We start from the raw sequence: 57,671 nt of genomic DNA, 5'->3' as shown, positions 1-57,671 counted from the left end.
TGGTGTGAGCTAGTTTTGCGATCGCACTGGCACGAGCTGCGATACCAGGGGGAAGTTTATCGACTCGTTTGAGTTCTAGAACGGCTTGTTTGATCCGGTTCTGGGCGGCTTCACGCTTGGATTGGTGGTAGCCGAAATCGGCGGGGGCAACTTGCTTATCGTGGTATTTGGCGTCTCGGGTGGGGGCTGAACCAGCGGGCCAGTAGTAGCGCATGGCCCAGGTTGCCACCTCATAGCTACGGCGCTCGATTTCATGCTGATGGCGACAATGTTCGTTAAAGCCTGGGGTGTTCTGAGCAGTTTGGCAAACATATTCTGCGATCTGCTCTGGGCTATCCATTCCCAAAAATACGCGGGCTTCGCAGGCGATGATCTTCAGCTTCTCGTTGGTTTGGCAGGGGCCTGTCCAGCCTTGCTGTTTTTCTTCATGGATTCTTTCCTGCCAGGTGGCGAGGGAGGAGGCGTTACCGGATTTTCGGACTTTGAAGTTCTGCTGCGCGTCTGCGATCGCATGACTCAAGCGCCCCATGTCCTGGCCATCGGCACATAGCTCGAAAGCCTCTAGCCAAGTTTCCAGAGACCAGGGGAGCGGATTTAGATCAGCGTCAAGGGGATGAAAACCACTACCCGGCTGCATAGGGAGACGGAATGCCGCAAAGAGACTGTAGCCCTTACCTTTGGGCACATACCTTTTGGGGTTGGGGTAAAGCTCGCATTGGCCTCCATAGAACTTGATGCCTTCAGCTTCCAGGTTGAGCTTGATACACACACTCAGCCAAAAACTGCTGACGGATTCGGGGAGAGGCAGGTAGAGGTGAAGCCCCCCACTGTGGCTGCTTTGGCAAAGGAGTGAGCGGCAGATACCGATGTCTTCCAGGGCATGTCGGATCTTTGGAAGCCACTCGGGATCACTCGAAGGGTGATAGCGAGAGTCCTTGTCGATATCGAGGACGAGCCACCGGGTTTGGGCACTCGGCCTAACTCCGATCAGGCAGTCTGGGTCTTGGTGGTGGCTCCACATCTCCACGGGGGAGAGGGGAAATTTCTTCACTGTTTCCCAATCAACAGGATTACCTGGATCTGGTGCTGAAGCAAAGATCCAGTCCCAACCATTGGGAAATAAAAGAGCTAATCGTTGACCCACAGGATCTGCGGGTAATGGGTCATGAGTTCTGCGATGAGGTACACGAGATTTGTTCTCATGACCATAAAAAACTGGTTCCGCGTTCACGGCATACTCCCTATTTGTGTAGCGGAAGGGAGCCGTAGCAAAGGTTTAAGTACACGGTTGCATTTTTCCGCAAATGTGTTCTAAAATCTAAGCACGGTAAAACCCAGGTAACCAATGCCCCTGCCAAGAAGCTTAGGTTCCCGCCCTACCGCAAAATATATGTTTACGACTCTCCCCTCCTGCCAAGTTGGGGGTTTGTCGTTTAAAGGGGCTTTTTCTTCTTTGTCACCTCCAGAACTAATGAACTAGACTTTAAATACACTGAAACGCTTGATCGATCAAGCATTCAGCGAATTTCGATACTAAGATACACAACTAGTAGACGCTAGGGAGATGTAAAGATATATCTCCTGGGAAAATTAGCCTGATTTAGCCGAATCTAACTAGGGCAAGTTAAGACTATCCTCCTTAGGAGGAGGATAAGAATGACCGAAAAAGGTTATTAGGGGTTTCAATAGCTTGTTGAGATCCTACAACAAACGTCCCAAAGTAGGAAGAGTGATTGAAAAATATTAAGTGTTCAATGAGAGTTGCTCACCTATTACTGAGCAAAAATTCCAAAATGATAGGTCGAATGATAAGTTTGACGGAATATTACAACCTCTTTGATGGCTGATTTGTCACTGACCATGCCGTTAAAGCATCTGAGCAGCGCTGTGGATCAGGTTCAGCACAACAACATCTGCATTGCAAATCGTCTATCAGAATAAACAGTGATGGATCAAGGAGATTTATGATAACTACCGGATCATTAGCATCTGTAGTCCCTGCAAGGGAATTTTCGATAATTCCTCTTAAAGTTTCCAAATGCAGGTCTTCACCGAAAGGAGTATCGAATACCACTACACTTCTTGCATTTTGTGGCCTAGTTTGGGGCCACTGCTCGGATGACTGAGGAAAGACAAGTAGCAATGAAATTTCCGATGGTAAAAGCTGCTGAAATTCATCAGAGTCTGGATTACCACAAAAAAGAAAATGAAACCTCCCAAGCTTCCATACCTCACCTGGCCGAACGCGCTTAGGTGGAGCCTCAATAGACTCTGAAGTAGATTTAGGCTGCTTTTTAGCTCTTTTTCGCCTTGGTGATAATGTCTTCTTCTGATTAATTTTACTGAGGTTAGTGGTATCGATCTCATATGTTTTCCCACCCCTTTGGGCAAGGCGTATTTTAGAGAGATCATCTGAAATAAAATTATCGTCTTTTGCAGAGCTTTGTTCAGGCGATTCTATAGATTTTCTCAGATTGTTAACCATAGTAGAACTAACGCCACATTTTCTAGATATCTCGCGATCACTCCATCTGCTCCACTCATAGTCGCGTAGTAGTCTTTCTACAGAACGACGTTTATCTGCATTCGTTCGTCTCAATCCATGTTTAGCATTAGCTCCAACAGCGTATAGCACTGCATCTCGTTGAGTTCCACAATAGACTTCAGCAGCAACTTTCTTTTCTCCTAAAGTTTCTTTGGCCCGTACTCTATGGAAGCCATCAGCTAGCCAATATTCCTTGCCATCAAAGTAAACAGTTACAGGTGGGAAATCTGCCCCTTCCTTCATTTCTTCAGCATATTCTGCTACCACTTCTTCGTATAATTGGGAGCGCGGTTGCGTTCCTCCATCCACGCGAATATTGGCTATCACAATAGACTGAACGGTGGGTTCTGAAGAATTGCTTTGGGGCTTTTGGGGCGGCATTAAAAGCTAACGATAGAGAACAGCATATCGTTATAAAAACATGTAAATCCCTCAGCAATAAAGTGATTCCGAGAATTGAAAATGTTTCGTCAACTGCAGCGATTTGATAGTATTAAGTTTTTTTTCTTTATTGCTTTGCATAAGCAGGATTCAAACTGGCCCTCGCTGCTTATTGTAAATAGGCAGTATTCTCTTTTTTTTATTTAGGGTGTTTAAGATTTGATATGTTCATGCTATAAGTTTTACCTTTTCGTAGAACAAGACGTCGATCTCCTTTTCGCGAGATTTTTGTTAACTTTTGTATCTGACAGCGGTTGTCAGGCAGCTCATTTCTGATGTTTCTGACCATCTCATAGCTAACTTTGCAGCGCCGAGCAATTTCGCGGTTACTCCACTGACACCACTGGTGATCGCTCAACATTTTTTTAATCACCTTTCTTTTGTCGTCATTACTGCGCTGAAGCCCGTAAGTTGCATTAGCTCCAACGGCATATAAAATCGCGTCTCGACGGGAGCCGAGCTTTTTCTCCGTGATGATTTCAAGATCGCCATTCGCCTTTTTTGCAGCAATCCTATGAAATCCGTCTGCCAACCAGTATTTATTGCCATCGAAGAAAACAATAACAGGCGGAAACGTAGCTCCCTGTCTCATAGCCTCCGCATATTCAGTAATCACCTCCTGACTGAGTTTCTGTCGGGGTTGAATTCCCTCGTCTAGCTCTATTAGGGAGAGCTTGAGTAGCTGTGGCTGAATCTGTTCGGGGATGGAATTATGCTCAAGCATTATCTTGACTCCAGGTTTAGTAGACCTTAAAAGCAAGATTACTACAAATATAGAATTAAATTAATAGTTTTTTTACTAGATAATTCACTATATCCACTAGAAAAGGATTAATAATCTATTATGACATCTGACTTATAGTGCTGTTGATGGGGCTATATGGCTTCTTGCTTACATGAGATTGAGAGATAATTACCATCGAGTCTGTGAATATTCATCAGATAATGATATTAATTCAATAGGTTAATAGCTATCATTTATACTTATCTGTATTAACTTACTTTGGATTTCTAGCAAAGAATCTATACAGGGACGGGTATGGCTATAACATTGGAAGAGTTTTATGCCTGGGTTGATGATCAATCCCTCAAAATTCGAGGCAAGAAGCTCAATGAGGTTGAGAATTATATCCTGCGGGGTTCTATCGAGGGCTTGTCTTATGAGGCTTTGGCAGATAAGTCACGATTTGAGAAGGTCTATCTCTGTAATACTGCTGGGCCTGGGCTATGGCGATTCCTCCAAGAAGCAGTTGGCGATGAGCATAAAATTGGGAAGCCATACATACAGGGATTTGTTAGAAACTTACTCCAATCGGTAGATGAATTGCCTAAAAATGGTGAATTATGGATTGACAAAGCTCAGCCTTTGATTGGCTACTTACCGACTCATGAGAATATATATGGTCGAGCAAAAGAAGTAGAAACCTTACTGAAGGACACCCAGGCTAATCACTGTGTTGTTATAACAGGCCCGGTTGGAATTGGAAAAAGCAGTTTAGCTGCGAAGCTGGTTGACACCGTTCGCCAGTCCCCAGATTATGAATATGCTCTGTATATCTGGAAGTCAATTGGTTACTCCCCCAAGATGGAAGACTTATGTCGAGATATTATTCGAGATGTCAACCCAGAAGCTTTTGATAAAGACAAAGCATACACAAGTGATGATTTCATAGAACTACTCAAGACAAATCGATGTTTGTTAGTTCTGGATGAGTGTGAATCAATACTGAAAGGTAACTCTTTTAATCCATATGGAGAAGAGAACTCCAGCTATGGGATTTTCTTAAGAAGAGTTATAGAAGAATCTCACCAGAGTTGCATAGTTTTAACCAGTAGAGAAATATTTAAAGATCTCGATGAATTGGGTAATACAGGGAAGCCAGTCAAGACTTTGCAATTGTTGGGAGTTACTGCAGATGAGTCTGTAGGGATATATAAAGAATACGATTTATCTGGTAAAAAAGAATGGATAAAAATTGCTGGTCAATATCGTGGAAATCCACTTGCGCTCAATAGTATAGCAAGTCGCATTAAAGAGTTTTTTGGTGGACAGGTTAGTCGATTTGTCGAGTATGAAACTACCTGGCTGGGTGATCCTTTCCTTTCTAAGTTTGATCAGCAATTTAGCAATAAAGGAAACTACAATTTGCTGGAGATACAAATCCTAGTTTTCGTGGCCCAGCAGCTAGAACAGAATGAGTCAATCACCTTAGATAGTTTGGTTCAGTACTTAGTTGAGGAGTGCCAATGTGTTACCTCAAAATCCCAAATCCTGGAAGCACTCAATTCCCTAACAGAGCGTTCAGTTATTGAGAAGGAATTCACAGCAAGAGCCTTGGAATTGAAGATGCCTCCAGTTCTTCAGAAATATCTGAACACAGATCCTACTGGAGCGGTCAAAAGTCGGATTACCCAGGCAGCTTAACAAGGTTGTTGACCAGTGAGTTACTGTCCAAACCCAAACTGTGATCAGCGGCAAAATCCAGATCACTTGGAGTGTTGTCAGGGGTGTGGTGTTTCCTTGCTTATAGGGGAAAAGTATCGCCTGCTAAAACCGTTGAATGATCTTCACCCACTTAGGCGTACCGATATCTATGAAGCGCAAGCTGGTGATGACGATATCAAAATCATAAAGATCCTCAAGGATGTGCAACCAAAGTTAGTAACGATGTTTGAGCGTGAATATGTTGCACTTAGGAGTATTCGCCATCCTTGCGTTCCCAGAGCGGAATGGTGGGAGTATTACACCATCAAACTAAATCCTATCCAAAGCCCAAGCGAGATCTATGGATTTGTGATGGAGCGCTTTGAGGGACAGAATCTCAAGGAATGGCTAAAAACTCATGATCCAGTACCACCCCATCAAGCACTCAACTGGCTTAAGCAACTAGCTGAAATTCTCCATGCAGTACACAATGAACGGTTTTTCCATCGAGACATTAAACCCTCAAACATCATTGTGAGACCCGATGGAACACTGGCTTTAATAGACTTCGGTGCAATTAGGCCAATCAGCGAAACCTACATTGCTAAGTTAGCAACGCCTGAGAATACTGATGACATTACTGAGCGCTTTGACGATATTACTTTGATTCAAAGCATGGGCTATTCCCCGCTAGAGCAGGTTAATGGAAAAGCGCTACCCCAGTCAGATTTTTATGCACTAGGTCGGACAATCATCGAAATACTGACGGGGATTCAGCCCTACAAACTCCCCATCGACAAGCAAACTGGTCAACCCATTTGGCAAGATCAAGCTCCCCGCTTACACCGCAGATTTGCTAATCTTCTGGATAAAATGACGTCGATTCAACCAGGAGATCGGCATCAAAGTACTCAGTATTTACTTCAAGATATAGGAAAGTTGGAGCTTTGGGAGAAAACCAGCCGCTCTCCTTATTTCAAGTGTAGTGTGGGTTTTTTAGCTGTTTTATTAGCTGTTTTGGGTTCCTTTGCTATTAGGGAGATTAAGGGCGAATACGATCAATTCATGGCCGAACGTCACTTTATAAAGGGGCGTGATGAGCAATTGAATAATCAGCTTGATGCTGCAAAACAAAATTACCAGCAGTCATTACGTCTCAATCCCAACAACGAAGAAGCTTACAACAATCTCGGTCTTGTTTGTGAGGTCCAGGGGAATCTTCCCTGTGCTATTGAGAATTTTCAAAAAGCTGCTCAGACAAATCCTAATTATTGGATATCAACATTCAATCTTGCTGCCATGTATGAAGATCAAGGGAATAACAATTTAGCCGAGAGATACTACAAGCTGGTAATTGATAACGCTACAGACATCCAAGTCGTAGGATCAGCAAGTAATTTATCTCGTCTCAAAATTTTGCAGGGTAATTATGAAGAAGCCAAAGTTTTGGTGATAGGGGCACTGGATAAGGCTGCCGAGGATTTAAGTAGAGCGCGTCTGCTGAAGAATTTGGGATGGGCTGAATTCAAGCTGGGAGATTACAGGCAAGCTGAGGGACGTTTACAACAAGCGATTCGCTCAGATCCTGAAATGGCAGCCGCCCATTGCCTGATCGCCCAAGTCTATCAGGAACAAGGTAATGATACGCTTGCCCAGCAATCATGGAAGGCTTGCTTGCGGCTAGATTCTTTTTTACCAGAGGTCGAAGAATGGAAAGACGGTGTTCTTGATAAAATATTTCAAAAACCGTAGCCTATAATCTTATTAACAAAGAAAAAATAGGTATTTTACCCTTCTTCAGATGAAATTCGCGGTGCAAGTTAGCTTAACTCTGACGGCCTCACTTATTCTTTGGCCTGCTTTGTCTATGGCTCAGGTGCAACCCAAGAACGATGCCTGTGAACCGATTGGCCGAATTTTGAAGACGAATCAGCAGAACCTCGTCGGTAAATTACTTTGCAATGGTGACCAGATAGTTTCACAAATTAAGGGTGGTATGGTCCTCTGCTACTTCAGCGGATCTGAGCAACCGTGTCAGCCTAAAAAACAGACTAGGAATTCCAGAAAAAAATGTCCTCTTTCTTCTCGTAGCTTTTGTAAGCGAATCAAGGGAGGACAAGGGTCAGGAGAAACACCCAGAATTATCACTCCCTATGGTCGTTGGCTGCTAGAAACCCGGCCAAGCTTTACTTGGTTAGCTGTTCCTGGCGCAACGAAATATCAGCTAGAAGTTGCTGATCAGGAAAAAGGATTATGGTCAATAACCACAACCTCAACGTCTGCGGCATATCCTACCGAACAAGCCCCCTTGAGTTCAGAGAATCATTACAAGGTCAGTGTGGTTGCCTATAGAAATGACGTTCCGATTGTCGCGGATTCATCAATATTCCGTTTACTTGATTCCGCTAAAACCAGGCGGCTTCAGCAGACTATCCAGCTCATTCGCCGTCTAAATCTTGATCCAGACCAAGAAGCCTATCTAGACTTAAACGCTGCCTACTTGGATGAGGGTCTACTAAATCAGAGTATTAAAGCATTAAGGGATAGGGTTCAGTCGGGTAGCAACCACCCAGAGATTTTTAGAGTCTTAGCCGAACGGTATATTGATGCGAAATTACTCAGTGAGGCCAGGAAGCAGTATCTCAAGGCTAAGCAACTGGCAAAGGCTCAGGGTAATCAAATTGCCCTAAAGAAAGCGACTGAGGGACTGCAAGCGCTGGATCGATATCAAAGCCAGCTCCCTGAGAGAAAGAATGAAGCCCAGTAGTACGGATGACGAGTGGCGGGTTTGTCCAATAATGCTAATTGAGCCTTCCGTAGTGCCTCAGCTTTCGTCTTGCCATTAGCTAGTGATTCGTAGAAGCTGCCTGCAAGTTGAGCAGTGGATTGAGCATCTACTAGCCATAATGAGGCAACTGTTGATCGCGCACCCGCCTGGATGGAGACACCCGCAATCCCCAGGCTTGATAAGGGGTCACCCTTGGCGGTTTGGCAAGCGCTCAAAAATAGTAGCTCCAAATTGTTGGCAGCAACCTGAGTGCCCTGTCTTAGGATGGAATCAAGTTCTTGTAATGGTAGAGGTTTGTCCCAGGCCAGTAAAAATGTCTGATTGGGATCAGAGGAGAACTGCCCGTGGGTGGAAATATGCAATGCATTGTAATCGTCGTTCAACTTCCTTTGAAGGTTGTCAGCAGTAAAATTTTTGTTCAGCAAGGTAGATGCTCTTATACTGCTGCTAATTAAATTGGCTTCTTCTTCAGTTTCTGTCAAGACTTCAAGATCCTGGGGCACCTGTGGAGCAGATAGGCTTGGACTTGCTTTCGATATTCCCGCGATCAGCAGTTTAAGTCGTTCTGGGTTCGTTGCTTTGGGAGCTTGCAACCTCCCCAGGTTAGTTGCAATGCTATAGCGCTCGATTAAGTATTCCTTCCCATCATGGAGTATGGATAGCGGAATGTTGCTCAGCAGGCCATCCGTGACAAATACAATCGTATCCTCCTGGTCTGGCAATAATCCCTGTTGCTCAATGGGGCCTAGCAATAGCTGGTAGAGCGATTGGGACTCTGCTAACAAATAATTGTCATCCGTATCAGAGAAGCCTTGATCTTGAAGCTCGATCAGGAGCTTACGGGCAAGTCCCCTGACTCTCTCTCCATCCGCTGAGAACCGTGCCCAAGTTTCGTTGTTGGGCACGAGAATCTCAAACCTATCTTCAAGTTCCAGAATGTGGATGGTTGTCGGTGCATCCTCGATTTTGGTTGTGGATACAAAAATCAGCTTTCCGCAGTGGAGAAAATTCTCAATTTGGGCGACTTGCAGTTGCTCATTGGTTAGAACAACTTTCTCAAGATCTGGTGAGTCAGATTCCAACAATAGGCTGATGTATTGCTGATAAACGGGTTTAACTTTATCGGAGAACCTGAACAGTAGTTCCGAGTCGATAGGGAGCAAATCACCTCGCACCTGATCGAGATGTTTGAAGGAGCGTTCATAGGCTGAGATAGCCTCTTGGGTTTGCCCTTTTTCTCGGTAAAGTTGAGCTAACTCCCATTCCCACTCATAGGCTGAATCGGATGATTCACTCGTGGCCGCGAGAACTCTAGCAGCCTCAAACGCTTCTTGTGCCTGTTCAATTTGCTGCGAGGTTTTATATAACTTCCCAAGAACCCCTATAGCAAAGGATTCCGCCCGCTTGTTCTTGATATTCAGGGCATCATTGCGAGCTGAATTTACCAGTTCAAAGGCGTGAATGAGTGGATGCTTTTCCGTGGATACAGGTAAATCATTCTGCTGTATCTCCAGAAGGTATTTTGCTAACTTGATTCGACTGTAGATACTTTCGATGGGTGATTCGATGGTGTAATCTGCGACCACGGCTTTGTTCAGCGTGGAGGCCAGGTGGGGTAACAAGCTGGCTCTGAGTGCAGATAGCTTAGGATTTGTTGGATCTTGGTTAGCCCATTGATGAATAGCTAAGAACAATTTGAGCCAATTTAATCGCGCTTGCAGAAATTCTGGCCCTTGTTCAGCCAGATCCAGATAAGTTTGCGACACTTCCGGGAGGGTCGAAGTTGGGACCGCCACAAATTGAGCTTTAGTCAGTGGATTGTCTGATAAAGAAAATCGATTCTGAGCTTGGCGAATCATATCTGCTTGCACATTCGCCAAGCTCATCCTGATCGCGTTCTGCTCTAAACCTAGATTTTGCCGTTGAGCTGAGGCTAGAGCTAGCTCCAGGACGGATACAGATTCATCAAGATTCCCAATCACTCGTAACGTGATACCTAGCTCTTGTAGGGCTTTGAGGGTGAGTGATGTGTCTGGTTGTTTCTTGATGATATTCAGGGCGTTGTCAACCTCTTCAGGCGTGGGTCGGTTGACATTGCGGCAAATGGCACTCCTATCTACCTCAAGCGCATCCATCAGTACCCAACAGGCGCTAGGGTATTGGCCTTTCGCCTGATGCGCTACGCTCATGTTCACAAGCGCATTTTTCTCGCCTGTTTCTGATTTCTCTTTTTTGTATATCTGCAAAGCTTTCCGCCAGGTCTCCAGCGCAGCACTGGGGTTGCCCTGCTCCAGAAGAGATTGGCCTTTTGCAGCGTACTGGCCTGCGTCCTCGATGGCGTCTGCCCAGACGGGTAGGCCTGTCAGGACCATAGTTGTACTGAGAAGTATGGCTAGAGAATATCGCATCGCAGTGAGAAATAAACGCCAGATTCTTGAAGTGTGGAGCGATTGTCAGGCATGTTGATTAACGGTATACCCCAATCTATCCGCGCACTCAAGCAGTCTTTGGCCTGAAACCGTAATCCTAAGCCCGTAGAGGCGAGGGTGCTTGGAGTGGCAATAAGTTGAGGTTGGTTATCCCAAACGGTTCCAACTTCAAAGAAAGGAGCGAGGCTTAAATTCCCCAATGAACCGGAGTAAAGTGGAATCCCCAGCTCGACTGCCCCGAGCCAGCCATTGTCCCCCAACAACAGGTTTTGACGATAACCCCGAGCGGACGAGAACCCCCCCAATGTGAACTGCTCAGCGGGGACCAAGGGGCTATCCGCAAGCTGGAGTTCGGAACGAAAAGTTATTGTCCAGTCGTCGAATAATCTCCGACCCCACAACCCTTGCAATCGCCATAGGAAAAAGCGCCCATCTGGACCCGTAGAGTTGATGGTTGCATCCAATATCGGTAAGCCAAAACTGAACTGAGATCGGGCAAAAAACACGTTCTCAGCAGATTGCTTAGACCAGTCCTGCGAGAAGCGTAAAACAGACGTCTTTGTCTCACCCATAGGATCAGATCCGCGAGAAACAGGGAATGGTATGCCCAGTAGCGTGAAATCGCTAGTTTCTCGACTGAAGGACAGCCCCAAGGCAAATTCTTGAACAGAGTCAGCGGTTGCCTCGTGGATGATCGGTTGTCGGAAGAAGACTTCAGTATAATCAGCAACTGCGCTGATATCGACTTCATCAAATGGGTCTTCTACCACCTTGCTGGAGCCGTAGAAGTACTTCACACCCACAGTACCGTTTTGTGAATTAACAGGAAGGAAGTAGGAGAATTGAACGGAATTACTGCCATCGGTGTTGGAGAACTTGAAGTTTACGGTGTCTCCTAACCCCAAGAGGTTGCGATCTGTAAAGTCCACACTCCGCTGAAAACTGCCAATGGAGGGCGACCGATCATTGTCCAAGATTAGAGCTAAACTTCTCTGTTTTGCTGGCACCACTTCAACGTTAAGGGTAAAGCGATCCCGATAGGCTCCTTTAATCAAGCTAGCGGAAATCTGCTTAACCAAAGGATTGGCCTGGAGCAGTCGGATATCTTCTAAAATGGTGTCTTCGTTGATAATCGTGTTGGGCTTAGGTAGCCTCCGACGAATATATTTTTCTAGCCGATCTGCGCCTTGGATATCGACTGCTTCTAATTTCCCTTCCGTGATCAATATTGTGATCACAGCTTTGTCAGGCGTTATCTTTGAGTTTTCCTGTTGAGCTATCGTTGCTGAGGTAGCGACGTACCCGGCATTAGCGTAAAATTCAGAGATTTTCTGCGTAAGTTCCTGTAAGTCAGATAACGTCTGTGGTTCCTGTAGATAAGGTACAGCAATTTTAGATAAATCAAGATCCGAATAAACGGTATTGCCCTTAAAAATAAAGGTTTCAACTTGAACAGATTCATCCACTAAGACAGGAGGATTTTGCCCCGGCAGCAAGGGAGTTTTAAGGGGTTTATCTGATTGTGGAAGCCTGGGTATTTCAGGGAAAGGCGATTTCCGAGGGATCAGATCCGATGGGTTTAAAGAGTCTGCTTGGGCGATAGCTGGATGCGCAAAAAAACAGGGTCCAGCAATGCCAAGGACAACGGTTTTTTTTATTGTAATCACGAAAAATTATAGATTATTGTGAGCAGTTCTTGAGCAAAACGCTTGAGTCTGGACTGCTTCTGTCGGGTCTGAAGTCATGGCAATTGTGCCATTTGGGTTGCGTTTCCAGCCAACAACCTTTGGGTATACTTTCGGTTCTCCTGTTTCTGGATCAAGATAATATTCTTGAGTTTGTAGATTATTATTCCTGTTCTTAACGACTCTCAATTCCCCTGTTTTTTCTGCATTTGAGGCAACCCCACCAGAGCCAGGACGAGTAAATTCGCTGGCTACTTCTCCAGGATCAATATTGCAGCTTATGGCAACCTCTTCAACTTCAGGTCTTACAGCCAGATCCAATGTTGCTTTTGTGAAATCGATATTTGGTGTGTTTATCTCAATATTGCCCGAAAATTGAGGGCCAAGTTGTGAGGAAGCAGTGATTTTACTATCGCTTGAAACAAATATTCCTTGGGTCTCAATGCGAATATTACCTCCACTGGCTTGTTCAGCATTTCCAGATATGACACTATTATTCGACAGTGCAATTACACCTGAATTAATATCAATATTGCCGCCAATACCAAATTTTTGGGCAGAGGTAGTAATGTTACTCGATTGGTTAAGAAATAAAAGATCTTGGATTTGAAAAACTAAATTACCTCCATTTCCTACAGCCGTTGAAGCAGCAATATTCCCTCTGTTTTCTAACTTGATGGAATCAGCAAAAATTCTCAGGGTTCCAGCGTCACCTGTGCCGTCATTCCGAACACTGATGAGACCACCGTTATTTACGAGAAGGGTCTTTGTTCTAATGGTTACGTCCCCAGCAGTACCGCTGGGAATATTGGGTAGGGGCGCACCCGGCAGTCCGAGTTGTTCTCTTAATGCTGGGTCAACAATATTTGCGGAAGAATCAATCAAGCTAGGATTGATTGACCCAGGAACTGTCCCACTGACTTTGATCAATTGAGATGCATTGATAGTGACTTTGCCTGCATTACCTGAGGATACTGTCGATGTTCCGAGCCTACCGCCATCCAACAATGTCAATGTAGAGGTATTTAGGGTCAACGTACCTGCTGAACCAAAACTGAAAGTAGCAGAACTAATTGCACTAGGAATAAACAAGACAGGCACGATCCCTTTCAAAGTAATATCTTTCGCATTGATAAGGACATCTCCTCCATTTCCAAGCCCAAAAGTCGAAGAACCAACATTAGCCCCATTGGTCACAAGCAACTGGTTGGTGAATATTGCAAGATTTCCAGCATTACCCCTATTAAAGGTGGCAGTGCTTATATTGCTAAAAACAACAGGTAAATTTGGTGCGAATCCGTCTATTTGAACAGATTCTGGGGATGTGATTGTTATATCTCCAGCAGTTCCAGGCCCATTGGTTCTAGCCAGAATTTGTCCACCACCATTTACTAGTATTGTTGGGGAAAAAATCTTAATGTTACCAGATGTGCCAAGGCCAAGGGCTTCTGTGAGAAAGGTACTGGGGATTTTAACGTTCAACTCATCCCCTGCGATTAGAGCGATTTCTGGAAGTGTAAAGCGAGGATCGTTTGATACTCCACTCACTGTTACTGTATCGGTAGCATTAACTGTGATATCGCTTGAAGGTAGATTGCCCAGATTTTGAATTAAAACAGTTGATCCATCATTCAGGAGGATGTTCTTAGCTTGAAGGTTAATGGGTCCTCCGACCAGACCCGATGTATCAATTAAGGATCGCTGGTTGAGAGCGATGTCCCCAAAAGAGTCTACTTCAGAATACTCAAATGTCCAATCTGAATTCAGTTGATTCAGAAGTACTTTTCCTTTGGTGATACTACTCAACTCAATTCGCCCACTGGAAGATCTAATAACACCACCTTGGCTTTGAATTTCTCCACCGATCAAAGCAAATGTATTTTGGGGTCTTAGGGCTAGCCCGAGAGGACGATCGAAAGGGTTAAAAATAGGAAGAATTGTGAAATCAGTTAATCGATTGCCTTCGCCTATCACCTGTATTGGGCCATTCCCTCCTTCAAATTCAAGACTTTTTGGCAAGCTATTTGTTAACAGTGGAGCCTGATGGGTCTGATTCGCGGAAAAAATTGAATCATCCATAAATCTAAGATGATTGGCAGTGCTGCCAAAAAATGAACCGTTGATATCTAAGACAGCATTTCGCCCAAAAATAATTCCATTAGGATTAACAAAGAATAGATCAGCGTTACTTGTACTTCCTAGTACCCCATTAATTAGTGAAACCTTGTTCCCAGTTATTCTCGATAAGATAGTTTTGACACTTAGTGGATTATCAAAATAAACAGCTTGCCCATTGTTGATACTGAACTCTAAAAAACTGTGGAAAAGATTTGACCCTCTTGTCGCTCCTCCAGTCAACCGTATACTCGGTATACCATTAATAAGTTGGTTAGGCATTGAGATTGAACTTTCAGGTCCGAGTGTTGTATCTGGGAGGATCTGCGGATTTACATGGTTTGCTGACAGTAAAAGAAACCCTAATGCTAAAAAAGGTTTTTCTAGAAGACTTCGATAATTCATATCTGAATAGAAAAAGTAAGTGGTTTATCCATAGGCTGTTTGAACAACATTAGAAATTATCCGCATATCTAGGTGATCAAGCGCTTTCACTAGTCCAGTGATATTACATACATAGGTTTCGCACAAAGTTTCTTCCCTGAGTATGCATTTTCCAACGCTATTACCATCAAAATCTAAACTCCTAATTAGTTTAGCTACTGAGCAGTTAGATGGTCCTTGGATAGTATTGCTTTCATCAAAAAGATAAGCATTCGTAATGGGTTGATTAAATGGGAAAAGCGACCATCCATATTTTCCCACTGAAGACTCAATCATGTGCTTGAGCTTTTGACTAAGGTAATTGGATCTGACTTTGATTTTGAGGCAGTACCAGAAAATGAAATCCTCCGTAACTTCCTAAAATTTGTTACTAGCTAATCAACGGTCTCAGAAAAGAGATTCAAAGTTGCCTTCGTTCAAGTGATATGGGCATAATCTCCTCGATCTAACTGGTTAATAGTCTGTATTATTGCTGCACTCATACTAGCTAGATTTTTGTAATGGTTATTTTCAAAAAAACCGAGTTGATCTGACTAATTTAACTGTATAGCCTTGAATTTTTTATTTTTTCTGCATAATATTAAGATTAGTTTTCACCCCTGCTTATTGAGACTAGAATTTCAGTCACCACTAACTCTTGATAGCCTTGGAATTCATGTGATAAACCAGCTCAGCTCTATTTTTCCTAGTTCAAATTAATAGGATGAGACTTATTAGGTTTAGCCATCTTTATTCAGAAGGTCACGGAGTAAATTATTCATGACAGCTAACGCTTCCCAACTACCCCTTCATGATGAAGCCCATAGGATCAGCGGACTGGCAGCGTTGAGGGAACTCTTTACATTTGCAAGAAATCCAATTGAGTTTGTAACCAAATCGGCCCAGGAATATGGAGACACTGCAATTCTTAGCTTGGGTTCAATTGAGATTTTTCTTTTTCATCATCCTGATTTGATTGCTGAAGTACTAAATACGCAATATCAGAGCTTTATCAAAGACGTTAGCTATCGTTCTCTGTCAAAGGTTTTGGGGAATGGGTTGGTGCTCAGCGATGGTGAGTTATGGCGACGACATAGGCAACTGATGACACCAGCTTTCTCCCAGGAGAGGATATCCGCCTATGCTTCGATAGTCGTGGAAGAAACTTCCCATCTGCTTAAGCATTGGAAGAAAGGAGGTATCCTTGATATCTATCAAGAGATGAGGCAGCTTACAGTTAAAGTCATCGCCAAGGCGCTCTTTGGGATAGATGTTACTCAGACTGCCCTAGAGATTGGGGATGCCCTTGAAGCAATCTCACTCCAGATTTATCACAGGGCACAGACCAACTTTTTGCTTCCAGACTGGATGCCAACTAAAAGTAATCTCCGCGCAAATAGGGCTATTCAATACCTCAACAAGATTGTTATCAGTATCATTGAACAACGCTATCAATCCCCTAAGGATGATTTGTTGTCTACTCTTCTCTCTGTAAAAGACGAAGACGGTAATCAGCTTTCATTTGAAGAATTACGAGATGAGGTCATGACCCTGTTGTTGGCTGGTCATGATACTACGGCCAATGCTCTAACTTGGACAATAATGCTATTGGCTCAACATCCAACAGTTGCAAATCAGCTACGCAAAGAAACACAAACGGAACTGGATGGAAAGATACCCAACATAACCTTCCTTCCTCGATTAGCTTACTCACAGAAGGTGATTCGTGAGTCGATGCGGCTGTACTCACCTGCCTGGATATTAACTCGTGAAGCCATTCAAGACTGTCAAATTGGTCCCTATAGGCTAAAAAAGGGAGCTGGTGTTGTTGTTAGCCAATGGGTGGTACATCGTGATCCTCGCTTCTTTGAAGAGCCAGAGAAGTTTTTACCCGAACGCTGGCAGGATAATTTTGAGCAAAAGTTACCTCGCTGCACTTATTTCCCATTTGGAGCGGGGCCAAGAGTTTGTATCGGAAAAGCCTTTTCGATGATGGAAGCAACTCTGATCCTAGCAATGATTGCCAATCAGTTTCATTTTAAGCTTGTTCCAGATCAGTCCATTGAGCTATTACCATCGATAACTTTACGCCCAAAGCAAGGCATCAAAATGATTTTGGATTGATCCTTAAAATTATGCCTACTCTCCAGCCATCTTCCAGGCTGACCATCCGCCTTGCTTCTGACTATGTAGCATTATTTCTAGAGTTCTCCAAGAACCCAGCCCTTAGCTTGGATTAGGTCTTTTTTTGGGTAAAATTTAATACAGAGACCTATCTTTTTTAGGCTTTGCAGAAATGCTTAACTATGTTTCTGTAGGAGTGACAGACATTGATCAAGCCACATCATTTTATGATGTGATTCTGGGGATCATGGGATATGTCCGATTGTATGAAGACCCTGGTCAAGTCGTTGGTTATGGGGAAACATGGCCAGAGTTTTGGATTACACAAAGATCAGATTTAAGCCAAGATTCAGAGGTTAGAAAGGAAACATATATTTCCATTTCAGCACCTTCCTTTGAAGCAGTCGATGCATTTTATAAAACTGGCCTTGAGGTTGGTGCTGAAGCATCCGACTCACCAGGGTATCGACCAACATATGGTCATGAATTTTATAGTGCTTCAATCTATGACCTTGATGGGAACCACATAGAGGCGTCTTACTATGAACTTTCTAGCTTTTAAAACAGAGTGGAAACCTTGATGATTGCTGATTAATCTGGATCGTAGATTCGATTAATTTTATCAACGATTAGACTGGCTTGCTGATCCACATATTCCTCATTGCCCAACCTATGAGTCACCTTGTTTATCCTCAGTTGACCTTGCAAAATGAGTTGGTCGCCAGCTTGTAATGCATTGTGTGCTTTCTCCTCATTCTCTCCCCAATAGATGGCCTTGAGATTTTCCTTGGGGTCTCCTTACTTCAGAGGGTTAATCTCAATGACAAATTCCGCGATCGCACGTTTCTCCTGGGTATATCGCAGGGATTTCTCTAGGAGTATTCCTTGTAAAGCACAAGTGTTCATAATTTCTGATCTTAAGCCTAGATTAAAGACCCAGTAATGATTTGTGGAAAAAACTTTTACTTTCCCCAAATCCCAATTCTCTACACTAGAATGGCCGCAAGTCCGATCCCAGGGAGGTTCCCATGCCCTCTGCATCTATCGATAAGCTGAACCAGCTTAAGAGGCAGCTTCAGGATTGTATTAACCCCACTGCTGCCAAGCTACTCAAGAGTACGATTGCAAAGCTTGAAGCCCAGCTCAACATAGGCCAGGACCAGATCGAGGTATCTAAGATAGACCAGATAAAGACAACTAATACGAATTCTTCCAAGATAGCTCAGCGGAAAGCTGCACACAAAAAATCAGAGAGGAAGTCTAGGCAGAAGGCATCACAAAAACAAAGAACAACGTTGAAACCCCCTTCACTCAACAAAATAGAGCCAAAACCTGAAGTAATCTCTCAGAGCAAGAATCTCCCAAATCCAGCCCAGGAAAAGCTGCATGTTAAGACTGTAGACACTCCTAACAGAAAGAATTCAAATTCAAAAGATCAAAAACAAGCAAAGACAACATCTAAGTCAAAATCAGGTGAACTTTCCGAGAAACCTCCACTGCTCCCTGGAAATGGCACTCATCGGGCTTGGTGTCGTATTCCCGGAATTATTCGAGTACGAGAGAAGGAGTTTGAAGCCGGGAGAACAAAGTCTCTGTATTTTGTGGAAGTTGATGGACAACCCATCAAACTCTTCCTATCGAAGAAGAGCTTTAAGAAAGTCAAGTCAGTTTTAGACAAACCAGTCTTGGTGTTTGGTTATCCCAATATCATGAATGGTCAGATTACATCTTTGCAGTTAACAGGTACCTCGCAACGGGCATCAGCAAAGACAGAGAACTGGGTATTGATCGGAGTATGGAGAGCAGATAAGCAAAGGGTTTTGATACAGCGGGATCAGGAGCGCGACCCAGAGATTCATATCCGCCAGCATTCCCCGCTCGTGAGTGAGGACTGCCTGGAGAAGCTCAAGGATGGAAAGCTCTATGAGTTCATCTGCCATAGAGATGGCGTTACCGTCAAGGTTGTGGCTGTTGGAGAACGTTCAACGCCTAAGAGTAACGCTACTGAATCCACTGACCAGGAAATCACTGATCCAGAAATCAAAGATCAGGACATCATCGACCAAGTCCTTTCTAAATTGGAATCTTCCACTCTCCAGGTATGATTGAATCTCGACCTTCCCTCAGCCTAAACGTTCGACTAACCGAAGAGCAGCTTGGATTTCTCGACTATTTGTACCCCAATGTTGATCCAGAAGATGCTTTGATCAGGCTCCTTGAACGGGCTAGGAACCGAGCTATCCTCAAGGCCGAACAGCAGGTACATATCTTACATCCACGCCAGGAAGAAGCCGAGCAACCTGAGACCTCCCCTGATCAGCCCATCAGCCAGGTTGATGAACAGGTGAAGAATCCGATTGGACAATTGCAAGAGCTTTGCCAGAAACAGCAAATATCGTTGCCCAGGTACGAGTTTTCAGAGATATCAGAAGGGTTTCGTTGTTTAGTGCAGTCGATGGGATTACAGGGAGTAGGCGAGGGAGCATCGAAGAAGAAAGCTAAGATGGGGGCTGCGGAGATGTTGTTGAAGAGGCCAGAGGAAGGTCTATGTCACATTTCACCCTCTAAAGGCTAAGGATGCGATTTTGAAGTGATGTGAACATTAAACTTATTTTTCGATTAAAGAAAAGCAAATTCCTTCATGGAAGAATTAAGACATACCTCTGAGCAAGTAATAGCATCATTCTGTGAACAATTTAGTCATATTCCCAGGACAATCTTCATCTGAAATATATTTGTCGAATCCGAGTTCTTTTAGGGAGGCTAAAGAAGCGGCACATTGCCTGAAGAACGGACAACTGCTACTCGTCAATTTAGAAAATCTATCTCCAAAATCGGCCCAGAGAATAAGTAATTATCTTGCAGGTTGTACTAACTCTTTATGTGGTGAATATACAGAAGTAGGAAATGGTGTTTATCTGTTTGCTCCTCAAACTTTTCCAATTGTGAAACAATCCAAGTATTGAGACTTTAGTGCATTTGAGGATTCCCCAATGACTCCCCCAATCGTCGCCCTCAACCCCGAGCCCGTACCCAAGACCATCCCACAACCACCTAAGTCCGTCCCTTCCGCACCCAAACTGGTGAGTAGGACAGCATTTCCTAAGAAAACACCGGAAGGAACCCGGCCAGCCAAGCGAGAACAAGGGCATGAGGAGCTGCGAGGAATACGCCGGAGTTCTAGGCGTCCTTCTCAATCAACCAAACCTGAGTTCACTCCTAAGACACGATCCTCAGAAGCTCCCCAGGTCAATCAACTGAGAACCCCTAGAGTGTCGGCAGAGCTGGAGAGGCGATTCAGGAATCTGGAGCTGAAGCAGAAGAATCTGGTGGAGCAGACCAGGACGCGAGGGGAGCTGGAGTATCTGGCTGTTTCCAAGAATGAGTCTGAGGAGTGCTTGATTACGGTGGCAGGGACGGGGAAGCCTTTCGTGAGGAATACTTTTGCTACGCCGGAGTTCTGTTGGGAGTGCGCGGTTGAAATTGAGGAGAACTTTGAGATTGGGGAAGTGATTGAGCTGAGGCCACCGGAGACGATGGAGCGGATTGGGGAGATGGTTGGTGTGTGGTTGGAGCGGGAGCGGGTGAGTAGGGTTTGGGGATGAGTTGAGTTTTGGGCAAATGCCGAAGCAGCAGACTTGGCAATTTCCCTCGAAAATGACCTAATCATAAGAATCATTTCTATCAAGCGTCTTAAGCATTATTGCTTAGGTATAAATGCTACGTTGAACTAAAGCGTAGCCAAAGATGCCTGAATTCATGAATAATCAGAGCAATAAGCAGCATTCTATCTTGGTAGTTGATGATGAAGGGCCGATTCGACGAATTTTAGACACTAGGCTATCCATGATGGGCTATCACGTCTTCACTGCTGCTGACGGCGTAGAAGCACTAGAAATCTTTGATCGTCAGCACCCTGATTTGATTGTTTTAGATGTTATGATGCCCAGACTGGATGGGTATGGTGTCTGTCGGGCCATCCGTAAGACCTCGAGGGTTCCAATCATTATGCTGACGGCACTTTCTGAGGTAGGAGATCGGATTACTGGCTTAGAAATGGGTGCGGATGATTACATGGTCAAGCCCTTTTCACCCAAGGAACTAGAATCTCGAGTGCGATGCATCATACGCCGAATGGGTTCTCTAAAACCTTTTAATTATCGAGTGACCGGAGTGCTGAACATCGGTTCACTCCACATTGATACCAACAAGCGGAAGGTCTTCAGAGGTCAAGAACGTATCATCCTAACCCACATGGAGTTTAGTCTGTTAGAACTATTGGCAAGTACCCCTGGAGCAGTAGTTTCTCGTCAAGAGTTGTTAGAGAAAGTGTGGGGATATAGTAATGGGAGCATCGTTGACTCGCGAGTAGTTGATGTCCATGTGTCTCGTCTTCGGAATAAGCTCAAAGCCAATCAGGTTGGAACCGAACTTATCCATACGATTCGAGGGGTAGGTTATACACTGAAATGCGAACAATCTCCTAACTAGATGGATGTCGAAGCGAGTTAGAGACGCTGACCATCTCCAAGAATAACTTAGGGCAATAATAGTTTTGGTGAAGAGAACGGGGAAGCCTTTCGTGAGGGAATCGTTTGCTACACCGGGGGGTTGATTTGAGTGCGCCGTCGAAATTGAGGAGAACTTTGAGATTTTACAAGTGATTAAGCTTCGTCCACAGAAGGCGATGAAGCGGATCTGGGAGAGGGTTCAGGCGGAGCTTGAGTGGGAGCGGGTAACGGAGTGTTGGGGTTAAAAGGTCTTTCCTATAAATGCTGACATTAACGGGTCTCGGAATATTGCAGCTCGAGGCATTCTTAAGCTGATCGGCAGAAATGACCGTCAGTTACGTTCTGGCAAAAGTTCCAGGCGTAAGGCTAGAAGCTGGCCTGTTTTATGTGATCTATGGTCTACTGGCGTAGCTCTAGATTAGCATTAGAAACTCCCATCCTCTTGAAGGTGGGAGAGCTTCATTGTTAAGAACAGGTATGAACCTGGGAGAGTTGAGCATTTTATCTGAATGGTAGCTGCATTTGCTTTCCAGTCCACTCTTGAATTTCAGGATCTTTGAGTCTTAGTTGAAGGATACATAATTGACGTTGGATATCCAGTAATTTCTGGGAGAGACTGGCTTGTCCAACAGTACGGGAGTGTAGTTCAGCGCTTTGAGCAGCAGCGTGGGTCTGTTCAGCTAAATTCCTTAGACTCCATAGGTGCTGCCCTAAGTTAGTAGGTCTATGCTTGAAATCAGTCATTAGAAACCTTCTATTATCTGCGTTGGTGAAGTTGAGTCTATTGATAGCCAGATAGTTCCCCGTCAATCAGTTGATTTGGACAAGCGATCGCACAATTTAACCTACATATTTTCTTTGCCGTTATTGGTATCTGAGTGTCTCATTATGATTTGTTTCAGAGTTGACTTCACCCCCTTAACCTGGCTGACCGACAGATATCCAAGGTTAGGCATCTAATCCTATTGATTAGAATGTAGTTTCAGAATAGACAGAGAGCATTTTGAGTTTGAGGCTGAGTGGTGAAAGATAACGATCAAACAACCAAGCAGTACTCTAGCAAAGACTTGAAACAGAGAAAGACTTGGTACTCTCCCGCAGCAGAGGCTTACAACAGAACACGACCCCATTATCCTGATACATTGATTAGTCGAGTTGTCGAGTTAACTCAACTTGAAAATGGGTCGAGAATTCTTGAAATAGGTTGTGGCCCTGGAACTGCAACAGTTTCGTTTGCTAACCTGGGTTTTTCAATGCTTTGTCTTGAGCCAAACCCAGACTTTTACGAGATTGCTCGGAGAAATTGTTCTCACTACCCAAATCTCGAGATCAAAAACACCTCATTTGAGGAATGGAAACCTGAAGCGAAGCCGTTTAACGCTGTTTTAGCAGCAACTTCGATTCATTGGATTCCGGCAGAAGTTGCGTACCCTAAAGTGGCCAATGCATTACAGGATAATGGAGTGCTCATACTGTTATGGAATGTGCCAGCCATTCCTTATCGAGAGTTCCATCAGGTGTTACAGGATGTATATCAAATCCATGCTCCATCCCTGTCTCACTACAAAGGCAGAGATACTCATGAGGCTGAATTGAGAGAACTAGGACAGATTGTTGCTACCTCAGATCAATTCGAAGGCATCGTTTTTGAACAGATTATTTGGGAGACCTCATATAGTGTGGATGAATATTTGACACTGTTGAGTACCTTTTCACAATACTTGGAGTTAGATGAAAAAAGCAGGAAAGACTTGTTCGTAGGATTGCAGAAGAAAATAGACAATCACTTTGCAGGTCACATCAAACTCTTGAACATTTCTGCCTTTCACATTGCCCGAAAAAGATAACTTCTTCAATTTTCAACTCTATTCCGGACGGACTACCTCAGTCAGTGTCCTCAAAAAACCTTCAGATCAGTCAACCGCGAACTCCAAGAGAATCTGTGGAGCTGGAACTTTCCGCTGGCTCTGATGTCATGGAGAGTAACCTATCAGGTGAGATCCTAGGCTTGAGCATGTATAAACAGACTGCCTGGAGTATTCACGGAACGCTGAGGATGTGCCTGGACTAGGTCGCAAAGGAGTACTGGTTTATGGACAACCTTCTTTCCTTTCAAGGAGTATCACCCCATAAAATCCGCGTGTATCATCCCAAGTCATTTGAAGATGCCGAGGAAGCGATCAACACGATGAGAACGGATGATATGCTTCTCGTGAATTTGGTGGCGGTGAAACCCACGCTGGCTCAGCGGCTCGCAGATTACTTCGCTGGAAGCACTTTTGCGTTGTCGGGTGAGTATATCGAGATTGGCAAAAAAGTTTTTCTACTAGCTCCACCATCATTCTCGGTTAAAAGAATGATGGCTTCTGCTTGAGTTTTTGGCACATCAAACACTATCGTTTCATTTGGTCTTCTTTCGAGACTTCTGAGTCTTTGTTGTAGTTGCTTTCTTAGATTCAGCCGCTAAGTGTGATTCGTAGACGAAGCACATTTGCTTTTTGGGTACTTTTATCCACCGTTTCAGTCGAACACCCCGATACATGGCAGTTTTCATCCTTCCACGTTCAGCTTTATGCTGTTCTTGGCTCAATTCACCAAACAGTTCCTTAATCAAGTTATCTGTGTGAATGACCTTGCCAGGATTCCCTTGCATGAACTTTTCGATTGCATCCATTTTGGTCATCTGGTCATAAGGCTTTTTCATCGGCAGCTTGGTGGATGAAGAACGACCTGTATTTTTTTTCTGGGGTGTCTTCTTGGTCTTGGCCTGAGATGGCGGTTTTTTAGAAGTTGAGGTTGATTTCTTTGAGGTAGAGGTTGAAGCTTTTGGAGCAGCTTTTTGAGACTTACTCTTAGTTTTAGGCTCTACAGTTTCAATGACGGTTGAGGCGGAGTTTGTTGCTGTTGGGGTGATGGAGTCGGATGCATCTTGAAGGATAGAAAGGATATCTGCACCCAAGGCTGGATTTTCAATTAGCGGACTTAAGGAATTGAGTTTAGTTTTGAGTTGATTCGTTTGAGCTTCCAATTCAGCGAGTGTCTGCTCATATTTGGTTTTCAACTCAAGGAGGACTTTGGAATAATTGTTATCAGTGGTCATAGGCTATCTTCAATTGTTGTAGATTAAGCAATATTTGGATGCTAAGGATTAGCATTCCCAAGAATAAATTTATCAATGAACATGCATCCTTCGCTAGGACGCTCTGGCAAGCCGTTGAAGATGCTCCTCTGCTTGTAAATATTTCTGAAACAAACGCTCATCCCTCCGAAACTCAGGAGTATGAGCCATTTGGCGTCCGTTTTGAGTTCGGTGCCCATGAACCTTATGGAGTAGTTCATGGTACATCACAAACTCAACCACATATCTGGGGACCTTCTTCGTATCTAAGTTTAGGCTGATCACCACCTGATCCCTACTGGGTTCATAATGTCCGAACTTGCGTTTGCTGTAGGTGCGGCTCCAGCAGAGTTTGGGTTTATCCAAAGTTCCATCGAAATAAGCTTGATTCACTTTTTGATACACCTCCTCAAGGTTATAAGTACTTCCCTGAGCAGTTTCGTTCAGATCCTCCACCAAGAGTTCCATTTCCATTAGGAGTTCCGCAAACTCTTCTGATAAGGAGTACTCATAAAACACACTGGTCGTTTTTGGCGTCTTGCCGTTCAAAATGGAGTTAACCAATGCTTCCAGTATTAATTCATCGGCAAGAATAAATCCCTCATTGACCTTGATGCTCCCCTGTTCAGTTCCAAGTTTGCAGCGGTACAACGCTGATATATGGGCAAACTCGATGGATAGGTTTTTAGGATCTTTGAGCTGTTGCCAGTTAGTATTGTCGGAAGGCTTCTTTTGTTCAAGACCAAGTTGTAAAAGCTGATAAAAGGTCTGTACGGCATTAAGGTGGGATTGAAGATTGTCATCACTCAAGAGGAACTTGATCCAGCAATAGATTTGCCGGGATTGCCCCGTTAAATTCGCAGGCGTTGCCACTTGGCGATTGCATAGAACCTCAATGTCCTGTGCCGTGTGTTGAAGTTGTTGGACCAGATCTTGTCCTTGCTTTGAATTTAAACCAGAGCCGTTGGCAACCTCAGCGATTTGACGCTGCAGGCGTTGATGTTGGGGACGGATCTGACGAATGGAGATCCGTTTTTGGCTCTGGAGTGTGCTGCACTGCTGAATGATGGGCAAATTCTTCAGATCAACGCTCTTCAAGAATTTGTAGGCTTTTCGGGAGGGGAGTGGTAACTGATTGGGCGAAGTCTTGGCTTTGGCACAGATTTGCTCTGTAACTTTGATTGAATCTTTCACATATTGTTTGAACTGAGGAACTTCGTTGATCGGGATGCCAATTTTAAGCTGATCTCTGACTTGATGTGAGGCTTTCAACAGTCCCTTAATTCTCATGAAACGCCTGCCGTTGGATTAACCAACTGCAGAATATCAAACTTATGCGGGATTTAGGACGAGTTCAGATTGGCAAAGATCCAAAGTCTTTAGATGGGCATCCCCTTCGTCTGTAAGATCATCAGGCGGCATCCCCTTCTTGTTGTGAGTCAGAGTTTTGAACTTGAGCATCAATGGTATTAATAGCTGCGCTAACAGCCGCTAAACCCGCTTCCAAATGATCCTGAATCATCTTCAAGAATTCAAGCTGGTGCTGTCGATAGTTCTCTCTCGATTTCGTTTGATGGCCAGTATTCGGTTGGCAGCAAAATGGGAACATCACTGATCCTCCAAGACATCACTCACTCTATGATGACGTACTTCTGGAGGATACTGAGGTGAGGATTAATGACTTGAGTTTGGACTAAAGCAAACGAGAAAAGCAGTCAATGAAGTACACCGACTGCTTTAAGGTCAATGAATCATCACACTCATTGCCCTTATGATTTTCGACCATCTGCGTCAATTCCGCCAAACTCTGTATAGCTGCTTTGGCGCCAGTAAAGACGCGTTATTTGAGCTAATGGATGCGGTATTGATGAGTCCGAGCCTGCGTTCATTTGTGTGTTTGTCTCAACATCCTATCTTCCGTCGTCAATGGTCGAGTACCTATTCAGCCCTGCATGATGGTCGTATCCATCGTGCCAAACTTCACCGATATTTAGTTCGACAAGTTTCCACTCAAGACCAGCCGCTCTTCGTGGGAGATAGTAGTCCTTGGCTGCGTCCCGAGGCCAAGACCCTCAAAAACAGAGGTTTTCATCATCAAGGGGGACATACTGTCGGGGTAGGCCAAAGTTATAGCACCCTTTCTTGGGTCCCAGACGAAAGTCAGCATTGGGCACTGCCCCTACGCCATGAACGAATCACGAGCTTTGAGACCGCTTTGACCAAAGCCACGTTTCAATTAAAGCAAGTCTGTCGTCATTTGCCGGTGCGTCCTCTAGCCGCGTTTGACCGTCACTACGGTAATGGCATCTTTCTCAATCACACTGCAGGGATTGAAGTCGACCTGTTATTGCGCTTAGCATCCAATCGCTGTGTCTATGGTATTCCCCTCGCCTATTCAGGACGAGGGGCTCCTCGTAAGCATGGACATAAGTTCAAATTGAATGCCCCTAATACATATCCAGAAGCCAGCGAAATATTGGAGATAGAAGACACCCAACTTGGACAGGTCAGAGTAACTCGCTGGAGCCAATTCCATTTCCGTAATTCGGCCAAACGAGAAATGGAAATTTTGCGCGTTGAGATCATCCAACCGAAAGGTAAACGACGAAAGTTTAAGCCGCTTTGGCTGGCCTGGACTGGAGAATGCATGCCAAGTCTGGAGCGATTATGGCGAAGATATCTGCAGCGCTTTAGCATTGAGCATTGGTATCGATTTGCCAAACAACGGCTCTATTGGACGACCCCTCAACTCACGTCCAATGAAGCGACAGAGCGATGGAGTACTTTGATTGGGATGATATCTTGGCAATTGTGGTTTGCTCGGTCAGACTGTATGGATACGCCTTTACCCTGGCAGTCTCCTCAACAAGTTCTATCACCAGGACGCGTCGCTCAAGCATTCCCAAGTATTATTGCGGCGATTGGAACACCTGCTCAAGCACCAAAAACTCGCGGTAAATCACCCGGACGCAAGCAAGGCCAATCTCAACCACCAAGAACTCGATATCCAACGGTCAAAAAACGAGTCTCCAAACGCAGGAAAGCAAAGATTGTCTCAAAAACCGCTGCTTAACTGCTGAGTTAATACCAGAAAAACTTATGCTCAGGCTTTCAAGGGCCATGGGATATTTTACTCTGTCTGGAGATTTAAACTTAGTCCAAACTCAAGAACTGAGTTAATTTATCCCAAAACCTTCGCTAATCGAGCGATAGCTAAGACGACCATTGCAGAATGGATAGAGGTGTTCTACAACCGACAACGACTTCATTGAACCATTGGATATTGCGCCCCTTCACAGTTTGAAGAGGATTACTGGAGGATACGAAATCAAACACTTGCAGCTTAAATGAACTGTCCACTTTTTCGAGTAAAGGCCATGATCGTTATTACCTCTTCATGCCTTGTTGCAACTATGATCTCCCAGAAGCTCTGGAGACTGGTCTGATGATCTTTCATCTGAAGGGGCTGCGGTCTAGTCATGGACATCCTCTAGCTGAAAAAGTTATTGTCCTCGATGACATCTACAAAATCCGAGCTGTGGTTTCTCGCTGGATTGCCGATGAATCTGTACAGCCCATCATCACCACCGGAGGGACAGGCGTGACGGGGCGTGACGGCACGCCAGAAGCCATCCAACCCGTGCTGGATAAGGAAATTCAGGGATTCGGGGAACTCTTCCGCATGATCTCCTACGAAGACATTAAGACCTCCACGATTCAGTCTCGGGCATTATCGGGCGTGGCCAATGGCACCTACCTGTTTTGCCTACTTGGTTCATCCGGTGCTTGCCGCACGGGTTGGGATGACCTGATCCAAGACCAATTAGATGTCCGCCATTCTCCCTGCAATCTGGCAGAGCTTATGCCTCGATTGCGGGAATACGCCGTTGGTAGTTTTTACATCAACCTAACAGGTTCGCTTGGTACGCTAGGTTTTTGCTCGTCTACTGAGCTAACTTCAATACGCACGCTGGTCCTTAACGACTGCCAACGATTTGCCGATAGCGACTTTCACTGAGACCGCAACTTCTGAGATCGGGGTTGCGATCACACACATTTTTAGGACCGGACTGAATGTATTGTTCCAGACGCTCAATGCGATCAGGGGTCGCGGGGTGCGTACTTAAGAAAGTGGGAGTGGATCGGTTAGACACTAGTTTTTGCATGAACGCAGGCATGGCTGAGGTCGCATAGTCTGCTGCCCTCAGAAGCCTTAATCCTTCGCGATCTGCTTCATATTCATCACTCCGGCTTTGGGGGCGACTGACCAATAAGTTGACCCCAATATTGGCGACTTGGCTTCGGTTTGAGCCAGTGATGGCTGTGGTTAATCCTTGGGCAACCATCGTCTTACGAATTTGCTTGACCAAATGTTTCCGATCAATATGGCCAATTTCATGGCCAATCACACTAGCTAGCTGGGCTTCATTGTCTGCGGCATTAATCAGACCCGTGGTGACATAGACTCGCCCTCCCATGGTGGCATAGGCATTCACTCGTTTATCATCCACCACCTGAAATCGGTAAACTACTTTCCGTCGTTTGGCACCCGCTTGCACCAAACGCTGACCAATGCGATTAACGTAGCGATTGAGGGTTCGTCCCTGATGTAAGCGCATGCCTTGGTTTTGCAGGTTGCGGTGGATCTGCTCGCCTAGCTCCCGTTCCTGTTGATGTGAAAGATTGGACAGCTGAATCACTTGAACTCCACGGAAGATCAAATCTCTTAAAGGAATTGCTTGGGCTGGATTTGGAGTTGAGATCGCAAGACTTGTTGCTAAAGTAGTAGCAACAACAACACGCTTAGAAATGGGCAGCTGGGAAACTGCATCTTTCATAAAGTCACCAGACGATGAAACAGCATTATAGGCGTATCGCTCTGCCCGCTTGAGCATAGTGAGCATAGAGTTACGCAATTCCTATGTGCTAAATATGACGCTGATTGACCCCAGGAGTTTCCTGTCCTTAGGCCAATCTTACAGAACCCATTTGAAATCTTTTATGATGTCGCCAACCTCCTAAAGCCTTGCTAAGAAAGGCATGGAAACAATTTTGCAATGGCCTAGATTTAAGGCTTGTTGGGGTTTGTGGGGCAATGGAACAATAAACAACGTTGTTTATTGTTCCATTGCCCCACAAACCCCTTCTACAGCTTTACCGATTGACTTCAATCGGAATTATTGGTACGGGTGAGATGCTTCTATCAGTATTTCACCCTCAAAAAATCCTCCTCTCTGCTCCACCCGAAACTCCCCAAGTAGAACCCCAAGCCAAACCGCCACAACAGGCATCCTTAGCCCATTCACCAGCTCCCCAAACGAAACCTCCCCCTCAGTCCCTTCCAAATACTCTAAGATCGCACCCACCCAAGCCGACACGTCTTCCTCGTGGCTGACCTTCAGAGCAATCGCCTCCCCGCTTTCCAGTTCCTCCACAAACTCCAACACAGCATCCTTACTAACCTCACCTACGACGGACTCCACAGGCTTTCCCGAAAACCCCTGGCGTCGCTTCCGTGACTTGGGCTGCCGACACAGATCCGAGACATCAAGGAACATGGTCTCTTGAACCATCCCGGCCAAGAAGTCATCATCCAGCACTGGCCCTTGGGTGTTATGCCGATCCTCCCAATCCTGGATCAGCAGCCCTGCCTGCTGACAAAAGACTTCAGTAATCCCAAGGGCCATCTCGCCAGCGACTTGGAGCCGTTCATGCTGAGAGAGGGCTTGCAACTCTGGCAGCATCCCATCCCAGAGTTGAAGGACATCCACCTGCTCGGGTTCATCCAAAGTAGAAGCCAATGTACTGGAAAATCTAGCTCAAGTTGGATAGAGGAAGGCACTTGATGTGAATGCTTAGCAAACCTCTCCTGATAGTTTCATATTGTTACCTCGTCGCTGGGTTGGCCCACAAATGATGGTACAGAAGAGAAATAGTAGCAAACCCTGAATTAGGTGGTTTTGACTTGGGATTCTAAATAAGTCGGAAAGTCAGTGTATCCTTCTCTCTCGAAAGAATACCAAATACTTTGCTCGGCAGGTGGATTTAAGGGCCAGCCATTCGTAAATCGTTCCACTAGATCTGGATTGCTGATGAATGGACGGCCAAAAGCAATTAAGTCAGCGTGACCGTTCGAAATTCTATCGTCTGCATCCTTTTGAGTGTAACCACAGTTGCCAATGATGGTTCCGTTATAGACAGTCCGAAATTCAGATAAATGTATGGGTTCACCTAACTCATGGAATCCAAAAGCCAGACCGTCTAGTATGTGGAGATAAGCTAAATCAAAGACATTTAACTGCTGAGCTACATACAAGAATGTTTCACGATAGTCTGGAGACCCCATGTCGTTATAGACGCCATTCGGCGAAAGCCGCACACCGATGCGCTGAGTTGACCAGACTTGGGAAATTGCCTCTACAACTTCCTTTAGAAATCGATAGCGATTTTCCAAAGTTCCACCGTAACGATCTTGACGTTGATTGGTTTTACTTTGCAAGAAGCTATCGAGCAGATAACCGTTGGCACTGTGAATTTCCACACCGTCAAAGCCAGCCGTTTTGGCATTGCTAGCAGCTTGTCGATAATCTTCAACAACCAGTGGAATCTCATCGGTACTTAGAGCACGTGGGGTTTCATAGGGCTGCTTGCCTTGTGGAGTATGAATTGAATCCCCCTCAAGTTTGATAGCTGAGGGGGCTACAGGAAGCTGATAATCCTGATGAAAGCTGCTGTGAGAAGCTCGCCCACAATGCCAAAGTTGCAGAAAAATCTTACCCCCTTTTTCATGAACAGCTTTAGTTACTACTTGCCAAGCTTGGGTTTGCTCTTGGGTGTAAATTCCAGGGACATGCTGCCAACCGATGGCTTGGTCTGAGATAAAGGTTCCTTCTGTGACAATCAAGCCTGTTGATGCCCGTTGAGCGTAATATTCAGCCATCATTGCATTCGCCAACATTTCTTCCCCAGCTCGCGATCTTGTCATGGGAGCCATGACTATACGATTGGCGAGTGGCAAATTATGAAGATTGAAACTGCTGAGTAATGTCGGGGATGTTCCTGTTGCTGTCATATCTCTATTCAATTGAATAAGGTAATAACCAGAAAATTGTATCTTGAAGCGTGTGAAGTCTTAGTTACTAGCAACACACACCTAACATAACCAGTTACCTAGAGCTAATTTAGGAATTCTCCAAATTTTGCAACCAAGCGTTCAAATCATCTAAGCTCTCGAATTCCAAAAGTGCTTCGCTCAGTGATTCAAGTTGATCAACCTCTAAGGATTGAATTTGAGTTTCCATTTCGGGAGAAAGCTGATTAAACTTCCGATTAAGTTGACGTAGAACAATACTCACCTCTCCTTTTTGCCAACCCCTTTCTTCCCAGCTAGTCAAAGTTTGCATGATGGCTTCTCGTTCTCCTAATTCTAATGTATCAATTTCTGTTTGAAAGCGTTGCTCCTCGTTTGCTTCTAGTCGGAGATACGTGTCGATAAATTGAGAAATGAACTCTGTTCTAGCTGGATCAAGCTGCAAGGTAGCCAGCATCCTCAAACACTCCACTTTGACTCGTGGCCGATCCTCTTTAGCAATCTGCATCTTGGCCATTAATGCCGACGCCACAGGGTTATCCCGTTTCAGAAAATCTCTCCAGTTCAAACGATTCAGTTGAATGTCTCGAAAATTGAACTGCAGAACCTGGAAATCGGGAAACTCAACTTTGTAGCTATTGTCTGCTTCCTTTTGGGGGCTGTCATAAGAAAAAATTAGGCTCTCTGGGAATTAGCGTGTAGCAGTCCTACATTTAGTGTGTTTCCTTTTTCATCCCTATGGAATGATCTGAGGTAGTACTTCAGAGCAATGGCGTAATGGATAACTCAATTCGCATCCCGCTCAACCTTCCTGATATTCGAGTTCTAGAGCTATCGAAGACTGAGAGAGGGGATTGGCTCATCAAGATTGAGAGTACGCTTCAAGGAACAACCTGTCACCAATGCGGACGTGAGATTACTGACCTCCATTGTCATGATCAGCCTTTTCGGATTCGTCACCTGCCATTATTTGAAGTCCCCGTTTACTTAGAAATTCGGCCCAAGCGTTATCGATGCAAGTATTGCGATGACCATCCCACAACAACTCAACATTTAGAATGGCACGAACCTCGCAGTCCCAATACAAAAGCATATGAGCGTTGGCTTCTGCGAATCTTGATCAATTCAACGGTCTCAGATGTTGCCAGAAAACTAGGCGTTAGTGAGGATATCGTCAGTGGAATCATTGATCGTTGGATTGCCGCTCAAGTTGACTGGAGCGAATATGCAGACCTCAAAGTTATGGGGATGGATGAGATTTCTCTCAAACGAGGCCATCGTGATTTTGTGGTTTTGATCACGATTCCTACGACGGATGGGGTGGATATATTGGCAGTTCTAGCCGACCGTAAACAGCAGACAGTGGCAAATTTCCTTCAATCGATTCCCATTGATTTACGCCAAACCATTGAGCGCGTCTGTACGGACATGTACCAAGGATTTGTCAGTGCAGTCCGAGAACAATTGCCGCAAGCCAAAATTGTCATTGACCGCTTTCATGTGACCAAAGCCTATCGTAATTGTGCTGATACGGTTCGTAAACGTGAGGTCAAACGTCTACGACGAGAGCTTTCTAAGCAAGAGTATGACAGCATCAAAGGCGCGATGTGGCCTTTTAGAAAACGACCAGAGAATCTGAAAGAGTCAGAGCAACAACTCCTTGAGCGATTGTTTGCTTATTCTCCACAACTGAAACAGGCGTACAATCTCCGAGAGAAACTCACGCAGATATTTGAGGGCAGGTACACCAAGCATGGAGCTAAATGTGCCATCCGAGCTTGGTGTAAACAAGTACTCAAGAGTGGCATCAAGGAATTCGATAGTTTTCTGACCACTATCAATAATTGGATGGACGAGATGACCAACTATTTCCTGGAGGGGTGGACCAGTGGTTTTGTGGAAGGATTTAATAACCGAGTCAAAGTCTTAAAAAGACGATGCTACGGTATTTTCGATATTGAAAGACTCTTCCAAAGGATTTCTCTTGACCTCAATGGGTATCAGACATTCGCTGTGACCTAAACACTATATCTAGCGGCTACCACGCTAATTCCCGGAGAGCCAAAAATTACCACTGGGTAAATGGGCAAATCATATTTCTCATGCAATCGTGCGAAGTAGTAGAACATGCGTTTCTCAAAGTCCGCTTGAACTGACGATTGGGGTTCTATGTGAAATAGAAAGTAGCTGTCCTGTCCTCGAAACTGGACTTGAGCCAGCAAGTCAATGATACGCTTCTCCTCCGCGCCAATACTGCTGAAGACTTCCTGATACAAAAACGTGACGGGTCCGCGCTCCACATAGTCTAAGACTTGAGGTAAAAACAAATCTAAGAATTCCCAAAAGAACGTCTCGATCAGTTCTTTGAACAGACCATCATGGTCAATGGACTCCTGTTGTGTCACCCGCTGCTCCGTGATTCGTATTCGATTCGCTGATTGAGTGTATCACTGGCATCTCATCCGAGTTATCCAGGTACGGCTTCTTGCATAGGTCTTCGAAAAAAGGGTGATAGTCTTCAAGGCTGGCTGTTCAAGGCACCCGTTTCAATCCAGACATTCTGATCGTAAAACCCACCCCGCTGCTCAAACTTAAATCCACCGAGTAGCATTCCTAGCCAGATAGGAACAAGTGACAGCTGTAGCTCCTGCTTTAGCTCGACCAAAGGCACCATCCCAGATGTCCCTTGTAAGTACGTTGAGATGGCATGTACCCATGCCAAAACATCCTCTTCTTCCAAGACTTGCAAGACTTCATCAGGTTGCTCAACCCTTAACTCAGTCTCCAGCTCTTCCAGCAACGATGCCTTGTCCTTGAGCACAACGATCGACTCACTCTCCTCTTTGGGTAATGTTCGCCGAGTCACCGGCTCGGGTTCAGCAAGTAGATCATCGTCTAACACCATGGATTGCCGAACCATCCCCATTTCGTCATCCAAATCAAGGATGGGACCGTCATCGTTGTAGGTATCTCGCCAGTCCCTGAGGAAGACCTCCGCTCGCCGACTCAAGATTTCCGCCATCTGCAAAAGGGCAGTCCCCGCCGTAGATAACTTCTCCTCTAATGGCAACTGGGCTATCACTAAGTCCAATCGCTCCTGCAACTGCTGGAGGTCACTCTCCACTGGAACCGCTTCCGCTTGATTCAACTGCTGCCAAAGATCGAGTTCCAGTTGTAATGCCATCGTGAACAGCCTCCTACGGGAACAAAGGGCAGGGACGAATCGGGCATTGACTTGGATCCACTTCGACTTGTGAATCAAACTGATGCAGTACTTTACCGTCTAGATGCTCAGAGAAACGGTTGAGTATATTCCTTGAGTACTTCGTCACATCAGAGTTAGTCCACCCCAGGGTATGGACAGGCTCGACGATCGCAACCCGCTTTTGGCCTATCCACAGCTCCGCTGACATGGCATGTAGGGGGGCATCCCTTCTCGCTCGATACATCCGTCGAATGGCCGCAGGTTTGACGGGGACTTCCACCTTAACTTCAGGTATCAGCTTCCCCGTCTGAAGCTGATATTTACGCTTTTTGTTTCGGTTATAGCGATCGCGGTGTTTATACGAGGAACGACGGACATGGCAACGCTGGCCCACCCAGCACTCTTTTGACTTGGCTTCTTCCACGGGTAGCTTGGAACACCGCCTGCATTTTTCTGCGATCGCACGGGCCATCGTTTTAAACCGTAGTTAGGGGATGGGTTTCAGCCAAGGATTTGCTCTCTTTCTGCAAATCCCCCCATAGCTTACCATGCTTATTAGTCAAAGTTTAGTCAAAGTCCAAATAATGATTAATTGGGATATGTGTACGGAAATTGCCATTGACGTACACTAAAAATTACAAATGTGACCAGTCATCTGTGATCATGGTTAGATTCTTAGTGAATGTTCTATTTTCAAGGAAGTGGTCATTCTGCTGATGGGTGTGGAGTACACCTACGCCAAGATAAATGGAATTTTTCTCACATAATGCTCAAATTTTATCTCTAGGTTTGGGGTAGAAAATATTGATTAAAAAGCGGTCAATAAGCCCGTTAATAGATTCTGAAGTTGATATATAACAACGAACTGAACGTAGGTTTCTTTCAGCTTTTTGAGCATGTCAGAACTATGCCATAGCAATTTTTTTAATCAAACTCTGGATACTGAAAATGAGATACTACATGACTTTGGGCCGAATATTCAACAATCGATCATACAGGCCTGTAGTTGTTGTTCCAAGGGATAGATTGGATACATCTCATGTAAATGAAGTTTCTGCCATCAACGATAATATCTCTATTATTTTGGGGGTATGGATGGTGATCTCACTTATGATCCTGATTCACTGGAATGCTAACTTTTTGAAGACAATCAGTCGTGCATGGGGTTCTTTGAGAGAAGCTAACAATAGCCATTGCCGTAGCTGTAAGTTTTATCACCATAACGCTTATCTCAAGTGTGCTGTACATCCCAGTAAAGTCTTAATGGCAGCAGCACAAGACTGTTCAGACTATTGTTTAAGACAAGGAAGGTGAGTTTCGCTCGAATGAAGGGAATTCACATGGGATACGATCTTAATTTTGGCAGCAATGGATGTTTCGTCTATAGCACCCCATGCCGTAATACATATAGCAAGGGACTTTTGAAGACTCAAAATTCAACATCTTTATCCTAGATAGTCAAATTTTCTATGGATAAATTCTGAAAGCTATTCTAAGTATGGTTTGCTGCCAAATCAACTGCCCCGCTGCAAGCAGACGGGGTATGGAATACGATTTGCTCCCAAACCGTAGATTTGGATTGCAATTCCATTTCTTCGCTGCAAGCAGAGGGGAATCTACCCTCACTAGATTGAACAATCAATTATTTGCGTGTTAATACCATATTCCCAAACAAATAGATGAATTTAGGATTGACTATCAATATAGATGGAACCTTTACTAATTAAGGTTTTTAGCTGTTATTAATATATTTAAGTAAGAATGATAATACTTGTGATCGAGAAAATAGATTTTGAATCTCTGCAACCCTTTAACTGAGAACCTTTTAGTGATCCTGTGGTAAAAATTGTGCTTATTACGACATGGGGTGCAGTATGCAGGAACATTAAAATATAGTTGAAGGCGGCATGTAGAGAAAGCTTTGACTAAAGCCCTCTACTACCGATATGCAAGTAGTGCGAGATAAATATTTCAAACTGCTCAAGGGTTAAGAATGTTGAAATCCATTTACAGGATTGAGTTTTAGGCATCTTCAATCCCAATCGAACGTCAAACTAATGGCTGGATCCATTTTAGTCTGTATCGAAGGAAAGCTATTCAGTAAAAGGATTTCAGATGATTTGACCCATGATGTAAATCCGAAATGAGTTGCTAGTTTCCACAGACCTGTTAGGCATATTTCTTCATTATGAGTCTATGTATTAATCCCGGCTGTGCCGATCCTCAAAATTCTGACGACCATCTATTTTGTAAAAGCTGTGGTTCAGAACTCCTACTAGAGGGTCGCTATCGTGTCCTAGGGATGCGGGGTCAAGGCGGTCTTGGGAGAACCTATGAAGTCAGTGACTTAGGTAGTAGCCCTAAAATTCTTAAGATTCTCACCGATAATCACCCAAAGCACGTGGAATTATTCCAACGGGAAGTAAATCTTCTAAGTCAGTTAGACCACCCCGGTATTCCTAGAATTGAACCCAATTCTTATTTCATGTTCTATCCAGGCAATAGTAAAGAACCTCTACATTGTTTCGTCATGGAAAAAATCGTTGGCTTAGATCTCCAAGAATATTTAAATCAGAGGGGCTTTCCCATAGATGAAAGGTTGGCGATACAGTGGCTCAAGCAAGTCCTCAAGATTCTTCATGTCATTCATGGTCGTCAAGTCTTGCACAGAGATATTAAACCGTCCAACATTATGTTGAAAGCCAATGGTCATATCTGCTTGGTTGGCTTTGGTAGTGCCTGTATTGTCGGCACTACCCTCAATCAACCTATAGGAACGAGAGTTTTTTCGTCCTTTTACACACCCCGCGAACAAATTCAGGATCAGGCAGTCCCCCAGTCCGACTTTTTTGCTTTGGGTCGTAGTTTTATCTACTTGATCATAGGAAAAGAACTCAGTGAGTTCTTTGATGAAGGAGTGGGTGAATGCAATTGGAATAAATCAACCCAGAAGGTTTCGACTCAATTTGCCACTATCTTGGAGTGGTTAATCAAACCACTAGCCAGTCACCGCCCAGCCAATGCCGAAGTGGTTTTAAAGCAAATTTCCATACTAGAAAGTAGTGGCCGATTTAATCTAAATACCCACTTAAAAAAAGTTTCAGAGGCTCAATCATCAACTGTGAAAGAGACTTCGAGTGCAGAGAGCCCACCTACTAACCAATACTCTTCTATTGAGAGAATTAATCCGCCAACCTCCTCATTGAATCAGCCCATTCTCCGACAACCACCTCAAACTTATGAACCCACAGAGGAATCTAAGTCCATAGCTGAACCAAATGTAGCCAAACCAATATCAAAGATTAGGCCTGAGTTTGGAAAAAAATGTCAGCAAGTCTTAGCAGAATATATTGGCCCGATTTCATCGATTGTCTATCAGCATGTTTTAGCTCAGAATCCAGATGTGTCTGAGGAAGAACTCGTTGAATTACTTGTTATCAAAATTCCCAATCCAGCCCAAACTGAAGAGTTTCGTCGAAGGCTTTTCTCTTAGAGGAGCTTTCCAATAACAGCGTTTCTTGAGGGTTATTGGATTTAGAAGCATAAATATTCTGCAGTTTTTACAAGCGATTCCAAAGAGCAGTCTGACCAGATTGGGAGCTAGTAGACCTCCAGTCATCGATAATTAATGACTTATTTTGGCTTGGAAGTGTTACCCAAAATCCCTTTTTTAAAACCATGCCACGAATGCTGGTGGGAGAAATTGCCATAGTCAATGGGGAGCCCACTAATTATCTGCCTTTGCCAATCAGTCTATGAAGATCCTTGAGGGGAGCTCTAATCGTTCCCACAAGGATTCATAAAGGCTATCGGGCACCTTGGCCCTTAGAGCCTTCGCTAACCGATTTTTCTTTTGGGCAGCCTTGAGACAGTTTGCCTGGGGACAGAGGTAGGCAGAGCGTCCCATGCCCTGATCAAGCTGGATTTGATGATCTGGATAGACCCGAACAATTCGCCAAAGCTCAGATTTGGGGGCAACTTGGCGACAGCTAATACACAGACGATAGTTAGGCTGCATGGACCGGAGCAAGTCATGAACAGTAGCTATAGCTAGCTTACGTTACGACTTAGCAAAGTTTCCCATTGAGACCATAAAATTGTGTCACCATTGGTGTTTGTTTCAGTTCTGTTGCCCTCTCAACAATGCTTCCCTTTGTCGGTATCACCAACACGATTTAGCAAGGCATGAGTACATTCCGAGACTTATTTGCTCGACAAGCCGGATTTGTCCACGCACGCCGAAGTGCTTGAATCGCCATGGGAGCAGGAGGTATTAATACAGCGGCACCGTTTAGCTTTCCAATAGCAACGGTTCCTGTTGGCGAATGAGCTGCAAGTATAGAATTTAAATACTACGCACAGCTCAACTGACCAAGTTCCGTTGCAGTTATGATTCTGTAATACTCTTGTAGTTGTACTTGTAATACTTTAGCCAACAGTGTCTACCCTTCAATTACCCCTGCAAACAGGTAGCTTCAATACACGGGAAAGAATACGGTAGCTTGGTAGCCCCGTGACTTTAGTCCGGGGAGTGTCAACAATAACATACTGAGGTATTCTCGAACCTCACAGCCCTCGATAATCTAGATGTTTTCCGTACGAGTCACTCATACATGCGATATCTCATTACCAGTGCTCTTCCTTATATCAATGGTATTAAGCATTTAGGAAATCTTGTGGGCTCAATGCTTCCCGCTGATATATACGCACGTTTTTTACGACAAGAGGGGGAAGAGGTTCTCTACATCTGCGCCACTGATGAGCATGGGACTCCTGCTGAAATTGCGGCCATTGATGCAGGGCTAGAAGTAGCAGAATTTTGTGCAAAGCAGTACCACAAGCAGAAGGAAATCTACAAGCGCTTTGGTCTCTCTTTCGATTATTTTGGTCGGACGTCGGCTCCTGAAAATCATGAACTCACCCAGTACTTTTATCAACAACTAGCAAAGCAAAACTTTATCGAAGAACGTGAAATCAGCCAGTTCTATGCATTAGACGATCAACGGTTTCTGCCTGATCGCTATGTCACTGGTACCTGTCCGCACTGCGGCTATGAACAGGCCCGAGGCGATCAGTGCGAGAACTGCACTAAAGTTCTCACTCCAACCGAGCTGATTAAACCTCGTTCTACAATTTCCGGCAGCACGCACCTAGAATTGCGTACTTCAAGGCATTTGTTCTTAAGGCTAGATAAGCTCAGTGATGAAGTCCGCAATTGGGTCGATAAACAAACTCAATGGTCGACCCTGACTAAATCGATTGCTCTCAAGTGGCTTAATGAAGGATTAAAAAGCCGATGCATCACCCGTGATTTAGTCTGGGGTGTGCCAGTGCCCACTGAAGGATTTGAGAGGAAGGTCTTCTACGTATGGTTTGATGCTCCTATCGGCTACATTTCAGCCACAAAGGCTTGGGGCGATATCACTAACAATGACTGGGAATGCTGGTGGAAGGAGAGCGATGATGTTCACTACACCCAGTTCATGGCAAAGGATAATTTGCCCTTTCATACGATCATGTGGCCCGCCACGATTTTAGGCAGCCGTGAGCCGTGGAAGATGGTGGACTATATTAAGGGGTTTAATTGGCTTAACTACTACGGCGGCAAGTTCTCGACCAGTTCCCAGAGAGGGGTCTTTTTAGACCAAGCCCTTGAAATCGCCTCAGCAGACAATTGGCGCTATATGCTGATCGCCAATGCTCCTGAATCGGCTGACTCTGCTTTTACTTGGGAACAGTTCCAGAAGCAGGTGAATAAGGAGCTGGCTGATAATCTGGGTAATTTTGTAAATCGCATCCTCAAATTTACAGCATCTCGATTTGGGATGACTTTGCCGGAGGGGGGCACCCCTGGTGATGCTGAAGCCGAGCTGCAGGTGACCTGTAACGAGCTGGTGGAAAAACTACGCAAATATCTGCATAACCTAGAGTTCCGTCGAGCAACGGAGACTTTAAATGCCCTTTGGAGAACAGGAAATCAGTACATTGATGTGCGGGCTCCGTGGGTATTGTTTAAGACGGATCAGGACGAGACTGCGATGGTGATTCGTACCTGCGTTAACCTAATTCGGCTGTATGCGATCTCAAGCGCTCCATTCATTCCACACACAACCCAAGCTCTGTTTGATGCCCTCCAGCTGACTGATGTAGAACGCCGTCACACCATGACTGAAGCATCGGATTTAACACTTTTAGCCGCAGGTCGCTCCTTTATGGTCCCGGCTCCCCTCTTTCAAAAGATAGATGACGATCTCGTCGCTGAACTCAAGGCCCAGTATGGAGGCGAATGACTTTATCTGAAACTGCGATATAAGGCAATTTAGTACACATTCAGTACAAGAGATTGCTAACCCATATTCAGCAGGTTAGCTAACAGAGCAGATATATCTCTTATTTTCTCCGATCCTATTCGAAAAGATTATCACCTTGATGTGAAGATACCCCCAAATGGATAGGGAGGAATACTCACCTCACATATATTTTTCAGCCAAAAACGAAGATGCACATTACATGCCAATGACATATTTGCGCCATTCTTGGTGAACCCCATTCCGAAAATGTTTAGTAACCTCAAAGTACAAGCTACTATGGGGGCGACGCGGGGTTTTATTCAGTATCATCCGTGCCTCTTTAGGAGTGCGGTTGCCTTTTTTGACATTGCAGCGCACACAGGCCGTCACCATATTTTCCCAAGTATCACCGCCGCCACGGGATCTCGGCATTACGTGATCAAGGGTCAAATCACTGCCAGTATATCCACAGTATTGGCAGGTATGATTATCTCGATGCAGTAAGTTCCGACGGTTTAAGGTAATTTCTTTATACGGAACACGGACATATTGGAGCAATCGAATAACCGTGGGGAGGGGAAAGTCTCGATACACAAACTTACCGTTGTGTTCCACTTGCTCAGCTTTTTCTTTAAGGACCAAAACAACCGCTCGACGCCAACTGGTGATATTGAGCGGCTCATAGGAGGCATTCAGAACGAGAACATTGCCCATAGATCCTTATCCTCAAGAGTTATCGGAATGATTATCATTATCATTTTATGATAGCGACTCTGCTTGAGAGACCGTTGAGACAAGATTCAACCCTAACCCCTGCCATTCATCTTATTGAGGTGTCGTTGAGTTGTTACGCCACCTATTTTATTCGTGCATCAGTGCGGGAACCGTCCACAATCGTTTGCATGATGCTGTGGCCACGAAAAAGAGCCTGAAGGGGGTAGATCACAGACAGCATAAAGAACTGAATAATCGAGCGGAGAACCCACATCGACCGACAAGGATGAGAGAAACGCGGATGGGACGCTTCAAATCTCCCGGCCACGCTCAACGTTTTTCTCTACATTTGAACCCATACGAGGACATTTTCATCCCTTGCAACATCAACAATCTGCTCCTGAATTTTGAGTACGCTGAGTCAGCGTTTTGAAAGCTAGCGTGATGTGACGGGTCTAAGCACTGCTGCTTAACCCTCCATCCTGAGCCTATTGTTAAAAATAGTGCCCATTTTGTGTGATCGGTCGTTAAGTTGACAATGCCCTACTCATGAATTGTCGGTGGTTGAGAAAGAACTGAAGATGTCCTAAATTGGGTGTCCCAAGATGTGTGAGAAGCGTGAAATAGTTGCGCAGACTAGAGTTTAGATTCTCCACCAAGAAACTGGCTCTGGGTGCCTGTTTCATCGCATTTTAGATCGCTTCATGGAGTTGCAAGGACTTCCAACTCAGCCTCTGATGCAGATCGCCCCAGCCCCTCCAGTACGCTTTGGAGGTCGCTTGTTTACGGAAAAAGCGCACCATCTGACTAATGAGACACAAAAGCTTCGCTTCAGAAGCCCTAATACAATAGCTGAGAATGGGGAGAATTAATGGGAATTCCTGGTTCTTTATCGAGATCAAAATTAATCACTTGCCAACGGGGATCTTGCTCGGGATCAGGACCAAATTCTACGGGTAGACCGTATAAATAGGGATGCCCAGATGAGGTTTGATCAGGCCAGGGAGAATGCTCTAGAAAAGAGTTAATCAACGTGCGATAGCGCGGGGCGATGATGACTTTTGTCGCCCGATATCCTTCGGTATAGAGTCGATCTAACGCTTCATGAATTTCGAAACGAATGCCATCTGGATGGATATGTTGGCGATACCATTGCCCGTCCCATAACCGCCAATGGCGTCCAGATTGTAAGTGCACTAACTCTTCAGTATTGGGATCTGCTTCAAATGCACCATGACGTTTGCAAAGATAGGTATCTGTTAGGGTCAACGCTGGCATCACTTGTCGGCAATGGGGGCAGAGCGTCTCAGGCCCAAAAATTGGATAGTACATGCTGACATGTGTCATGAAGTCAGAGAGAGCCGAAGAACGTGGGTTGTCGCAAAGGTGGCATCATTATAACCTTCAAAGAGCTGGCGTTTTTGATAAGCAATCAGTTAGATACCCGGTGTTATGAAGTCAAGGAGATTTAGGCTCACCTAATCACCTTTCTTCTGGCTTAAACCTTTGCTTCAATGCAGTTCTGACACAGACCAAAGACTTCTAGGGTGTGGTAAAAAACTTGAAATTTCTGTGTTTGGGCAAGTTCCTTTTCTAACTCGTGGACTGGACCGTTCATTAAAGGCATGGAACTGCCACAGCTCACACAGGTTAGATGATGTTGATGAGCAGAGGGAATACTATAAACCGCTTCTCCATTCTGTAACAAGCGCGTGTGCACTTTTCCACACTTCTGAAGGACCTTAAGGGCACGGTAAACCGTTGCCAATCCCACTCTTTGTTGCTGCTTTTTGAATTCTTTATGCAGATCTTGGGCAGAGAATTCTTGAGGAGTGGAAAAGAGGACTTCCAACACGCGTCGCTGATTGGGAGTTAGTTTCTCTGGCATACTCACCTTCTTATTGCATCTTGAATGAGAACAGTGTGATTGCAGATCTCAAGAGTTATCAGAATGATTATCATTATCATTTTATAATAGCGGCTTTGCTTGAGAGGCTGCTGATACCAAGATTCAACCCTAACCCCTGGCAAGTCTCGTCGGGTTAAGTACCGCAGGCGGTTGCAGAGGATCAATGGTGGCCCAAGCGTGATCGCATCTTCCAACCTCTTCCTAGAGTTTAGAAACAATGGGTTACGCTCAAGGGTGAACCGCTATTAAGGCAAGGGGAACACCACGTTGGCTAATGCACTCGAGCACCAGTATCCACCCCAGGCCAAGATCAAGGAGAAGCAAGTTGCCATGATTGCCTGGCGACCCATTAACGCCAGGGCAAATCGGAGAGACTGTTCTCGGGCAATCGTCAGTGCCGTGACCAAACAAGGCAATAAAACACCTGCCAGGTACACCCCTGTGAGAATCTGCAGTGGTGTGAGAGCAGAGAGGGTTTCAGGTTCAGCAATGAGCAGCAGACCATCTTTGCGAATAGAGGCCAGGATCATGGGCAACGCTGCTTCTGGAGGGAGGCGAAAGATCTGCATTAGGGGATGGATGATCGATGCAGCAGCAGTCAGAAGACTCAGCTCGTCTAAAAGCGACGCGATCAAGGTAATGGCCACAAAAATGGGAATAGCACTGGTAAAAAACTGATGAAGCATGCCCTGGGTTTCTCGCCAGATGGTGGCCCAGCGGGGCCTTTCCAAAAATGTGCGGTGTTCAATCATCAGCCGGTTGTGAGACGAACGAGCCGACTTGGGGGCAAGCAAGCGAGTGTAAATCAGCGTTGTCACAGTGAGATAACCCAGGTAGGGAATCACCAAACTAGGCCGATGGGCTGCACTAAACACTGCCAGGGTGGCACCGAATTGATACGAACAGGCAGAACCAAAGGCAATCGCCGACATACATGTTTGGCGAGCGCAACTCGAACAGGCACGGGTACTGATCACCGCTGGCACATTACAGCCAAATCCCATCACGACCCGCACCAAATCCCGTCCAGATAAACCCAAGGGGTGCAACAGGGGATGGAGGGCAACCGTGATTCGCTCTACCAAGCCACTGGCCTTGTAAGTTCCCAGACATAAGGCATAGAGAATAACGGTCGGTACAGCCCAGACCCATAGCAACGGTCCCATGGTTAGCAAGCCATAACGCCCAATCAGCATTTCCCTGGGCAAAGACAGAGGTATATTAGCCAGAACGTCTACTAGAGGTTGGAGCAGCGCTTGCATCAGAGGATCGGCAACTGCTGCGAAACTATTGGCAAACCACACCGCAAGTAGGGTCGGCAGCAATAGAAAACTGATCGCTACCAGCCAGCCAAACTGTGGATGTTCTAACACCGTTGGTCGCGGTTCAATTCGCCATCCCGTGGGAATGGGTTGCCATTCTGGGGAAAATATAGTCGGCTCTTGCAAGGCTGCCCGAATGTCGTGGTGTTGGGCTGGGGTTAGATGTCTGGCATCAACGGGGATAAACGCCAGATTCGAGGTTTGGTCCCAGCATTGAACAATCTGCTGGGTAAACCCAGCTTGAGACGCTTTGTCCCAAAACGTGATCACAACAATGCCCCGCTTCCCCACCACCAAGGGCCATAAATCCGCTAGATCTTCATCAATATGGGTTGCTTTGATCACCAACAACACGGTGTCATGGGTTTCTAATTGGGCCAGTGCAGCTTGAGTGGTGACCCGATCAGAACGGTACAAAATACCGGGGGTATCCACAACAGTCAGTCCGCCTCCGATATAGGTGTCACAGGCAATCGTAGAGCCTCGGAAGTTAATGCTGTCGGGCAAACATCCCGTGAGCGAGGCAACCAGTTGAGATTTGCCCGTATTCTCTTTACCGATTACGACGATAGAACGCTGAGCTGGTGAAGTAAGCAGGGGCATAGCGGATGTTGAGCAACTTAGAAATTTTTCAGCAGATACAGGGGTTAGCAGATACAGTCGTTGTCGCAACAAGACAGGTCATCTAGAAACATGCCTTGCCGGCGGTAGATTTCTAATGGTGCAGGGTCAAGGTCTAAACGGCGTGCGATCGCATCAGCCACTACCGCAAACCGCTGGCGAAATTTATAGATAAAGCAAAAAATAACGTTGTGATGACGGACTGAGGGGCCAGCCACAAAGAGACCTGGCGTCAGAGTAGACTCATCTTGATCATTCAACATGGCATAACCCTCCGTCCAATCGAACAGCGACGCAATCTGCTGCAAGCTGGTCTCAAAACCAGTACACAGAATCGGGGGATGAACTGTCAGCCATTTCTCGTATTTGCTGAAAACGGCATAGCCCTCTGACACTTTTTTGACTTCCTCAATGGAGACATTGCCGATCAGTTTGAGGCGACCCGTTTGAGTGGCTAGCTTTACACGCTGCACTGTATAGGGTGACAACGCAATACTCGGATCAGTATCCGGGTTGTCCCAAGCCCCAGTCCGATCTAAAACCCTGACCTTCTTCCCTAATTCGACTAAGTGGGTCGCGGCATCCATACCACTTTCATAGCCACCGATGATCGTAAATTCATCCCCTGGCAAATTTTTCCAAGAGCGAATCTGAGAATTGTGAATGCAATGGTCTGCTCCCACAAATGGATTTAACCTTGGGTATTGGAATTCCCCAGCAGCCCAGATCACAAACTGGGTTTTGACGTCTCCGCCAGAAGTCTTGAGGATAAAGCCGCGACACTGAGAAAGGGGCTTAATTGCCAAAACGTCCGTTCCTGTCTTCACAGGTAACTGGAAGTGGTTGACCACCGTTTGCAAATAGAGCGCATACTGCTGGCCATTAAGATGTTCTCGGCGAAAGGCAATCGCTGGCGATGTTTTCAGGGTAATGGCATTGAGATCAAGTAGGCCAAAACCATGACTCGGAAACGAGGGGGTTATCAAGTTCATCTCCGTTGGCCAGCGGCTAAAGGAGGCTCCTACCTGCTGTCGTTCCAACAAGATAAAGTTTTCTAGTCCCAGCTCTTGAAGTGCAACCGCACAACCGACCCCGGCTGGCCCTGCACCGACTATCACCACGTCATAGGAAGAATTTGTCTCTTTCATGGATAGACTTGCTGCCAGCAAGAGTTTAATATAATGATTATCATTATCATAATTTTTTAGAATCAGCCAACGCCCCCATCCCATCTGGTACAGAACGGATAAGCATAAGCTGGTGGACTAAATTCTAGGGAAAGTCCATAGAGCCGAGATTTAGCATAGTAAAATCTGTCACCATCAGTCAGATTGGGACTCTAAATGGGGCTGGACTAGCGCTTCATATCGCTGAGCAAGGATAAGGTTGATCGCTCAAACACCCTGTTAATGCAGGCGATCAGCAATTACAGAGAGCAAAAAATCCGCTATTCTTTTCTCAATAAAATCTTCTTGTTGCTAAAGCATCCATGTATAGTTAGACTTTCAATAAGCTTATGTTCTTGAGAAAAGACTATGTACGACGCTAACTCGCTCAAAGCAGAACTGAACGATCGAGGTTGGCGCCTCACCCCTCAGCGGGAAACCATTCTTAATGTGTTTATAGACCTCGAAAAAGGCAAACATTTGAGTGCCGAAGATTTAGATACTCTCCTGCAAGAACAGGGTAAGCCCATTAGTTTATCGACCATTTATCGAACGGTGAAATTAATGGCTCGCATGGGGATTTTGCGAGAGTTAGAATTAGCTGAAGGTCATAAACACTATGAACTGAATCAGCCCTATCCCCACCATCATCACCATCTAATTTGTGTTAAATGCAATGAAACCATTGAGTTTAAAAGTGATGCTGTTCTGAAAATCGGTTCCAAGACAGCCAAAAAATTAGGATTTCATCTGTTAGATTGTCAATTATCAATTCATGCCATCTGTCCTCAATGTTAGCGGTCCTTACTACCCATCTGAATCAAGGGCTTGTCAATGGTGAATTAAGTCTGGGAAAAATTGCGAAAAGTCCTGGGCAAATCATTGGTAATGGGTCATCACTCTGCGATTGCAGGATATAAGATTAACGGGGTATCTAAACGCTTTTTGCTTTTATTCGGGGTGGCAGCGATTGCAATATCCACCATGTACCGTGATCTCATAATGAGTGACCTGTAACCCAGGGCGAAGCGCCTTAAAATCTAAATCCTGAAGCTGATCCCAGGCAATATCCTCAATCGCTCCACAAGACTGACATCGGAAGTGATGGTGAGGTTCGATATTGGCATCATAACGACAAACACCTTCTTCTAAGAGAACCTCTCGAACAAGCCCCACTTCGCGTAAGGCCTGGAGTGAGGAGTAGACCGTTGCCTGAGAAGAGGTAGGTCCATCTTGATTCAGATGATTCGTAATTTGCTCCGCAGTTGGGTGGTCTGAGCGAGCTAGTAAGTCTGCATAGACTGCAAAACGCTGGGGTGTGACTCGCAGGCCTTTCGCTTTTAAAGTTTGGATAATTTTATCTGCTTGTTGTTGCATCTATAAGTACCTACAGAAAAGTGCTAGCCATCTCTAAGAAGGAACATCTGGGGTCAAAAAACATCTATGTGAAACCTAGTATTCATAACTGTAAGTACCCACATCTAAATATTAATCAAAAATCAAAGTAATAAATGTTGCCTAATAACTTCTAGACAAGATTTATTCTGAGAAATGCCTGTGATAGAACAACACGGCTTGGATCAAAAAATAAAAACTTTCCAATAAATTGCCGTTCTCAGGAAAGTTTTTGGAAATTTTCCAAGGATGCTTACTAGATATAGCTTTCAACGATCACGTGGTACTTGGATGCAGATTCGCGATCTTTAAGCCTAAACGAGAGGGCTATCATGCTCCATCTACTGATTACTGGGCCAACGAATGGTTACAGACAGTGACTTTTAGGCTGCTCCACGAAATTCAAAAGAATAAAATGATACGATGTATCATATCATTTGTTTTCAATATTCAATCAGTTGGCCAAACCAAAGACGAACCATATTGAAATGTAATAGAAATCAATGAGACATACAAACAAACTCCCCGTCACCGTACTCTCAGGTTTCCTTGGGGCCGGTAAAACCACCGTGCTGAGCCACATTCTGAACAACCGGGAAGGCAAGAAGGTCGCCGTAATTGTCAATGATATGAGTGAAATCAACATTGATTCGGCGATTGTACAAAGTGAAGTTTCTCTCAACCGCAGCGAGGAAAAGCTTGTTGAAATGAGTAATGGCTGCATTTGTTGCACCTTACGGGAAGATTTGCTTGAGGAAGTTAACAAGCTTGCACGGGAGGGTCGCTTTGATTATTTAGTAATTGAATCCACTGGTATTTCTGAACCTTTACCTGTAGCTGAAACTTTTACCTTTACGGATGAAGATGGCGCTTCGCTTTCTGATGTTGCCGATCTAGACACAATGGTGACCGTGGTCGATGCAGTCAATTTTCTGGAGGACTATGAAAAGGCGCGATCCTTAAAGGATACGGGTGAATCTTTGGGTGAAGAAGATGAACGCAGTGTCGCCGATTTGCTGGTCGATCAAGTGGAGTTCGCCGACGTCATTCTCATAAGCAAAACCGACTTGGTGCTCCCTTCTGATATCGAACGCTTAACAGCCATTCTTAAAACGCTGAATACGCACGCGAAAATAGTACCGATTGCTCAAGGCCAAGTTAATATTGATCATGTGCTTAGCACCGGATTATTCGATTTCGAGCGCGCACAACAAGCGGCTGGTTGGCTCAAGGAGATGCGAGGTGAGCATGTCCCTGAAACCGAAGAATACGGCATAGGCAGTTTTAGCTACGTTGCGCGACGACCTTTCCATCCAGAAAAGTTTTACCAGTTTCTGTCCAGTAGAGACAAATACGGTAAGTTAATCCGTTCTAAAGGGTACTTCTGGCTAGCTTCGCGCCCTCAGTTTGCGGGTCACTGGAGTCAGGCTGGAGGCATAGCTCGCCACGGTGTCGCAGGGATGTTCTGGAAAGCCGTACCCAAGGAAAACTGGCCGCAAGACGAAGAATATCTCGCCGCAATTAAAAAGCAATGGGTAGAGCCTTTTGGTGATATGCGTCAGGAGCTAGTTTTTATCGGCCAGGGTTTGGATAAAGAACGCATCACACAAGCGCTTGATGAATGTCTATTAAGCGAGGAAGAAATTGTGCGGGGCCACACTTATTGGAAATCATTAAACGACCCATTTCCTGAGTGGGGTCACAGCGCATGAGTTCACTAATATGAATTACTCACTTTTAACAGATGTAATGAACTCAGAAGAACATGATGAAAGTGCCCACAGCGAAATATCTGCGAGCTAGTGTTTTAGCTGTAAAGGCCTTAAAGATTGACTTGTGTAATGGCCCTATTTATTGAAGTTCCCCGGAGTAAAAAAGTGATGTGATGCGGGCAACAGAAATCAAGCAGAGCACAGTAACGTTGGCCTCTACTAAAAATGCAATTTCATTGAGATAAAGAATGGATGCTATTCAACGGGTGATCGATCACGCAGAGCGACGCTGTAAAGAAAACGGCTCGCGTTTAACTAAAAAAAGAAAACTAGCGCTATCACTGTTACTTAAATCGAGCAAAGCACTCTCTGCTTATGAGTTAGTGGAGGCTTATAAAACTGAATTGGGTGACACCATGCCTGCCATGTCTATGTATCGAATTTTAGAGTTTTTAATGGCAGAGAACTTGGTGCATCGCCTTGATCTGATCAATAAGTATGTCGCTTGCGAACACATAAAGTGCGAACAAGAACATGCTCAGACGCAATTTTTAATCTGTGGTCAATGCCAAAAAGTTAAGGAAGTCGCGATAAGCGCACCAATTATGGATTTGCTAAAGAAAAACACTAGCGATGCAGGCTTTCATCTTGCGAGCCCACAACTAGAAATAAACTGTATATGCCAAGATTGTATGTCAACAGAATTGAGAGCTTACAGTGTGGGAAGGTATTGATTGTCATGGGAGCAACATGTCAACAATTGCTGCCGAAAGGATATTTGTGGTATTGGTAGGTGGCGACTGAGTAAGTCTGCATTGGCCTTGGGTTTTCGACAACCTAATGTACTCGTGAATACACGGTTTTTTAGCTTCAAATTCAGTTAAATTTATAGCGTTTTTATCTCATGGGGAATGACTCATCCAAGCGAGATTTACTCGTTAGAAATAACTTTTCTCCTTCAAATGAAAAATTAATAAAAAGTGGTTATGTAGACCAAGCACGCTTGCGCGAAGCGATTTATGAGAGTCGGCGCAAAGGTCGATCTCTGCTGGTGATTCTCCAGAAAATGACGGGGAAGCCACTTCCTCCCCGCTTGTTACGGCAGATCAAGCGCCAGCAACTCTTTGAGTTAAAAATCCTCTATGGCCTAGAGTGTCTGGATCCTGAGCTTACTCAAGTTGACTTCGATGAAATTGATCGGCTGATTCGCACCGTTATTCCCCTCGACTACTGCCGTCGCTATCAGTTGTTACCACTTTCACTCAATGAAGAAGAGGATCCGCCAGTTGTTCGGATCGGTATGGTCAATCCCGATCACCTCAGCGCCATTGATGATATTGGCTACTTATTGCGCTCCAATGGCATGACCTTCCAACGGGTCGTCCTGGATTTGGATACTTACCAAATGTTGATCGCCAAGTTTTTGGACGCTCAAGCCAAACGCCAAGCCACGATCCAAGAGAATTTGCCCGTTGAGTATGGGCTGGAAGATGATCTCGATCGCTTAGGCGGCATTGAAGATCTGGCCACCAATGATGCCGACATCAACTTAGATGAAGCACTGCTAGACGAAAATGCAGCACCCATCATTTCTTTGGTTAATAAGATTTTAGCGAAGGCCTTACAGAATCAGATTTCGGATATTCATATTGAACCGCAAGAAGAAAACCTGCGAGTTCGCTTTCGGAAAGACGGCCTCCTCCATAACGCCTTCCAACCTCTTCCACGGCGAATTACGCCTGCCCTGGTCTCTCGATTTAAAATCATTGCCAATTTAGATATTGCGGAACGGCGTCTGCCCCAGGATGGACGTATTCTTCGACTGTTTCAAGGACGTAAAGTTGACTTTCGTGTCAGCACCTTGCCGAGTCGCTATGGCGAGAAAGTGGTGTTGCGGATCTTAGACAACTCTTCCATGCAGCTGGGTCTCGACAATTTGATTGATGACCCAATGAGCCTGGAGTTGGTGAGGTCCATGGTCGATCGTCCGTTCGGTCTAATTTTAGTCACGGGTCCCACGGGTTCTGGTAAAACGACCACTTTGTATTCGGCTTTGACGGAACGCAATACCCCCGAAGTTAATATCAGTACCGTTGAAGATCCGATTGAATATACACTGCCAGGGATTACCCAGGTGCAGGTGCTGCGAGAAAAAGGCATGGACTTTGCCTCGATCCTGCGAGCCTTTCTCCGACAAGACCCTGATGTCCTACTCGTGGGTGAGACACGGGACAAGGAAACCGCCAAAACTGCTATTGAAGCCGCGCTCACGGGGCACTTGGTGTTAACCACTTTGCACACGAATGATGCGGCTAGTGCCATTGTCCGCTTGGCCGAGATGGACGTAGAACCCTTTATGGTCTCCGCCTCCTTGCTAGGAGTCGTCGCTCAGCGACTGGTGCGACGCCTCTGTCCCGATTGCCGTATTCCCTATCGACCGTCCCAGGAGAGACTGGCGCAGTTTGGATTAGTGACGTCTGGGAAGACTGACATTACTTTCTATAAAGCCAACACGTCTACCTCTGACGATATTCTGGCGACGGCTAACACTGAAGATGCCTGTCCCACCTGTTCAGGCATTGGTTACTTGGGGCGGTGCGGGGTCTATGAGGTGATGCAGGTGAGCGAAAAACTCAAGGCACTCATCACGGAAGGAGCCCCCACCGAGCACATTAAAGAAGTGGCCGTCGAAGAAGGAATGCAAACCCTATTGGCCTATAGCTTAAAGCTGGTTGAGAATGGTGAAACCTCTCTAGAGGAAGTTGAACGGGTCACTTTCTCGGATAGCGGCTTGAAAACGGAATTGAAGGCCAAACGCAAGACAGCCCTCAACTGCCACGTCTGTAAAGCCGCGCTGTTACCAGAGTGGTTGGATTGTCCCTACTGCCTCACCCCCCGATTTACTGAGCAGCATCCTGTGAATCAGCATTAAGCCAACCCGAGTTGCAGCCTCCTATATCAAGTTATGAACTGTGAGTTTGACCCATTTGCTATTTCTAACGGAACGCTTTCCACCAGGTATGGGCGGAGTTGCCCACAGTACAGGGCGAATTGTAGCGTCTTTCCCATGTTGGAGGGACTGCCTCAAGCGTCTCCTTTTCATAACGGTTAGAGACATTATCTCTGTGCTAGCTGGTTCTTGAGAAATTGAAGAAATCGGCGTCAGTCCCATGCTTCTATAGGGTGGGCTAGTTCATTTAAAAGGCTTCTGCACCAGCCTCTGCAACAGCATGATCTTGCTCTCCTGAGCCACCACTGACACCTATAGCGCCAACCACTCGACCATCTTGAACCAGAGGTATTCCTCCAGCAAAGATCATGATTTTTCCCCCATTGGAAGCATGTATTCCAAAGAATTGTCCCTCAGATTGGCTATATTCAGCTAAGTCTTTGGTGGAGATATCGAAAGCCCGCGATGTATATGCCTTTTTGATTGAGATATCAATACTACCAATCCAGGCTCCATCCATCCTTACATGAGAAACTAAATTGCCACCACTATCTGCGACTGCAATATTCATCGGTTGGCCGATTTCCTCTGCCTTTTTCTCAGCAGCTTCAATGATCCGGCGTGCGTCTTTGAGTGTAACCACTGTTCTTCGTATCCTGAGTGAAGATAGATTGACTAAGATATAGTACTCAGCTGTTTATTAGAAGGCAAGTGGTTAATTTTCAGATCTTAGAATTTGATTCTTGTGGTCGGTTGTATAGTCAATTTTATAGATTCAGTTCTAACAGGGAACAGGCATTAGAGGAGGCGGGGTTCGATATTTTTTTATTATCCTAAACACGCTAGTCCAAAACTATGCACTTTAGTGCAAGGCTTTAGCTGCTACACACTTCTAAAAATAGAGATTTATAGCACTAACAGCTAGAGGTTTTCATATCACATCAGATCGATAAGTTGACGACGCAGCTATAGATTGGGACTTTCAGTCCCTTCTTTAATAGATGAACTTCACAAGAAGGTTCCAGACTATCTGAACCTTTACAAGGGCATCCTTTAGGGCGATATGGCCCAATTTTATTAAACATTCAAAAAGGATGATCTTCCCTTAATAAGACCCCTTTTTTATAATTTTCCTCGCAATATTCAGGGTTTGGGAGTACTGCAAGCCAGAATATATACTGCCATTGCCTTGCAGCTCTATGGTTCTTCATGTGGTTAATCGTTGCAATACCTCTGCAAGGTCTAAAATTAAACATAGAACCTATCCCGACCATACCGACGCTAGCAACAATGTCATATCCAGCTAAACCGTCTGCTGAGCCCTGCGTAACGACCTTCGATGAGTTTGTGCAATTGGCGGATTATTCTCTGATGGACACCTTAGATGCTGATCCTGATGCCACGGTCGATGGCGATGATCACCGTGCTCGCCAGGTTTTTTCTGGACATTTCGTACCTGTAACACCCACGCCGCTTGCAGAACCAGAATACGTAGCTCATAGCAGCACTTTTTTAAGGAACTTGGGTTAAGCGATGAGCTGGCGCTGAATGAAAAATTTCGCCATGTATTTTCGGGTGATATCACTGCTGCCCATGAGCCTATGCGTCAGATTGGCTGGACGACGGGTTATGCACTGTCGATTCTTGGCACCGAATATAACCAACAATGTCCCTTCGGTACGGGTAACGGCTATGGCGATGGTCGGGCGATATCTGTGTTTGAAGGAATCATCAATGGCCAACGCTGGGAAATGCAATTGAAAGGGGGTGGCCCCCAGGGCAACCGCACATAGTTCTTCATGAAGAAGGTATTCCCTTGGCAGCAACGCTGAGGATCTTGACCAGGTATAGCCCTACGAAACTATGTTAGTACTATTGATATAGAAGATATCCCTACATTAGTATGCCAGCACCCTATAGTTATGACCTTCGTCGTAAAGCCGTTGATGCCTTCAAGAATGGTGAACGGAAAGTCGATATCTGTCGAATGTTGAACATCAGCCGTAATACCTTGCATCTATGGATAGTCCGCGAAGAAGCTACAGGTGACTGTCAGGCGATTACCAACTACCAACAAGGGGCTCGCCACAAGATCACAGATTGGGAGCGCTTTCGTGAATTTGCTCAAGAGCATGGGGGTAAAACCCAGGCCCAAATGGCTAAGCTATGGGGGGATAATGTCACCCAGCAAAATATCAGTGATGCCTTGAGAAAACTGGGATTGAGTCGAAAAAAAAGACCTATGGCTATCGAGAACGAGATGAAACACAACGTCAAGCATTTATAGAACGATTACAGACCAAACACCCTCATCAGATCGTCTATGTAGACGAAGCGGGTATCGATAATCGAGCGGACTATCCTTATGGATACTGCCCTGTGGGTCAACGATTTTATGACCTCAAATCAGGCAAGCGGACAGAGCGAGTCAGTTTTATTGCTGCGCTCAAAGAAGGCCAGTTATTTTCTCCCATGACCTTTGAAGGGTCTTGCAATCGGTTGTTATTCGAAGCGTGGTTACAGCAGAGTCTTATATCCCAGTTACAACTTGGCGATGTGATTGTGATTGATAATGCCAGTTTTCATCATGGCCAGAGGATCGAAGAAATCGTAGCTGAAGCAGGCTGTGAGATTTGGTATCTACCGAGCTATTCTCCAGATCTCAATAAAATCGAGCGATGGTGGTTTGTGCTCAAAAACTGGATGAAGCAGCGGTGGGATGAATTTGATACCTTTCGTGATTGTGTGGATGCTGCTTTCAAAGAGCGTACTAACATATATCCGTAGTGCTATAGTTATCATCCCAACCTGCCTTGAGCCGTTTTGCCTTAATCCCACATTTAGCCGTTGACTCTTGCTGCAGCAAATTAGCTGCAAGATGACGAATGACGGATAGGTTTTGAGCACTGCATCCCTGACAGGCACGCAGTTTATCTTCACGAAATCCCACATCCAAAATCCAGTGCAACTGGTTTTCAATCCCCCAATGAGAGCGCACAGCATCGGCAAACCGTTGTGCATCACTCTCAATGCTCAAAAGGTAATAGCGCCGCTGAAGTGTGCCTGGGTGTCCTGGCTGACGACGACACGATTCAACGCACCCAATCGACTTCAATTGAGCCCAACGCTCAGCCCCCAGTAAGTAATCGGTTTGCCCCATTGTCCAATAGGTGCGATGCTCAATTCGCCCATGCCCTTTCTCGACGGTTTGATAGCTATCATGCTCAATCCCCTGAAATTGAGTCTGACAAGCATGGTCAAACAGTTGCACCACATCGTTATATAAATCACCTTGATTGCCTTTGAGGGGTAATTGAAGGGTTGACACTGTTGGCGAAATATTCCGCAATGATCTAAGTCGGCTGAAAATAGCTTCTAACACTTGATGCAGTAAGCCTTTTGTGGATTGAGGTATGGTACTGCTAAAACTCAAACTCAATCACGCTCACTCTGGAGGCTCATTGTTATGTCTATGCGCCCGACAGACTTGTTGGACATCCCCAGTGAAACCATTGAAGTAGCTAGGGCTGCCTTTCCTGATGGCAATCTGTATATGCAACTACGTGATGAACTTGGCATTATCTATCACGATCACGATTTTGCTGATCTGTTTCCGAAGAAAGGACAACCAGCTCTATCCCCCTGGCAGCTTGTGCTAGTTTGCATCATGCAATTTCTTGAGAATCTTTCAGACCGTCAAGCGGCTGATGCCGTTCGAGCCCGGATAGATTGGAAATATGCCCTGAGCCTACCGCTGAGAGACTCTGGATTTAATTATTCTGTTTTGAGTGAATTTCGCAAGCGTCTGATCGCGGGTGACAAGGAACAACAGCTATTTGATAGCTTCCTTGAGCACCTTCAAGCAAAAGGGTTCCTTAAAGAACACCATCAACAACGAACGGATGCGACCCATATCCTAGCGTCGATCCGAACCCTCAATCGGTTGGAGTTATTTGGTGAAACCTTTCGGGCTGCTCTCAATAGTTTGGTTGTCGCAGATCCACAGTGGTTAAGCGAACACATGCACGATGACTGGTTTGATCGCTATGGTCGACGAATAGAGAATTATCGCTTGCCCAAACCCGATAGCGAACGCAAAGCTTTGGGCAGTACTATCGGTCAAGATGGTTTGACACTGCTTGACGCCATATATGCCCCTAGTTCACCACCGTGGTTAAAGCATCTACCTGCAGTGGAAACTCTGCGACAAGTCTGGCTCCAGCGATTCTACCCGCCCAATGCAGACGGCACAGTCGAATGGCGAAAAGTGAAGGATATGCCCCCTTCTGATTCATCCATTCATTCTCCTTACGATGTCGAAGCCCGCTATAGCAATAAAAGAAGTATGGATTGGGTGGGCTATAAAGTTCATTTAACAGAAGTGTGTGATCCTGAAAGTCCACGTCTCATCACTCATGTGCACACCACCAGTGCAACGGTTCCAGATGATCAAGTTGTTGAACCCATTCACCTGGCTCTGGCTAAAAAACAGTTGTTGCCTAAAGAGCATTTGTTAGATGGGGGTTACCTCTCGGCAGAGCATTTGGTGAATAGCAAAGCAGAATATGACATGGATGTTATTGGTCCAGTGCGTCAAAATCATAGTTGGCAAGCAAAGGCAGGAAACGGATTTGATTCGAGCTTCTTCCTCATCAGTTGGGACCAACAGAAGGTTGTCTGTCCTCAAGGCCAC

General features: G+C 45.2%; 48 protein-coding genes and 5 pseudogenes (2 of these 53 cut by a window edge). 26 read left to right on the top strand and 27 right to left on the bottom strand.

From position 1 onward, the window contains the following. From AM1_RS35920 to AM1_RS35910, 3 genes are all read right to left on the bottom strand, one after another. Nucleotides 1–1,231, bottom strand: partial view of a bifunctional DNA primase/polymerase gene (locus AM1_RS35920; protein ID WP_012168194.1) — the 5' portion only. Its footprint begins 791 nt before the window's first position; 1,231 of the gene's 2,022 nt are visible here — the first part of the coding sequence; the start codon lies at nt 1,229–1,231; its stop codon lies beyond the left edge, outside the window. Nucleotides 1,232–1,825: 594 nt separating this feature from the next. Then, a complete protein-coding gene (locus tag AM1_RS35915; RefSeq protein ID WP_012168193.1) occupies nt 1,826–2,926 on the bottom strand; it encodes a ParB N-terminal domain-containing protein in 1,101 nt (366 codons plus the stop codon). Nucleotides 2,927–3,125: 199 nt separating this feature from the next. Continuing rightward, the gene (locus AM1_RS35910; protein WP_012168192.1) at nt 3,126–3,710 is read right to left on the bottom strand and encodes a ParB N-terminal domain-containing protein; all 585 of its coding nucleotides are present in this window, start codon (nt 3,708–3,710) and stop codon (nt 3,126–3,128) included. A gap of 327 nt (nt 3,711–4,037) precedes the next feature. On the opposite strand from AM1_RS35910, the gene AM1_RS35905 reads away from it, so the two are divergent. From AM1_RS35905 to AM1_RS35895, 3 genes are all read left to right on the top strand, one after another. Then, the gene (locus tag AM1_RS35905; protein ID WP_012168191.1) at nt 4,038–5,411 is read left to right on the top strand and encodes an NB-ARC domain-containing protein; all 1,374 of its coding nucleotides are present in this window, start codon (nt 4,038–4,040) and stop codon (nt 5,409–5,411) included. A 243-nt stretch (nt 5,412–5,654) separates the two neighbouring features. After that, a complete protein-coding gene (locus AM1_RS35900; protein WP_238549393.1) occupies nt 5,655–7,163 on the top strand; it encodes a serine/threonine-protein kinase in 1,509 nt (502 codons plus the stop codon). Between the two features lie 49 nt (nt 7,164–7,212). Then, entirely contained in the window at nt 7,213–8,178 is a 966-nt protein-coding gene (locus tag AM1_RS35895; protein ID WP_041661473.1) for a hypothetical protein, read from the top strand. On the opposite strand, the gene AM1_RS35890 is transcribed toward AM1_RS35895, so the two are convergent. From AM1_RS35890 to AM1_RS41820, 4 genes are read right to left on the bottom strand one after another with little or no spacing between them, the layout of a single operon-like run. Beyond that, nucleotides 8,139–10,571, bottom strand: coding sequence for a CHAT domain-containing protein (locus AM1_RS35890; RefSeq protein ID WP_041661472.1), 2,433 nt, complete (start codon nt 10,569–10,571; stop codon nt 8,139–8,141). The genes AM1_RS35895 and AM1_RS35890 overlap by 40 nt on opposite strands. Nucleotides 10,572–10,591: 20 nt before the next feature. After that, nucleotides 10,592–12,295 (bottom strand): ShlB/FhaC/HecB family hemolysin secretion/activation protein, encoded by a 1,704-nt coding sequence (locus AM1_RS35885; protein ID WP_012168187.1) that lies wholly within the window; start codon nt 12,293–12,295, stop codon nt 10,592–10,594. Between the two features lie 6 nt (nt 12,296–12,301). Beyond that, entirely contained in the window at nt 12,302–14,833 is a 2,532-nt protein-coding gene (locus AM1_RS35880) for a two-partner secretion domain-containing protein (protein WP_012168186.1), read from the bottom strand. Nucleotides 14,834–14,857: 24 nt separating this feature from the next. Continuing rightward, a complete protein-coding gene (locus AM1_RS41820) occupies nt 14,858–15,148 on the bottom strand; it encodes a hypothetical protein (protein ID WP_148216116.1) in 291 nt (96 codons plus the stop codon). Between the two features lie 483 nt (nt 15,149–15,631). Between AM1_RS41820 and AM1_RS35875 the strand changes: the two genes are divergently transcribed. The 7 genes from AM1_RS35875 (at nt 15,632) to rpaB (ending at nt 21,466) form a co-directional block, all read left to right on the top strand. Further along, complete coding sequence (locus tag AM1_RS35875; RefSeq protein WP_012168183.1) at nt 15,632–16,975, top strand: cytochrome P450; 1,344 nt, start codon at nt 15,632–15,634, stop codon at nt 16,973–16,975. Between the two features lie 172 nt (nt 16,976–17,147). Continuing rightward, nucleotides 17,148–17,537: a VOC family protein gene (locus tag AM1_RS35870; protein WP_012168182.1), complete on the top strand. Its 390-nt coding sequence runs from the start codon at nt 17,148–17,150 to the stop codon at nt 17,535–17,537. Nucleotides 17,538–18,003: 466 nt separating this feature from the next. After that, nucleotides 18,004–19,080: a hypothetical protein gene (locus AM1_RS35860; RefSeq protein ID WP_012168179.1), complete on the top strand. Its 1,077-nt coding sequence runs from the start codon at nt 18,004–18,006 to the stop codon at nt 19,078–19,080. Next, a complete protein-coding gene (locus AM1_RS35855) occupies nt 19,077–19,550 on the top strand; it encodes a double-stranded RNA binding motif domain-containing protein (protein WP_012168178.1) in 474 nt (157 codons plus the stop codon). Before AM1_RS35860 ends, AM1_RS35855 begins: the two co-directional genes overlap by 4 nt. A 112-nt stretch (nt 19,551–19,662) precedes the next feature. Continuing rightward, the gene (locus AM1_RS39430) at nt 19,663–19,941 is read left to right on the top strand and encodes a cell division protein SepF (protein ID WP_071820040.1); all 279 of its coding nucleotides are present in this window, start codon (nt 19,663–19,665) and stop codon (nt 19,939–19,941) included. Between the two features lie 27 nt (nt 19,942–19,968). After that, on the top strand, nt 19,969–20,580 hold the full coding sequence (locus tag AM1_RS35850; protein WP_012168177.1) for a hypothetical protein: 612 nt from the start codon (nt 19,969–19,971) through the stop codon (nt 20,578–20,580). 142 nt (nt 20,581–20,722) lie between these two features. Next, nucleotides 20,723–21,466: a response regulator transcription factor RpaB gene (gene rpaB / locus AM1_RS35845; protein ID WP_012168176.1), complete on the top strand. Its 744-nt coding sequence runs from the start codon at nt 20,723–20,725 to the stop codon at nt 21,464–21,466. A 521-nt stretch (nt 21,467–21,987) separates the two neighbouring features. Here the strand turns inward: rpaB and AM1_RS35840 are convergent. Further along, the gene (locus AM1_RS35840) at nt 21,988–22,230 is read right to left on the bottom strand and encodes a hypothetical protein (protein ID WP_012168175.1); all 243 of its coding nucleotides are present in this window, start codon (nt 22,228–22,230) and stop codon (nt 21,988–21,990) included. A gap of 278 nt (nt 22,231–22,508) precedes the next feature. Between AM1_RS35840 and AM1_RS35835 the strand changes: the two genes are divergently transcribed. Beyond that, on the top strand, nt 22,509–23,333 hold the full coding sequence (locus AM1_RS35835; RefSeq protein WP_012168174.1) for a class I SAM-dependent methyltransferase: 825 nt from the start codon (nt 22,509–22,511) through the stop codon (nt 23,331–23,333). A 245-nt stretch (nt 23,334–23,578) separates the two neighbouring features. Continuing rightward, entirely contained in the window at nt 23,579–23,860 is a 282-nt protein-coding gene (locus AM1_RS35830; protein WP_012168172.1) for a cell division protein SepF, read from the top strand. Between the two features lie 27 nt (nt 23,861–23,887). Here the strand turns inward: AM1_RS35830 and AM1_RS35825 are convergent, their stop codons facing one another. From AM1_RS35825 to AM1_RS35815, 3 genes are all read right to left on the bottom strand, one after another. Beyond that, the gene (locus AM1_RS35825; protein ID WP_012168171.1) at nt 23,888–24,586 is read right to left on the bottom strand and encodes a hypothetical protein; all 699 of its coding nucleotides are present in this window, start codon (nt 24,584–24,586) and stop codon (nt 23,888–23,890) included. 93 nt (nt 24,587–24,679) lie between these two features. Further along, entirely contained in the window at nt 24,680–25,894 is a 1,215-nt protein-coding gene (locus tag AM1_RS35820; protein WP_012168170.1) for a SprT family zinc-dependent metalloprotease, read from the bottom strand. Between the two features lie 121 nt (nt 25,895–26,015). Beyond that, nucleotides 26,016–26,213 (bottom strand): hypothetical protein, encoded by a 198-nt coding sequence (locus AM1_RS35815; protein ID WP_012168168.1) that lies wholly within the window; start codon nt 26,211–26,213, stop codon nt 26,016–26,018. A gap of 162 nt (nt 26,214–26,375) precedes the next feature. On the opposite strand from AM1_RS35815, the gene AM1_RS35810 reads away from it, so the two are divergent. The 3 genes and pseudogenes from AM1_RS35810 to AM1_RS35805 all read left to right on the top strand — a co-directional run. Next, the gene (locus AM1_RS35810; protein WP_012168167.1) at nt 26,376–27,677 is read left to right on the top strand and encodes an NF041680 family putative transposase; all 1,302 of its coding nucleotides are present in this window, start codon (nt 26,376–26,378) and stop codon (nt 27,675–27,677) included. 52 nt (nt 27,678–27,729) lie between these two features. After that, the gene (locus AM1_RS44625) at nt 27,730–27,876 is read left to right on the top strand and encodes an IS3 family transposase (protein WP_083776915.1); all 147 of its coding nucleotides are present in this window, start codon (nt 27,730–27,732) and stop codon (nt 27,874–27,876) included. Between the two features lie 209 nt (nt 27,877–28,085). Continuing rightward, nucleotides 28,086–28,484, top strand: a pseudogene (locus tag AM1_RS35805) (molybdopterin-binding protein); the annotation flags it as partial. Nucleotides 28,485–28,581: 97 nt separating this feature from the next. On the opposite strand, the gene AM1_RS35800 reads toward AM1_RS35805, so the two are convergent. The 4 genes from AM1_RS35800 to AM1_RS35785 all read right to left on the bottom strand — a co-directional run bounded on the left by AM1_RS35800 (nt 28,582) and on the right by AM1_RS35785 (nt 32,226). After that, nucleotides 28,582–29,442 carry a M48 family metallopeptidase gene (locus AM1_RS35800; RefSeq protein ID WP_012168164.1) on the bottom strand — a complete coding sequence of 287 codons (861 nt, stop codon included), beginning with the start codon at nt 29,440–29,442 and terminating at the stop codon, nt 28,582–28,584. Between the two features lie 339 nt (nt 29,443–29,781). Then, nucleotides 29,782–30,405, bottom strand: coding sequence for a hypothetical protein (locus tag AM1_RS35795; RefSeq protein WP_012168162.1), 624 nt, complete (start codon nt 30,403–30,405; stop codon nt 29,782–29,784). A 149-nt stretch (nt 30,406–30,554) separates the two neighbouring features. Beyond that, the gene (locus AM1_RS35790) at nt 30,555–31,676 is read right to left on the bottom strand and encodes an alkene reductase (RefSeq protein WP_012168160.1); all 1,122 of its coding nucleotides are present in this window, start codon (nt 31,674–31,676) and stop codon (nt 30,555–30,557) included. Nucleotides 31,677–31,785: 109 nt separating this feature from the next. Next, nucleotides 31,786–32,226, bottom strand: coding sequence for a DUF4351 domain-containing protein (locus AM1_RS35785; RefSeq protein WP_238549397.1), 441 nt, complete (start codon nt 32,224–32,226; stop codon nt 31,786–31,788). Between the two features lie 245 nt (nt 32,227–32,471). Between AM1_RS35785 and AM1_RS35780 the strand changes: the two genes are divergently transcribed. After that, nucleotides 32,472–33,716 (top strand): ISL3-like element ISAcma10 family transposase, encoded by a 1,245-nt coding sequence (locus AM1_RS35780; RefSeq protein WP_012166374.1) that lies wholly within the window; start codon nt 32,472–32,474, stop codon nt 33,714–33,716. Nucleotides 33,717–33,757: 41 nt separating this feature from the next. Here the strand turns inward: AM1_RS35780 and AM1_RS35775 are convergent. From AM1_RS35775 to AM1_RS35765, 3 genes and pseudogenes are all read right to left on the bottom strand, one after another. Beyond that, nucleotides 33,758–34,099 (bottom strand): annotated as a pseudogene (locus tag AM1_RS35775) (Rpn family recombination-promoting nuclease/putative transposase); the annotation flags it as partial. A 113-nt stretch (nt 34,100–34,212) separates the two neighbouring features. Beyond that, a complete protein-coding gene (locus AM1_RS35770) occupies nt 34,213–34,878 on the bottom strand; it encodes a hypothetical protein (protein ID WP_012168157.1) in 666 nt (221 codons plus the stop codon). 13 nt (nt 34,879–34,891) lie between these two features. Then, nucleotides 34,892–35,371, bottom strand: coding sequence for a hypothetical protein (locus AM1_RS35765; RefSeq protein ID WP_012168156.1), 480 nt, complete (start codon nt 35,369–35,371; stop codon nt 34,892–34,894). A gap of 1,716 nt (nt 35,372–37,087) precedes the next feature. Here AM1_RS35765 and AM1_RS35760 point away from each other — a divergent pair. Then, nucleotides 37,088–38,392: a serine/threonine-protein kinase gene (locus AM1_RS35760; RefSeq protein WP_012168152.1), complete on the top strand. Its 1,305-nt coding sequence runs from the start codon at nt 37,088–37,090 to the stop codon at nt 38,390–38,392. 255 nt (nt 38,393–38,647) lie between these two features. Here the strand turns inward: AM1_RS35760 and AM1_RS35755 are convergent, their stop codons facing one another. Further along, complete coding sequence (locus AM1_RS35755) at nt 38,648–38,917, bottom strand: YlxR family protein (protein ID WP_012168150.1); 270 nt, start codon at nt 38,915–38,917, stop codon at nt 38,648–38,650. A gap of 595 nt (nt 38,918–39,512) precedes the next feature. Here AM1_RS35755 and metG point away from each other — a divergent pair. Next, on the top strand, nt 39,513–41,189 hold the full coding sequence (metG, locus tag AM1_RS35750) for a methionine--tRNA ligase (protein ID WP_012168149.1): 1,677 nt from the start codon (nt 39,513–39,515) through the stop codon (nt 41,187–41,189). 216 nt (nt 41,190–41,405) lie between these two features. Here the strand turns inward: metG and AM1_RS35745 are convergent, their stop codons facing one another. Further along, nucleotides 41,406–41,903, bottom strand: a complete 498-nt coding sequence (locus AM1_RS35745) for an HNH endonuclease (protein WP_012168148.1) — start codon at nt 41,901–41,903, stop codon at nt 41,406–41,408. A gap of 223 nt (nt 41,904–42,126) precedes the next feature. On the opposite strand from AM1_RS35745, the pseudogene AM1_RS41805 reads away from it, so the two are divergent. Continuing rightward, nucleotides 42,127–42,252: pseudogene (locus AM1_RS41805) on the top strand (IS6 family transposase); the annotation flags it as partial. 491 nt (nt 42,253–42,743) lie between these two features. Here AM1_RS41805 and AM1_RS35740 read toward each other — a convergent pair. From AM1_RS35740 to AM1_RS35725, 4 genes are all read right to left on the bottom strand, one after another. After that, nucleotides 42,744–43,250, bottom strand: coding sequence for a TIGR02652 family protein (locus AM1_RS35740; RefSeq protein ID WP_012168145.1), 507 nt, complete (start codon nt 43,248–43,250; stop codon nt 42,744–42,746). A 151-nt stretch (nt 43,251–43,401) separates the two neighbouring features. Continuing rightward, nucleotides 43,402–43,791: a Fur family transcriptional regulator gene (locus tag AM1_RS35735; RefSeq protein WP_012168143.1), complete on the bottom strand. Its 390-nt coding sequence runs from the start codon at nt 43,789–43,791 to the stop codon at nt 43,402–43,404. A gap of 266 nt (nt 43,792–44,057) precedes the next feature. Beyond that, entirely contained in the window at nt 44,058–45,737 is a 1,680-nt protein-coding gene (locus AM1_RS35730) for a nucleoside recognition domain-containing protein (protein WP_012168141.1), read from the bottom strand. 44 nt (nt 45,738–45,781) lie between these two features. Next, nucleotides 45,782–46,903, bottom strand: coding sequence for an NAD(P)/FAD-dependent oxidoreductase (locus AM1_RS35725; protein WP_041661492.1), 1,122 nt, complete (start codon nt 46,901–46,903; stop codon nt 45,782–45,784). Between the two features lie 387 nt (nt 46,904–47,290). Here AM1_RS35725 and AM1_RS35720 point away from each other — a divergent pair, with 387 nt between their 5' ends. Then, nucleotides 47,291–47,719 carry a Fur family transcriptional regulator gene (locus tag AM1_RS35720; RefSeq protein ID WP_012167019.1) on the top strand — a complete coding sequence of 143 codons (429 nt, stop codon included), beginning with the start codon at nt 47,291–47,293 and terminating at the stop codon, nt 47,717–47,719. Between the two features lie 153 nt (nt 47,720–47,872). Here the strand turns inward: AM1_RS35720 and AM1_RS35715 are convergent, their stop codons facing one another. Continuing rightward, nucleotides 47,873–48,298 (bottom strand): Fur family transcriptional regulator, encoded by a 426-nt coding sequence (locus AM1_RS35715; protein ID WP_012168139.1) that lies wholly within the window; start codon nt 48,296–48,298, stop codon nt 47,873–47,875. Nucleotides 48,299–48,819: 521 nt separating this feature from the next. Here AM1_RS35715 and zigA point away from each other — a divergent pair. From zigA to AM1_RS35700, 3 genes are all read left to right on the top strand, one after another. Further along, nucleotides 48,820–50,028 carry a zinc metallochaperone GTPase ZigA gene (zigA, locus tag AM1_RS35710; RefSeq protein ID WP_012167023.1) on the top strand — a complete coding sequence of 403 codons (1,209 nt, stop codon included), beginning with the start codon at nt 48,820–48,822 and terminating at the stop codon, nt 50,026–50,028. Between the two features lie 248 nt (nt 50,029–50,276). Continuing rightward, complete coding sequence (locus AM1_RS35705) at nt 50,277–50,762, top strand: transcriptional repressor (protein ID WP_012168138.1); 486 nt, start codon at nt 50,277–50,279, stop codon at nt 50,760–50,762. Nucleotides 50,763–50,932: 170 nt separating this feature from the next. After that, entirely contained in the window at nt 50,933–52,960 is a 2,028-nt protein-coding gene (locus AM1_RS35700; RefSeq protein ID WP_012168137.1) for a GspE/PulE family protein, read from the top strand. 265 nt (nt 52,961–53,225) lie between these two features. Here the strand turns inward: AM1_RS35700 and AM1_RS35695 are convergent, their stop codons facing one another. Further along, on the bottom strand, nt 53,226–53,621 hold the full coding sequence (locus tag AM1_RS35695; RefSeq protein ID WP_012168136.1) for a GlcG/HbpS family heme-binding protein: 396 nt from the start codon (nt 53,619–53,621) through the stop codon (nt 53,226–53,228). A gap of 647 nt (nt 53,622–54,268) precedes the next feature. Between AM1_RS35695 and AM1_RS39420 the strand changes: the two are divergent. Both AM1_RS39420 and AM1_RS40540 read left to right on the top strand, forming a co-directional pair. Next, nucleotides 54,269–54,753 (top strand): annotated as a pseudogene (locus AM1_RS39420) (hypothetical protein); the annotation flags it as partial. Nucleotides 54,754–54,881: 128 nt separating this feature from the next. After that, nucleotides 54,882–55,765 (top strand): IS630-like element ISAcma31 family transposase gene (locus AM1_RS40540; RefSeq protein ID WP_076611717.1). Its coding sequence is split into 2 segments (ribosomal slippage): nt 54,882–55,208 and nt 55,211–55,765, totalling 882 coding nucleotides; the frame shifts between segments, so codons are not numbered across the junction. Here the strand turns inward: AM1_RS40540 and AM1_RS35670 are convergent. Continuing rightward, a pseudogene (locus tag AM1_RS35670) lies at nt 55,749–56,291 on the bottom strand (ISAs1 family transposase); the annotation flags it as partial. The gene AM1_RS40540 and the pseudogene AM1_RS35670 overlap by 17 nt on opposite strands. A gap of 153 nt (nt 56,292–56,444) precedes the next feature. On the opposite strand from AM1_RS35670, the gene AM1_RS35665 reads away from it, so the two are divergent. Next, nucleotides 56,445–57,671, top strand: the 5' portion of a protein-coding gene (locus AM1_RS35665; RefSeq protein WP_012167412.1) for an IS5-like element ISAcma45 family transposase. Its footprint extends 435 nt past the window's final position; only the first 1,227 of its 1,662 coding nucleotides appear in the window; its start codon is at nt 56,445–56,447; its stop codon lies off the right edge, out of view.

The sequence above is a fragment of the Acaryochloris marina MBIC11017 genome (genome assembly GCF_000018105.1).
Taxonomy (GTDB): domain Bacteria; phylum Cyanobacteriota; class Cyanobacteriia; order Thermosynechococcales; family Thermosynechococcaceae; genus Acaryochloris; species Acaryochloris marina.
This window is presented reverse-complemented; position numbering and strand designations above follow the sequence as displayed.

Excerpts from the sequence above, each read along its gene's own strand:
- zigA (WP_012167023.1), top strand. The coding sequence starts at position 48,820 with ATGAGACATACAAACAAACTCCCCGTCACCGTACTCTCAGGTTTCCTT.
- AM1_RS35790 (WP_012168160.1), bottom strand. The coding sequence starts at position 31,676 with ATGACAGCAACAGGAACATCCCCGACATTACTCAGCAGTTTCAATCTT.
- AM1_RS35720 (WP_012167019.1), top strand. The coding sequence starts at position 47,291 with ATGTACGACGCTAACTCGCTCAAAGCAGAACTGAACGATCGAGGTTGG.
- AM1_RS35870 (WP_012168182.1), top strand. The coding sequence starts at position 17,148 with ATGCTTAACTATGTTTCTGTAGGAGTGACAGACATTGATCAAGCCACA.
- AM1_RS35765 (WP_012168156.1), bottom strand. The coding sequence starts at position 35,371 with ATGGCCCGTGCGATCGCAGAAAAATGCAGGCGGTGTTCCAAGCTACCC.
- AM1_RS35855 (WP_012168178.1), top strand. The coding sequence starts at position 19,077 with ATGATTGAATCTCGACCTTCCCTCAGCCTAAACGTTCGACTAACCGAA.
- AM1_RS35820 (WP_012168170.1), bottom strand. The coding sequence starts at position 25,894 with ATGAGAATTAAGGGACTGTTGAAAGCCTCACATCAAGTCAGAGATCAG.
- AM1_RS35745 (WP_012168148.1), bottom strand. The coding sequence starts at position 41,903 with ATGGGCAATGTTCTCGTTCTGAATGCCTCCTATGAGCCGCTCAATATC.
- AM1_RS35900 (WP_238549393.1), top strand. The coding sequence starts at position 5,655 with ATGTTTGAGCGTGAATATGTTGCACTTAGGAGTATTCGCCATCCTTGC.
- AM1_RS35760 (WP_012168152.1), top strand. The coding sequence starts at position 37,088 with ATGAGTCTATGTATTAATCCCGGCTGTGCCGATCCTCAAAATTCTGAC.
- AM1_RS35910 (WP_012168192.1), bottom strand. The coding sequence starts at position 3,710 with ATGCTTGAGCATAATTCCATCCCCGAACAGATTCAGCCACAGCTACTC.
- metG (WP_012168149.1), top strand. The coding sequence starts at position 39,513 with ATGCGATATCTCATTACCAGTGCTCTTCCTTATATCAATGGTATTAAG.
- AM1_RS35840 (WP_012168175.1), bottom strand. The coding sequence starts at position 22,230 with ATGACTGATTTCAAGCATAGACCTACTAACTTAGGGCAGCACCTATGG.
- AM1_RS35780 (WP_012166374.1), top strand. The coding sequence starts at position 32,472 with ATGGATAACTCAATTCGCATCCCGCTCAACCTTCCTGATATTCGAGTT.
- AM1_RS35770 (WP_012168157.1), bottom strand. The coding sequence starts at position 34,878 with ATGGCATTACAACTGGAACTCGATCTTTGGCAGCAGTTGAATCAAGCG.
- AM1_RS35915 (WP_012168193.1), bottom strand. The coding sequence starts at position 2,926 with ATGCCGCCCCAAAAGCCCCAAAGCAATTCTTCAGAACCCACCGTTCAG.
- AM1_RS35705 (WP_012168138.1), top strand. The coding sequence starts at position 50,277 with ATGGATGCTATTCAACGGGTGATCGATCACGCAGAGCGACGCTGTAAA.
- AM1_RS35895 (WP_041661473.1), top strand. The coding sequence starts at position 7,213 with ATGAAATTCGCGGTGCAAGTTAGCTTAACTCTGACGGCCTCACTTATT.
- AM1_RS35860 (WP_012168179.1), top strand. The coding sequence starts at position 18,004 with ATGCCCTCTGCATCTATCGATAAGCTGAACCAGCTTAAGAGGCAGCTT.
- AM1_RS35725 (WP_041661492.1), bottom strand. The coding sequence starts at position 46,903 with ATGAAAGAGACAAATTCTTCCTATGACGTGGTGATAGTCGGTGCAGGG.
- AM1_RS35830 (WP_012168172.1), top strand. The coding sequence starts at position 23,579 with ATGGACAACCTTCTTTCCTTTCAAGGAGTATCACCCCATAAAATCCGC.
- AM1_RS35875 (WP_012168183.1), top strand. The coding sequence starts at position 15,632 with ATGACAGCTAACGCTTCCCAACTACCCCTTCATGATGAAGCCCATAGG.
- AM1_RS35880 (WP_012168186.1), bottom strand. The coding sequence starts at position 14,833 with ATGAATTATCGAAGTCTTCTAGAAAAACCTTTTTTAGCATTAGGGTTT.
- AM1_RS35890 (WP_041661472.1), bottom strand. The coding sequence starts at position 10,571 with ATGGTCCTGACAGGCCTACCCGTCTGGGCAGACGCCATCGAGGACGCA.
- AM1_RS35740 (WP_012168145.1), bottom strand. The coding sequence starts at position 43,250 with ATGACACATGTCAGCATGTACTATCCAATTTTTGGGCCTGAGACGCTC.
- AM1_RS35755 (WP_012168150.1), bottom strand. The coding sequence starts at position 38,917 with ATGCAGCCTAACTATCGTCTGTGTATTAGCTGTCGCCAAGTTGCCCCC.
- AM1_RS35800 (WP_012168164.1), bottom strand. The coding sequence starts at position 29,442 with ATGAAAGATGCAGTTTCCCAGCTGCCCATTTCTAAGCGTGTTGTTGTT.
- AM1_RS35715 (WP_012168139.1), bottom strand. The coding sequence starts at position 48,298 with ATGCAACAACAAGCAGATAAAATTATCCAAACTTTAAAAGCGAAAGGC.
- AM1_RS35815 (WP_012168168.1), bottom strand. The coding sequence starts at position 26,213 with ATGTTCCCATTTTGCTGCCAACCGAATACTGGCCATCAAACGAAATCG.
- rpaB (WP_012168176.1), top strand. The coding sequence starts at position 20,723 with ATGCCTGAATTCATGAATAATCAGAGCAATAAGCAGCATTCTATCTTG.
- AM1_RS35810 (WP_012168167.1), top strand. The coding sequence starts at position 26,376 with ATGATTTTCGACCATCTGCGTCAATTCCGCCAAACTCTGTATAGCTGC.
- AM1_RS35850 (WP_012168177.1), top strand. The coding sequence starts at position 19,969 with ATGACTCCCCCAATCGTCGCCCTCAACCCCGAGCCCGTACCCAAGACC.
- AM1_RS35700 (WP_012168137.1), top strand. The coding sequence starts at position 50,933 with ATGGGGAATGACTCATCCAAGCGAGATTTACTCGTTAGAAATAACTTT.
- AM1_RS35730 (WP_012168141.1), bottom strand. The coding sequence starts at position 45,737 with ATGCCCCTGCTTACTTCACCAGCTCAGCGTTCTATCGTCGTAATCGGT.
- AM1_RS41820 (WP_148216116.1), bottom strand. The coding sequence starts at position 15,148 with ATGATTGAGTCTTCAGTGGGAAAATATGGATGGTCGCTTTTCCCATTT.
- AM1_RS35735 (WP_012168143.1), bottom strand. The coding sequence starts at position 43,791 with ATGCCAGAGAAACTAACTCCCAATCAGCGACGCGTGTTGGAAGTCCTC.
- AM1_RS35825 (WP_012168171.1), bottom strand. The coding sequence starts at position 24,586 with ATGACCACTGATAACAATTATTCCAAAGTCCTCCTTGAGTTGAAAACC.